Origin of the sequence: Nostoc sp. NMS9 (assembly GCF_017114995.1) — a bacterium.
In the GTDB taxonomy this organism is placed as follows: domain Bacteria; phylum Cyanobacteriota; class Cyanobacteriia; order Cyanobacteriales; family Nostocaceae; genus Nostoc.
This window is the reverse complement of sequence record NZ_JABXKL010000038.1, coordinates 1-57,671: the sequence shown is the minus strand read 5'-3', so window position 1 is coordinate 57,671 and position 57,671 is coordinate 1. Positions and strand designations below refer to the sequence as shown.

Genomic DNA, 57,671 nt, shown 5'->3' with positions numbered 1-57,671 from the left:
CATCTACAATTCTAGCTTTAACGAGTTCGGCATCTCTTACCCTAGCTTTAACGAGTCCAGCAGGTACAATACATTAGGTATTGTTACTGTGAGTTATAGCAGTATTCGTGACAATACGGCAGGAACAGCCGGCGGTGGCATCTACAATGATGCTGACCAAGACTTTGGCAAGATAGTGGAATTTACTAAAGGCACTGATTTGACAGCTACTATTACATACGATGGCTTAGGCATCGTTAAGGTGAGTTATAGCAATATAACTGGCAATCAGGCACACTTTGGTGGTGGCATCTACAATAATGCCACCTTAACTGTGGGCAACAGCATTATCAGGCACAATAAAGCTTTCGGGATCGAACTCAGTTCTGGTGGAGAAGAGTTTGGCAAGGGTGGCGGCATTTACAACTCTAACTCTAAATCTGAGAGCGCCACAGTCAACTACAGCATCATCGCTTGTAACTTTGACACCCAACAAGAGGATTCAAATAAGCCTATTAAGCCTGATGATGTGGTAGGTAAATTCATCACCAAAGGCGATCGTAACTGGATTGGCAAGCACAGTGGTATTAGCTGAAGCATACGGGTTACGAGGCTACGATGCAGTTCAGCTAGGGGCTGGTCGTGCGGTAAATGCCCTCTGCATAGCTAACAGTTTGCCATTCTGAATTGAATGCAGCCGCAGCAAGTGAAGGTCTACTTGTTGGAAACCCCAACAACTACCCCTAATGTTTGATTCCCTTAAACCGTTCTTGCGCCGCTTTAAATGCTTCTTGCATCACCAGTTGAATTTTCTCTTGATCGGGTTTCTTACCTCCCATTAAATCACCAAAGTAAACGCAGGCTGCTTCCCCTAGTGCCCAGGTATAAGCGGCTGCCCAAGAGGCTGCGATCGCACTACCAATACCTGGTATAAATTTAATTAACTCCCGGGCAATTGCCTGTGCTAAAAAACCACCTGCGATCGCACTGACAACGCCTCCCGCCTGAGATGGCGTAACTGTTTGCCCATATAATTTACCCAACAGACCCACCATTGATACTTGCAAGGCAGTGAGTACAGGCATTGTAGTAAATGGCAGAGGTACAGCGGCGAGGGTGGCAGACATAATCGCAAATGGCAAAATGTAACGGCGGGCAGCATCTCGGTAAAGGTTGCCAAGTTGCTTCCCAGATTCTTCTCGATCTAATAGCTGATAAATCGCCTGGGCTTCTGCTTGTGGGAGTAGTTCTGCCAAGGAATCTCGCAGTGCTTCTAAGCCATAAAATACCGGAGTGTAGCCATCTTCTTCTAAGGTAAAGTCAATGAGTACAGAGCGATCTGCTATTTTTGCAAAAGCTTGTTGCATGGCGGCAAATGCACGATTGACTTCCTGATAATCTGGCGGATAAATGGGATGATCGACGGTATCGCCAGGATAAACTTCGTGCAAGCAAGTAACTACCAACAGACAGGGAATGTCTGGATACTTCTGGCGCAACTGTTGAGCAATTTGTCGTAGCGTGTCAGTTGCAAAATCATTGATTTTAACCGTCAAAAGCAGGATTCTGGCGGAACGAGTTTCCTGTTGTAAATCGCCAACTAACTCCTGAATAATTGCTTGAGTATCTTTTTTGACATCACCTAGCCCTACCGTATCAGTAAAAATCAGTAAGGGCAGGTCATTGGAAGGATAGGCATAGCGTTGGGTGTGTTGCGTGTGAGGACGAAAACCCTGACCGACAATTTCGGCAGAAACTCCCGTCAATCCTCGGACAATGGAACTTTTTCCGGCTTGGGGTTTACCAATTAAGAGGGCTTCTGTGGTTGGCAGTTCAGCTCGGATTTTCTCTAAAATCTCTGCAACCTGAGTATCACTCACACTAAACCATTCAACAACCGTCTGTGCCAATTGTTCTACGGGTAGAAGTTGCGTCAAACGTATTGTTGCTTTGTTCCAGACACCACCAATGCGATTTGTCCAGGAATTATCGACCGACTTGGTAGTTGCTCCATCGGTCGGTTTACTCAATTGCTGAGAATCAGTTGACGGTGAGTCAGAATCACGTTGCTCAGTCATTCCTAGGAAAACGGTAGATGGAATTCAAACGACATTCTGTCTATATTTATCTTACTGTCAAACTCGGTTTTTCTAAAGTCAATCTACTCATCGGCAAAGTATTTGTTTAGAAAGCTAAACAAATACTTTGCGGTGTGCAAACCCCATAAATAAAGTGAGTTCGACGGTTAATAAAGCCTGAAAAAGATGACAGGTAGGGGAGAAAGCGGCAGTGAGGGAGATATTGCAGGTGTCGGGGGGTTAAAATCATGATTTTGAGGCTGTGGTTATCTGCTACTGCCGATACTCGCCTATAACTACGGCACTAGAGCCAATGCCAGAAATTCACGTTTCTCAAGAGTTACAAGAAGTGTAACTGAAGTTCTATTTGCCAGCGATCGCTCATACATAAGAGAATTCTAAGCATGACGAACCCATGTCGATGCTAAAGGTTAATTGTTTTGCATTTCAGGAGAAAATTCTTTTCAGGCTGAGGTGTACCATTACGATTCAATTTTTTCAACTCTACAACAGAAGAAGTTGCTTTCAGAATCTTATATCTATCAACAATAAAATCACTCCCCGGTTCGGCAAGATTTTGAGTTACACCAGTAATTGCAGTTTTTAATGTTAAAACACCATTATTCACAGTGTAATAAGATTCATTAGCTGGTTGAAAAGTCCAAAAAGAACCCCTATAAAAAATAAAGTTGCCAAATCCCCCTTGCTTGTCAAAAAGCATTCTTCTTGACGAACATGCAGCATTTTTTTGGGATGTTGTGGGAATTTTCCCATTTTCAGAACTGTAAAAAGTCCATTGACCATTTTCACGAGGTGGAAATATACTCTGGGCAAATGTTGGAGTTGCTACAGATGGTAAGAGAAGTATAGTAGCTAGCAAAGCTTTAGTGACTGTAAATCCTCTACCTTGAAATATGGAATTCCATAGCCATATCAACTCATCACAACACGTATCAAACAATTCCACCTGTTGCTCATTAGGTGCAACTTTTATCTTTGTAGTTTTCATGACAATAAACAGCTATTTAATAGTTAGTAAACAGTTATACAATTAGTTGGGCGCTTGGTTGCTTTGGCGCAGCCCGCCGCAGGCATCGCTCGTTTAGGGGGTTATTTAGAACATCGGTATAAAACCCCTGATTTAGCTCTTAAGTTGAAAAGGTGTAGCTTATTAACTTGCAAACTGCTGTATATGTGTTTAGAGAATTGTGTCACAACGAGAATTTAACAGGATTTTCCAAAGTAACAGTAAAAACTTTTGGATGCTTTCTTTTTTTAGATACACAGGGGTTGGATTATGTTTTATATAACATATTGTTAATTCCCTGTTTTCTATGTCGTTAAGCAATTACATAATTATCGAAATAACCCATTACACATAAAAATCATGTATAACATCCCTGACGTGGCGACAAAATAGCTTGAAAAGATAATGAAATAGAGTGTTTAGCTATTTCTAGTAAAAACAGACAGGTCTACTTATGTAAATAAAACCTAACTATGGATAAAAACGGTACATAAGCATGAATGTACTTGGTTTAGTCTTGGTTGTAATCGTTTATGCAGCAAATGTTGCAGATTCAACTGCTACACCTTTGGTATTAGCTCTAAGCCAGTATTACAGTACCTGATTTAGATAAGGTTTGGGCGGATCAAAGGTATTGAGGCAACAAGTACAGAATGCAGTGTGAGTCTGCCTTATGAAATTAGAAGTTGTTGAACGTCGCTGCGAGAATTTTGAAGTCTTATCTAGACATTGGTATCCCCGCAAACTCTTGCTTGGCGTAGGATTACAAAGGTGTTTGAGCAAGAACTACGAACGATTACCAGAGATAAGTGAAACCGTCGTTCACATTGTCATAATTCCACTTATGCTTCAAAGACCGACTGCTTAACAATTTATTTATAGATACCCTGTATACAAAAAATGTTTCATCAAATTTTTGAAAGGATAATTACATCAAATGAAACTTTTTCAAATTACAGTGAAGACTGCAATTATTCCCCTCTTAGCAGCTAGCACCAGTATGGGTATTAGTTTTAATAATCAAACATCACTAGCCCAATCATCAATATTAATTGCTCAGGTTGCTAAAACCCGCAAAATTGTAATCAAAGATTTAGGTTACTCGTTTGATGTGCCAAATGGGATGCGTGTGATTAGAGATGGAAATATCTTAGAAGTTCTAACACAGAAGAATTACGAACAACGTCAACGTGGTCAAAAGAACTGTACTTATCAGGACTCAACTCTAGCTGGCTGTTCTGATTTTTCTATCAACATAGAAGGAAATGGCCGTGAAAAGTTGGCACAAGCACATAAAGAACTAATTACTCCTTGTCGTCAATGTGGTGCTGGTACTGGTTTAGACGTTTTTAAAGGGGAAATAACAGTGAATGCAAGGACATACCGGAAATACGAATTGGCAGACGAACACCAAGCATACAATATTTACTTATACCTAACAAATAAGAATCATTTAGTAACTGTTGTTCTGGACAAAGCACCTTATGCAGGTAATAGAGATGCGTTGGTGACTGCAATGGGTTCCTTCAAATAATAAATTATGCTTTATGCTTTTTCCGAAGCATGAAAAACCTAAATCACATCGCTATTAATTATCCCTCGTTGGCTCCCTAAATATTTAAGCTTGTTACAGTCTTCCTGACCTTTTAATCCCCCATTTAATTCAGCAAAGGAAAGTTAGCCTCACATGAACTCGATTAAATCTACTGATAATCTTTCCCTCAATCAAACGCTAGCACTTGCAGTAGAAAGGGTGCAGCAATATCTCAAAGAATTTGCCACCAGTCAGGAGTTCACAGAAAAGATACGCTTGGCGTTTGGAGAAAGTTTTGAGGCGGAAATTGCCTTCAGCTTGGCGCAGACTTGGCAAAATGAGGATTTTAGCGTCATCCCAACCATTGAATTCCTCTCTCGTGAACAGTTGCATGGGGCAAATGGGGCGTATGCAGCGGCGACGGGAAAGATTTATCTCTCAAAGGAATTTGTTTGGCAGCATCAGAATGATTTGACTGCAATAGCCAATCTTGTGCTAGAGGAGGTTGGACATAGGATTGATGGGCTGTTGAATAGAGTAGATAGTGTCGGAGATGAAGGAGCAATTTTTGCAGCGTTAGTACAGGGTTACAGTCTGGATACTGAGAGATTACGGGCTTTAAAAACAGAGGACGACCACGCGACGATTACAGTAAATGGAGAAGTAATTGCAGTTGAGCAAGAAACAGAAACTTTAAGCTTCAGTCGTGCTAATTTCCAAGTTGGCGAAGATGGTAAAGCGTTTGTTCCAGTTACTATTACTCGCAGCGGGGGAGGTGATGGTAATGCTTCCGTTACCTTGTCTTTAGCTAATGGAACTGCTACTGCTTCCCAAGATTATACTGCACAAACTTTCACGATCAACTTTAACTCTGGAGAAACGACTAAAACTGTAGACATTCCGATTATTAATGATACTGTTACAGAACCTAGCGAAACGATTAATCTGAGCCTGAGTAATCCGATCGGTGATGTCGTTTTTGGGACTCAAAAAACCGCCACACTGACTATTATTGATGACAATAGAGTCTGGCCTGGATATGCAGATGTGGTTTTAGACTACTTTGATAGTGGAACTGGCCCAATTCCAGGCCCTTATGGATTTCTTGCTGATGAAAACATCACTCCAATTAATCTTGATGCAGCTTTAGGTGATGAACCCAGTTCAGGAGTTAATGCTGTAACTTTACCTACTGACTCTTTTATTACTCTAGGCTTTATTGATGAAACAGTTGTTGATGGCCCGGGAAATGATATCTTTGTTAGGGAAGATGGAGCAGCAGGCGATCGCGCAAATATTTATGTAAGTTCTAATTTAACCGATTTTACCTTATTGGGCGTTGCTCAAGATAATGTCACCACTGCTTTTGACTTAAGCAGTATTAACTATACTCAACCAGTACGAGCGATAAAAATTGTTGGGTTAAACCTTGCAGGTACAGTCCCCGGTTTTGATTTAGTAAATGTCCAAGTCTTAAATCAAGGTTCTGCGGCTGGACAAATTTCTTTTGAATCAGCCAATTTTAGTATTAATGAAAACGGGAATCCAGTTACTGAAGTAAAAGTCATTCGTACCGATGGCAGCTTTGGCGAAGTCAGTGCAACTCTTAACCTAAGTGATGGCACAGCAACTGCACCTTCTGACTATAATAATGCACTAATTACTGTCACCTTTGCTAATGGGGAAACCAGCAAAATTGTTACTATTCCTATTGTCAATGACAAGACATTTGAGGCTGACAAAACAATTAATTTAACTCTGACTAACCCTACCAATGAAGCAAGCCTGGGAACACAGAAAACTGCTACACTCACAATTATTAATGATGATGCTGGTGACTCAGGAACATTAGCTTTTAGCGCCCCTGAATTTAGTGTCCGGGAAGATGGAACACCTATTGCTGCTGTAACAGTTAATCGCACCAATGGAAGTGATGGAGCTGTGAGTGCCACCATTAACTTGAAAGATGGCACAGCTAAAGCACCAAGCGACTATAACAATTCTCCTATTGCTGTTAATTTTGCTAATGGCGAAACCAGTAAAATCGTCACTATTGCCATTGTTAATGACATCAACTCAGAACTAGATAAAACCGTCCAGTTGACCCTAACTAACCCAACTGGAGGGGCAAACATTGGACAGCAGAACACCACCACACTGAATATCATTGATAATGATGGTCTTTCAATCTCAGGATTTCCCCAAGGGGCTACTGGCAGTAATCAAGGGCAAGCAACCATCATTATTGCGGGTCAGAAATTTTTACCAACTGATAAAATTAGCTTGGTTTCATCTACTGGAACTACAAAAACTGCTAGTAAAGTTTATTGGGTGAATGATCGAGAAGCCTGGGCAACTTTTGACTTGCAGGGATTAAGCACTGGAAGATACGATGTTACAGCCACCAACGGCGTAAATACTGCTACTGCTAACGCTGCTTTTACCGTCACTGATGGGCCTGTAGGGAATGTTCAGGTTAAGTTGAGTTATCCCTCGCGGGGTGTAGCGACACTCACCTATACCAATGTGGGACAAACGGATGTCATTGCTCCTCTGTTCAGAATATCGCCAACCAATGCTCAGGTAACATACCCTGAAGAAAATACTGTTAGTGCTAGCCTGCGTCAATTGCTGAATTTAAGTTTGGGAACGAGTACCAATGGCCCAGCCGGAATTTTAGCTCCTGGTGAACAAGGGCAATTTTCCTTTAACTATACTCCTAGTGGTAATGGCTTAGTTTCCTTTGCAGTTGAACAAGTTAAGCCTGATGAAGTCATTAATTGGGCAAGCATTAAAGCCGAATCTCGCGCAGATTATAGTTTTATTGATGCTGCTGGTTGGGATGCGCTGTGGAGTAATTTAACAGATACTTTAGGGCAAACCGCCGGACAGTTCCAAACTGTAATGGCGGAAAATGCTAATTATTTAAGTCAATTGGAACAACAAACCAGTGATTTAACTCGGTTATTTGCCTTTGAATGGAGACAAGCAGCTAATACCCTCACCAATGTAGATTTACTCAGCACAAGCGATGTAGTAGATGCTGCATCGGGGCTGTCTTTAACCTTTAATCGCACCTTCTATCAATCTATTGCTGAACGCTACAATTTAGGCAGTTTAGGACGGGGTTGGGCTAGTCAGTGGGATTTACGCGCTACTACGGATAGTAAAGGAGATGTTATTATTCGTAGCGTCGGGGATTTACAGCGTGTTTTTGAGAAACAAACTAATGGCACTTATACCGAAGACGGCGGCGCAACTTTAACGATTACTAATGGTGAGTATCGCTTAAAAGAAGCCGATGGCATAGTTTCCCTGTTCGGAAGTGATAGCAAACTCAGTTATGTTGAAGATCCCAACGGTAATCGGATTACGCTGGAATATACCAATAATCTTCTCACTAAATTGGTTCACACCAATGGCGACAGTTTAACTCTCGCTTATAATGCCCAAGGGCGGATTAGTCAGATTACCGACTCCACAGGACAAGTCAGCAGTTACAGTTATGATGCTTCTGGGGAAAATCTGCTATCTGTCACCACTCCCCAAGGAAAAACGACTTATACCTACGATACGGGTAATGTCGCCGCGAAAAAATATTCTCTGTTGTCGGTAACTTCAGATTTAGGTTATCAACGCAGTTTTGAATATGATGACCAAGGTCGTTTGATTAAAGAGTTTAGCAACGGGGAAACCCAAACTCTGACCTACAGTTACGATACTACGGGCGGTGTAACAATTACTGATAACACCGGAGCATCCCAAAGTATCTTACTGGATGACCGGGGTAATGGTGGACAAATTCGCGGCGTTAATAACCAAAATCTGCTATTTAGTTATGATGCCAATGGGAATTTAATTGATGCAACTCTGCCGAATGGTGGTCAAACAGCTTACAGTTACGATAAATCAGGGAATTTAACCAACCAGACAAATTTACTCAGTCAAGACGTTAAATTTACCTACGATGCCAACTTTAATCAGTTAACGGGTTTTACAGACCCCAAAGGTAATGGAGTTGGTTATAGCTATGATGCCAATAGCAATCTGACCAAGATTACTTATGCTGACGGCAGTAATCAACAGTTTAGCGTGGATGCATTGGGGAATATCACCAGTTATGTCAACCGTCGCGGTAACACCATCCAATATACCTACGACAAAGACGGACAGCTAACTCAGAAAAAATTTGCGGATGGTTCTAGCATTACCTATGGCTATGACACTACGGGAAATCTCACCAGCGTCACCGATGCAACGGGAAAGATTACCTTAGAGTATGATGCTGCCAATCAACTGACTCTAATTAGTTATCCGACTGGTCGTTCTCTTCAATATACCTACAATGCAGATGGTCAGCGTACCAAATTGGTATCTCAAGATGATTATACAGTTAACTATGGTTATGATGCTGTTGGACGCTTAACAAGCTTAACTGATGCCACAGGAGAAAGCATTATCAGCTATGAGTATGATAATGCAGGTCGTTTGACTAAAGAAACCAACGGCAACGGCACTTATACCACCTACGAATATGACCAACAGAGTCAGTTAACTCGTTTAATCAACTACAAAGCGAACAATACAGTTAACTCCCGTTTTGAGTACGCTTACGATAATTTAGGTCGGCGTACCAGCATGACCACCCTAAACGGGACTTTTGAATATGGTTATGATGCCACGGGTCAATTGACTTCTGTGGTTACGCCAGATAATCGCACCATCCGCTACCAATATGATGCCGCAGGAAATCGCATTGCGGTGACGGATAACGAGACAGGGACGAATTATACCAGCAATAACCTCAATCAATATACCAATGCAGGTAATGCAGTTTATACCTACGATACTGATGGGAATTTGATTAGTAAAACCGAAGGGGGACAGACTTCAACCTATACTTATGATGTAGAAAATCGCCTGGTTAAAGTAGTTACTCCCGATGGAACTTGGGATTATCAATATGATGGGTTAGGAAACCGCGTTGCTACTGTCTTGAATGGTAAACGGACGGAATATTTACTTGATCCGACTGGCTTAGGGGATGTTGTCGGGGAATATAACGGCAGTGGTTTAGTTGCCAATTATACTCACGGCATTGGGTTAGTTAATCGGGTAAATGGCAGTAATATTAATTACTATGATGCGGATGCGATCGGGTCAACAGTAGGGTTAACAGGGACAGATGGCAGTTATGTTAACCGCTACAGTTATTTACCTTTTGGGGAAAATTTAACTAAAGTTGAAGGCGTTGCTAACCCCTTTGAGTATGTCGGGCAATGGGGGGTAATGGATGAGGGAAATGGACTCGACTTCATGCGGGCAAGGTTTTATGACAGTAATTTAGGAAGGTTTACAGCAATTGATCCGATTGGGTTGAATGGTGGGGATACAAATTTTTATGGTTATGTTTTCAATAGTCCCATAACTTTTATAGATCCAAGTGGCTTTGCTCTGATCCCTTCATTACCTATAAAAGTAGTCAGCCTTATAGGAGCAGTTGCTGCTGGAGTCGCTCTAACTGCTGCTACACCAGCAGTTGTAACAGCAGCAACTGCTGCTGCTGTTGCGGCAGGCATCAGCGTAGCGGTGTCAGAAGTCATTAACGAGCTATTTCCGAATGTTAATCCAAGTGAGCTATTTCCTAATCCCAATAATCCCTCCGAAGCCCAATCTCAACCCTTCAACCCCTTCGACCCTTTAAATCCCAATACTCCCTTTGGTCCCAATAATCCCAACCCTGTCACCCCAATCCCATTACCACCTCAACCTCCATTAGAACCAGACCTTGACGATGACAATGACGGAATTCCTGATGCCACACCTACACCAGGTAAAGGCGGTACATGGAATGATCCCCACCTACAAACCCTCGACGGGATTAATTACGACTTCCAATCTGTAGGAGAATTTACTCTCGTTAAATCCATCACCGACGACTTTGAAATCCAAACCAGACAACAACCTTGGTTTAGTAGTACCAGTGTCTCTACCAACACCGCAGCTGCGATCAAAATTGACGGTCAACGCATTGCCTTTTACGCCAACCAAGCCCAACCTCTCGTCATCAATGGTACTGCTACTAACCTTGGTGATGGCGAACTCTACGCAATAGGAAAAAACCTAATTACACGAGAAGGCGATCGCTACAGTATTATTACCGCTAATAACGACTTAATCCAAATCAGCGATCGCGGTAGCTTCCTCAACATTAACCTTGGTCTTGCTGATAACCGTCAAGGTAAAGTCGTTGGACTCTTGGGCAACTTTAACGATAACCGCAATGATGACTTTGCCCTCCGTAACAAGACAGCAATTGGCGGTTCTATCTCCAATCAACAACTCTACGGCGACTATGCCAATAGTTGGCGCATTACTCAAGCAACTTCCCTTTTTGACTACGCCCCAAAACAGGATACCAATACCTTTACCGACCTCACTTTTCCCCGAAACATTGTCACAGCAGCCACCTTAACCCCTGAACAACGCGCCACAGCCGAACAAATCGCCAGAGATGCGGGGATTACTGACCCGGATGTATTAGAAGATGTCATCCTTGATATTTTTATCACCAATGGCGACCCGCAATTTGTCCAAGGAGCGATTACCCAACAGCGACTAGAAACCATTAGCGCACCCAACACCCTAATTAACCCTGACGGTTTTGGAACTCAAAACTGGTTAACAGCAGGTGCAGTCATTGCCAATACCATCCGCTTTAGCAACAACGCTGACCAAGGAACCACTCCCATTGCCCAAGTTAGCATCACTCAACAACTCGACTCAGACCTCGACCTCAATACCTTCACCCTCGATGACTTTGGGTTTGGGGAGATTACAGTTGATGTTCCCATTGGTGTACAAAATTACAGTCAACGTCTTGAGCTCCGTAGTACCAGAGATGTCTTTGTCGATGTCAATGCTGAACTAGACATAGCCACAGGTGTCGTCACTTGGACATTCACCGCCATTGACCCCAGCACTGGCAACGCCATCAACAGTGCAAATCAGGGCTTCTTACCTCCCAATGACCAAAACGGGGTAGGAAGTGGTTTTGTGGGCTACAGCGTCCAAGCAAAAGCTAATTCCACCAATAGCAGTCGTGTTGATGCCCAAGCCAACATCGCCTTTAACAGCCAAACACCCATCCAAACCACCGCAGTCTTTAACACCTTAGATAGCGACATCCCCATAAGTAAAGTCAACGCTTTACCTGTCAACAGTAGCTCTAACTTCACTGTCTCTTGGACAGGTAGCGACACGGGTAGTGGCCTAGCCTCCTATGATATCTTCGTCTCCACCGATGGTGGTGAATTTGTTCCTTGGCAAGTTAATACTACAGCCACTTCTGCTATTTATAACGGTGAAAGAGGACGTAATTATACTTTCTATAGCGTTGCTACCGATAACCTTGGTCAAAGAGAAGTTGTTCCCACTCAGCCAGATACGGTAACAACTACAACTACTTTGGCTGTCAATAATGCGCCAACAGTTCAGCAGGCAATTATAGATCAAATCGCAACCGAAGACACAAACTTTACCTTTACCATCCCAGACAATACCTTTAGTGATGTAGACGCGGGTGATATCCTTACCTACTCGGCAACTCTAGAAAATGGTAATCCATTACCTAGCTGGTTAAGCTTTGATCCTGTCACTCGCACCTTTAAGGGTGGAGCTACTAACAGTGAAGTTGGTAGTGTAAATATCACAGTCAGCGCTATAGATACATCAGATGCAACAGTGACTGACGATTTTACCTTAGCAGTTAATAATACCAACGATGCGCCAACATTAGATAATGCGATCGCTGACCAAATAGCTAAAGAAGACACAGCCTTCAGCTTTACTTTTGATGCCAACACCTTCAATGATATCGATTTAGGTGATGGTCTTAGTTACTCAGCAACTCTAAAAGACGGCAGTAATTTACCAAGCTGGCTGAAATTTAATCCTGTTACTCGCACCTTCAGTGGTACACCAGCTAACGCGAATGTTGGGAATCTTACAATTGAAGTACGAGCTACTGATAATGATGGTGTAAGTGCCACTGACACATTTTTACTAGCTGTAGAATCCAATAACGGCTCATCTACCTTCAAGCTTTCAAAAATTGCTGATGATATCTTTAACATCTCTAATAGCAGTGATAAATCAAAACTTCAAGTCACTCTCACAACACAAAGTTCTAATCTTGTCAATGAACTAGGAGTGTTTACCGTTGACGATGCTCAAGGTAGAATCCAAGGTATTGCTCCAGGCGCAGCAGGTTACGCCGAAGCAGCTTTAGATCGAGCTAAGGTAATTTTCTCTGCTATTACCAATCTCGCCAATGGTTTTAATAGCAACGCTTTGACACATCTACTGGAATTTAATTCCGGTGATAACCTGAGATTTTATCTGGTGAAGAATAGCTCAACTGATGCTGTACGGGCTGGAGTCACCCCAACCACAGACATACTATTTTCTGATCCATTAAGACAAAAAATTACAGACTTGGGCATTGACGAGTTTTCTCTGGCTTGGAAGGATGGATCTGGTAATAGCAATGCTGATTTCCAGGATCTAGTGGTAAAGGTTAAGCCCACAAATGATTTATTACCTCTAGGCACAAATTTGCAAGGAAAGCCTCAGAGCGAAGTCATCGATTTACGGGGTGTTACAAGTCAAGTAAAAGCTGACTTTACGGTGAATCGAGAAGCAGCTTTTAATAATTTCATCGGCTTCTATCTTGTGGCTGATGAGAATGGTGGCATTGACACTAACTCAGATGGCAAAGCAGATATTCTCGCTGGACAAGCTGGTTATACTGAAGCAGCATTTCGTGGGCGTGTTGCAGGCATTGACCTGACAGTTAACAACCAAGGTACGGCAACTTACACTGGAACTTTCCAACCTGGTTCCATCTTCGCACCATTTATTATTGCCAATGCTGGACTTGATGGTTTACTTGATAGCAATTCAAATAACGATCCGGCAGTTTACTTCCCATTCTTGAGAGCTAACACTGACAAAGTAGATCATATTCGCTTATTAGGAAATAACATCTTTGGCTTTGAGGATTTACCAGGCGGTGGTGACAACGATTTCAACGATGTTGTTGTAGGAGTTAATTTGAGTATCGTTTAGTTTATATTAAACATCGCCTCAATAACGGCACACCGTGAGGCGATCGCCCTCGTTGCAGATGGAAGTGCGATCGCGTTCTGGAATAGCGGTGGCTGACACTTTTAGACGAACCGTCGCTGTAGAAGAAGGTAGCAACGGCAAATTCTTGCATCGGCTGACAATGCGATTGTTTTGGCTGACAATGCGATTGGTCTTTCAAGACGCGATAAATCGCGTCTCTACAATCTGGGTTTTGTTGTTCATTCTGAACTGTATGTATTGTCGCAAAATTTGCCCTCATCCCCCAACCCCTTCTCCCAATATTGAGAGAAGTAGAGTCAATCTCAAAGTCCCTCTCCCAAGCTTGGGAGAGGGATTTAGGGTGAGGGCTTTTGATTCATGCAAAAAGTCTATTACTTCAAAAACGGATCTAGTATCAACTTGGTTCAATCAAATCAGCGATCGCTTTCACCAATGCATCTGGATCTACTGGTTTGGAAATATGCATTTGAAATCCTGCGGCTAATGCTTGCTGCTGATTCATTTCCCCTGCATAAGCCGTCAGAGCGATCGCTGGTACGTTTCCTCCTTGTTGGGGCGATCGCGATCGCACTTCACGCATCAGCATATAACCGTCTGTTTTTGGCATTCCAATATCGCTAATTAAAACATCTGGTATTGACTCAGACAGTACTTGTAGTGCTTCCTGTGCTGATGATACGGCGGTTACTTGCACACCGTAGTCTTGCAAAATAAAGGTAATTAAGTCCCGAATATCTAGTTCATCGTCCACTACCAAAACTTGAGTGTTCGCAAGTAGCGAGGATTCAGGGTCAGAATATGAAGACTGATTCTCTTCACCCCGAACCTGTTCGCTTCTGAGCAAAAGCGGTAACTCGACAGTGAAGGTTGCACCCAATCCTTCTCCAAGACTTTCGGCTTGAACATTTCCCCCATGCATTTCTACAACCCTACGCACGATCGCTAGTCCTAAACCTAGTCCACCAAATGTTCGTGTAGTTGTGCCATCAGCTTGGCGAAAGTAATCGAACACATAAGGCAAAAAGTCTAGGCTAATTCCCTTACCTGTATCACTGACCTGAATTTGAGCCTGATTACCAGCTTCCATGAGTCGAATTTCTACCCGTCCTCCTGTTGGTGTAAATTTTACCGCATTAGAAAGCAAGTTCCACACAACTTGTTGCAGCCGATTTGGGTCGCCCATTACTTGTCCCAAATTGGGATCAAATACGGTCTGAATTTGAATCGACTTGGCTTGTGCTGCTAGTTTTACTGTTTCTAGTGCTGCTTCAACTACCATTACCAAGCTAACTGGACAGATATTCAAGTTTAATTTTCCTTGAAGGATGCGCGACACATCCAACAAATCTTCAATTAGCTGGGTTTGTAACTTAGCGTTGCGTTCAATGGTTTCTAAGGCGTGGTGAGTAGTTTTTTCATCAAACTTGCGAGTCCGCAGCATTTTCGACCATCCCAGAACGGAGTTGAGTGGGGTTCGTAGTTCATGGGAGAGAACCGCCAGAAATTCATCTTTAACTTTGTTGGCGATTTCTGCTTGTTGTCGTGCTGTCCTTTCGCAGTCGAGTAGGCGATCGCATTCTTTTTCAGCTAATTTGCGATCGGTTATGTCCAGTACAAAAGCAACACCATGTTCTTGGGAGTCATTTAGCAGGGCCATCCCCAAAACAATTGGTACTCGCTTGCCGTTGCGGTGGATGTATTCTTTCTCGTAAATTTTAGAAACTCCAGCGGTTTGCACCTCCAAAAGGGCGCGATCATCTAAATGCTGATACTCAACAGGAGTAAGTTCTCTCCAATTAATTCTACCTAAAGTAGCAAACTCATCACGAGTGTAGCCAGCTAGTTGCAGAAAGGCATCATTGGCATCAAGGATGAAACCATCCACAGTCCAAAAAGCAACCCCAATCAGATTAGATTCAAACAAACGCCGAAATCGCGCTTCACTTTCACGTAAAATTTTTTCTGCCCGTTTGTGTTCAGTAATATCACGAGCAACAGTGATTACGCCTTCAATAGTTTGGTTTAAATTCCGTAATGGTGTGAGGATGTATTCATAATAATGCAACCCATCGGCGCTAACATATTTACACTCATCTTTTATCGGCTGCCCAGTTTTCATCACAGCAAGTAGTTGATTATCTACTTGCGTTATTAGGTCTGCGGGTAAATCCATTTCTGACAAACTTTTGCCGACAATATCTTGGGGCTTTAAACCTAGTAAAGTTGCTCCATCACGGCTGACATACTGATAACAACCTTGGCGATTAAATATATAAATGTGATCGACTGAGGCGGTAAGGATAGCATTTAAAATATTTGCCTGTTCATGGACTTGTGTTGTGAGTTCACGAGTACTTTCTTTTGCCTGCTTACACACAGTAGTTTCCATACAAACGCCGATCATTCGCACCGCTTGCCCTTGAGCGTTATAGATAAATTTTCCGTTGGCAGAAATCCAATGTGTACTTTGGTCTGAGCGAACTATACGAAATTCATCATTGTAGTCAGTCTTTTGTGCCAAAGCGTGAGTGATCGCTTGCATTACAGATTGGCTATCTTCAGGATGAACGCACTTTTGAAACGTCTCATAAGGACTATCAAAACTACTTGGAAATAGACCAAAAAGCAGTTCATAATTTTCTGACCAGATGACTTGATTGGTAACAATATTCCAATCCCACAAGCCCATCTCGGATACATCTAGAACTAGCCTTAGCCGTTCTTCACTCTCTCTAAAAACTACTTCTAACTGCTGTCGCTCTGCAATTTCTTGTTGAAGTTGCTGTAAAATTACTGCTACATCTGTTGGCAGATTGAGATGTACAGATGTTTCCTTAACTTTAATATGGGAATTTTGTAATTTTACTGGCAGCTTTCTTTTTAGTTCTGTTAATTGTTCCTCAAGCGCTGTTTGCCTTTGTTGATAAAATATCTCTGATTGCTCTAACTCAGCTACACGCTGCCGCAAAACCGCTAATTCATTAGTGAGTTGAAAGTTATTTTTATCAACATTTCGCATATTCTACACCACTAATATTGAACAATATGGACTTGAAGAGTAGGTATACCTAGTTCGATCTATGTATTTCTCAGCTGTTAAATGTAATCTATCAAAAGGTACATAAAAAATATTGCATTCATCATTTACTTACTTATTGATTTATGAAGCAAAAATAATAGTTTATAGATTTCAGCCAAAAGGTATATATGAGTTTGAATGACTGTAGGGTAAGCACTGGCAAAAATCTCAAAATTGAGCTTTTCGACATTAGTCAGTCAATAGTGCCCAACCTACAAAAATAAATAAGTAGAGAACTAAATAAAGTTTATCTCTTCAATCTGATGAAAGCTGCACCAATTAATAATCCCACAACCTGCCCTAAGAACACAACACCCGATTGATTTACGCCAACAGGAGGAATATTTAAATTACCAATACCATAAAATAGTTGTTGTAAAAACCACCAAAATATATAGAAAAAGGCTGGTAGCTGGATGGGGATATACAAGATTATTAGTGGCAAAATAGTGTCAATTTTAGCTTTAGGAAACTTCATAATGTATGCTCCTAAAATAGCTGCGATCGCACCATTTGCCCCAATCAATGGAACTGTCAAACTCGGTTCAACCAGAATTTGTATTACACCTGTCATCACGCCAGCAGCCAGATAAAATCCTAGATAGCGTCTGTGTCCCAGAAGATTTTCTACAGTTTTCCCAAAAACCCACAAAAATAGTAGATTTCCTAATATTTGACTAAAACTGCCGTGCATAAATATGCCAGAAAATAGAGTAAATACCCGCCAAATGACAACTATCCAAGCAGCAGAGTTGAAAAATAGAGCATTGGTAACTGCTCCACTAATCTGTGCTGGAATCATACCCCAAGTATTGACAAAATAGCCTAATTGACCGCTAAACTCTAGTTGAAGTTCCCATAAAAATACAGCCAGGTTAATGCCAATCAACCAGTAATTAATAATTGGCTTACTTCGACAACGAATATTATCACTAATAGGAATCATATTAATTCGTAATTCGTAATGACGCTCGATGACTCGCTACCGCTACGCTAACGTAATTCGTAATTAAGGACACACAAAATATTCTTATCTGCTCCTCTGCTCCTCTGCTCCCTCACTCCCCCTTAACCTGTGGCAAGATTGAAATCAGATCGCATCGCACTTAACTAGGCAAACGAGATGCTAGGAAACACACTTGTAGGAAGATACCAAATTATTAGTAACTTGGGAGGTGGGGGATTTGGTGAAACTTTTGTGGCTTGTGATACCCAATTACCTGGTTCACCTCTATGTGTTGTTAAGAAACTCAAACCCCAGGCAAGCGATCCGGTAACTTTGGAAACAGCTAGGCGTTTATTTGATACGGAAGCACAAGTTTTGTATAAATTAGGAACTCACGATCGCATTCCCCAACTTTTAGCTTACTTTGAGGAAAATGCCGAATTCTATCTTGTACAGGAATTGATCGAAGGTCATGACTTGAGCCAAGAATTAACATCAGGTAAAATCCTCAGTCAAGAAGAAGTTATTTCACTTTTACAAGAACTTTTGACAATCTTAGAATTTGTCCATCAACAGAATGTAATTCATCGTGATGTCAATCCCCACAATATCCTCAGACGCCAACCAGATGGCAAATTAATTTTAATTGATTTTGGTGCAGTCAAACAAATTGCTACTCAAGTTATTACTCCTCAAGGTCAAACTCTCGCAACAGTAGCTATCGGTACGCCTGGATATATTCCTGGCGAACAAGCTCATGGTACGCCAAAATTAAGCAGTGATATCTATGCTGCGGGAATAATTGCTATTCAAGCTCTCACTGGATTATCACCAGAGGAAATAGTAAAGGATGCTGATACTAATGAAATTATCTGGCATGATAAAGCCACGGTAACACCAGAATTTGCTCAATTCTTAGATAAAATGGTGTGCTACGACTTTCGACAACGCTATCCTTCGGCAACGGTGGCATTACAAGCGCTGAAGGAGGTAACACGACCACCTGTTCAAACAATAGCGTTAACTCCTCTTTCCCCACCAAAAAATATCAACAAACCTGAACCAAAAAAAGGTATATTGGGTAAAATTTTGCTAACAATATTTTTCCTTGCTGTTGGCGGAGTAGCATCAATATTTATTTGGAATAATATTAATTCAAATAATGCCATAGAATTATCTAAACAAGGAAATACGTTTTTTGATTTGCAACGCTATCAAGACGCGCTAGAAGTATATGAAAAAGCTGTTAATCTCAGACCAGATTATGCTCAAGGTTGGAATGGTCAAGGCAAAACGCTAAATAAATTAAGAAAATACAAAGAAGCATTAGTGGCGTATGACAAAGCAATTCAAATTCAGCCAGATTATTTAGATGCTTGGATTGGACGTGGTACTGTATTGGGAAATTTACAGCGATATCAAGAAGCGATCGCCTCTTTTGACAAAGCCTTAGAATTAAATAATGACAACTCAGAAGTCTGGAATGCTAAGGGTGAAGCCTTCAGTAATTTAAACCAATATGACCAGGCGATTAAGTCTTATGAAAAGGCGATTGAACTCAAACCAGATAATTATGAAGCTTGGTATAAAAAAGGATTAGCTTTGCAGAATTCTAGGCAATATGAAGAAGCGATCGCAGCCTATCAAAAAGTCGTTGATTTAAAACCAGACTACGAGCAAGCCTGGTATAATCTAGGAAATGCACTAGTCAATTTAAAACGCTATCAAGATGCATTTACAGCTTATGATAAATCAGTGCAATATCAGCCAGATTATTACCAAGCTTGGTTATCTAGAGGTAATATACTGCTGAATTTACGACGTTATCCAGAAGCGATTGAATCTTTTAATCAAGTAATTAAGTACAGTCCCAGAAACTATCAAGCCTGGTATAATTTGGGATGGTCGCTGCATCAAAACCAACGCTATGAAGAAGCAATAAAATCTTATAATAAAGCGGCAACGATTAAGCAAAATGACTATCAACTCTGGTATAATTTAGGAAATTCACAATACATATTGCAGAAATACGAAGATGCGATCGCGTCTTATAATAAGGCAGTTCGTTATAAACCAGACCATTCCGAAAGCTGGTTTAGTAGAGGCAATGCTCTATTAAATTTGAAACGGTATCAGGATGCGATCGTTTCTTACGATCAAGCAATAAAATACAAGCCTAATTACCAACAAGCAATAGACGGCCGCAATCAAGCCCAAATTCAATTGCAAGGCGAAAAAGCAAAACCTGTAATCGTACCAATTCTTCCATTTCCTAATTCCACCAATCCACCGCAGACGACACCCTAAACAACCTATCAAATTCACAGGTTAGGATTGAATCATCTCCGCTAAATTGCCATAATAAAAGAACCTTAAAGAGCTTATAGCTAAAGCTACAGGCTTCCCTCTCTTAATAGGCTCTGGTGTACACACAAGTAATTCCCTAAAAATTAGTTCCCTCCCCGATGCTTTGGCTATGGTGTACACACATCTTGGTAATGAAACCCAAACCCTGGACTTACCCCCCTTAATCCCCCCAAGACATCGCAGGGCTGTTTCATTCGATCTCTTAGAGATTTTGTCAAGAGTATGAGTCAGAAATTTGCTTGAGTGGGAAAAACAAAAACTACCACCTCAATCGGTAAATTTAAGTGTGATCGCCATTTTCTTGCACAATCAGATTTTTTAGTCACCTGATTTTTTTGCTTGAAACGCTTGTAAATCAGTGCCTTTTAGGGAATGAAACAGCCCTCCCCTTGGCAAGGGGGGAAATTCCGGTTCTCCCCCAAGGCATCGGGGGAGTTAGAGGGGATTAGGGGCAGGGAGACAAAGCGTAGCTTTGGCGGGGTGGGGTGATTCGGGTTTAATAAATAATCAAGCCGACATGATATCAAACAGCCCTGCCCATCATTCCCCACTCAATAGGGATTTGAATCAATCCGTCCCCTTTTGACACTCCTGAGATAGTACCCAGAAGTTGGTCTGTTTCTTAAGTTGAAGGTGTCGCCACTACGAACTTTCCAAATTTTGTAATTGGAAAAGGTCAAAGGCTTTCGAGGTTCGCATACTTCCGGCAGATGATTGCCAAGTACAAAGTATACCGCACCCCTACCCATAACTTTCACCAAACCATTTTTATCCACAAGAACCGATGTACTTTCACTAACCGCTATACCTAAAACACTGCTAGATACACCATCCTTAATTTGACGGGCAATGAAAGTCATAATTCGACCCATTCTTTCCCGTCTGTCAAAATGTGTATCTACGATAGTTCCCTTCAAATTACTCCAATTGAAAAAGTTGTAAGTAAAAGTAATGTCTCGGTAGGGATCTTCGAGTGCGTCTCTAGTTTCAATGCCTTTTTCGGAAGAAGCGCAAGCATCATAGACACAATCACTTTGGATCATTGCACCCGCACTAGTGCCACCAATACCACCTCCCTTAAGGTAAACTGACTTAACGGCAGCCTCAAGCTTGGTATCTTTCCAGTTGCGGATGTATCGACATTGATCCCCGCCAGCAAAGAAAACTACATCAGCATTTCGGATTTTTTCATAAATCTCAGCTTTGTTTGCCTCTTGTCTATCCCTAACCAGAAGAGTTTCCACAAAATTTACACCCTTCATGGCATAAATTAGCCGATTGTAATCGTGATTACCATTAGTGCGGAGAACTACAACATTAACTTTAGTACCGGAGTTACTACCTCCTCTAACTTGGTTAATCATCCACTGGATAGCACCATCGACATCGGGGCCTCCCCCACCCAAACTCAGGACTGGGCCCGCTAAGGAGGGACGGACATCAAAGGAGGGAGAGGTGGAGGGGCGAACATCAACAGTATCACCCAGGAAGAAGCGTTTCCAGCTTGCAATAAAACGGGTTATTAGGAAGGTTCCCATCTTCAACAACTTGATTCCTGTACTTTTCAAGCGCCTTGCTATGCTTGGGAATGCCTTTGTCATACTAAACTTCTAGAGCAAACTGCAATTATTGCTAGGCTGTGACGCATTTTAATTGCTTATTTATTCGTGAAGTTTGTCCTTTGTCATTAGTCATTTATCAGTTGTTGTGAATAACCAATTGACTTAGGACAGTCTTAACGAAAAATGTGCAATTTAGACGCGCACTAGCTTAACTGTGGCACTAGATAGGGTAGAATTTCCAGCGTACAGGGCTTGTACTGTTTGTTAACGCAAAATAAGGCAGAGTGATTATTAATTCTCTGCGCTACTGTGCGAAAATCTCTACATTGCTTGTAGCGTTTAATTCTAGCCAGATGAAATTTAAAATAGATTAGGTATTGTTTGTCACTGTCCAGATGCTTCCGTAGTTGCTGGGAATAGTTACCCAATATGTTGATTAAGGATTTATGCAAGTTCAAATAAAATTTTAGATCCCCGACTTCTTCAAGAAATCGGGAATCTTTTATATTACCACAGTATTTGCGATCGCTCTTGTACAACTTGCTGATATACTTGCTCGGTTTGCTTGGCTAGTTTCGGCCAGCTAAAGCGTCGCTCTAAATCCTCATAAGCGTTATCCACCAGCCATTGGCGATAACCTGGATTTTTCAACACTTCCAAAATTCCCCAAGCTAAAGAATCGGGATTGTTCACCCAAGTTACAATACCTGTTTTGGTATGTTGCACCACTTCTGGAAAACCACCAGTATCAGAAACTACTACAGGTACACGTGAGGCAAAGCTTTCTAAAGCGACAATTCCAAAGGGTTCGTAAAGACTTGGAAAAACGGCACAGTCAGCGACAGTTTGAAATTTATCTAAGTATTCATCGGAGAGAAAACCGGTAAAATAGCAATGATGCCAAATTCCTAAATCCCAGGCTTGGCGCTTGAGATGGTCAGTATTACCGCCACCAACGATTACAAATTTCACGTTACCTCCCATTTGGGAAAGAATTTTGGGTGCAGCATTGAGCAATATAGGTACACCTTTTTCATAGGTCATGCGACCGAGGTAGTAAACGATTTTCTCTTCGTCTGCGGCAAATTGGCGGCGAAAATCCAGAGCATGAAAATCTATGTGATGTTGTTTCTTTTCGGCTCGGATGCCGTTATAAATGACATCGATTTTGTTCCAAGGACTGTAGAGCGCTCGTTCTACTTCTTGGCGCATATAGTCGCTACAAACAATAATCCGCCAAGCGTTGTAAGCTAGCAAGGTTTCTTTGCCATTTATATAACCTTGGATAGCTGTATGAATACCGTTATAGCGTCCGTATTCAGTAGCGTGAATTGTGCCAATTAGTGGTATTTTAAAATTATGCTTAAGAGCGATCGCAGCATCTCCGACTAACCAATCATGGGCATGAATTAAATCAAAGGGCCCTTCTTCTAAAATCAACTTACCACCGTGATCTCCCATACTCAGGTTGAGATTGACTACCCAGTGGAAAAAGTCGTTACTATATGCCACTGGCACTCGATGTATCTTTACTCCCTCAACAACCTCATACATCGACGCGTGACCAAACTCAGCTGTAATCAGGTGAATTTCATGTCCTAGCTTTACCAGTTCCGGGTACAACTCCGCCACATGTCGCGCAATTCCCCCAATAATCCTTGGTGGAAACTCCCAACTCAGTACCAGTATCTTCATCTACTAGACTCCCTGACACTTTATAAATATCTAACAAACTACATTTACCTAAAAATACAAGTCTGACCAATGCAGTGAGTACTTTTACTAAAATTTTTAGATTTTTTAACAGTATACTTCTTGCATGAATCAAAAGCCCTCACCCTAAATCCCTCTCCCAAGCTTGGGAGAGGGACTTTGAATTTAGCTCCCCTTCTCCCAATTTTGGGAAAAGGGGTTGGGGGATGAGGGCGAATTTTGCATTTGTGCAAGAGGTCTAGTGATTTTGTTAAAGCTTATCAACTGTAGGCTAAGGATAGGATAGTAAGGCAGGGGGCAGGAGAAACCTACGCCCAAATACATAACTTAGGGTATGGACGCTTTTTATTACGGAAGAGTAGGTCTTAATACAAATCTTCTTTTTAAACTGCGGCTCTAGATTCAGAACTAAAGTTTTCATTCATACTTCTTTCCTCCTGCCTCCTGCCTTCTCTTAATTGAGCACCCGTTTCGCAACTCAGGTGTCAAGAAGGGATAACAACGCAAACGGCATGAACTCGATCGCGCCCTTGCTGTTTGGCTATATAAAGTGCTTTGTCCGCTGCATTAATCAAGTCTGGTGGCGAAATTTCGGAATTTGGCACAGTGCTGACAACGCCTAGACTAACGGTAACATGATCGCATACGCGAGATTGAGCATGGGGAATGGCTAAGTCGTGCACTGCTTGTCGAATAGTTTGAGCTATATAGATTGCTCCTTGAATCTCTATATTAGGCAGAATGATAGCAAATTCTTCTCCACCGTAACGAGCGACTAAATCGGCTGGACGCTTAATAAGATTTTTGAGGGCACTTGCTAATTGCCGCAAACAATCATCCCCTCCTAAATGACCATAAGTATCATTGTAGAGTTTAAAAAAATCGACATCGAACAAAATTAAAGACAGTGACAGTTGCTCGCGTTTGAGTCGCTGCCACTCAGCTTCAAGATACTCATCAAATCGACGGCGATTGGCTATTTGAGTCAAGCCATCTAGGGTAGCCAATCTTTGTAATTCTTCATTGGCAGCTTGCACTTGTTGGTAAAGTACTGATTGATGAATAGCGATCGCTACTTGACTAGCCAACTGCTGCAACAAATTCACTTCAAATGCTTGCCAATAACGAGGTGCGGCACACTGGTGAGCAATAAGTAAACCCCACAGATGCTTTTCATTCAAAATCGGCACTATTATAGCCGCCTTAACTTGATAGAGTTGTAATAACTTAAAAACATCGGCTGAAAAATCAGATTCCTGAATATTATGGAAGACTTTAGGTAATCCCTGGTAATAGTCGCTAAAATCTTGTTTGAGCGAAAATGGGTGCATTGTCAGTTCTAATCTCTGAGGATAGTCATCACCCACTGATTCCGCCGCAAAATTTCCACTTCCGTCAGATTCTAACTGGTAGATAGCTACGGAATCTGAACCTAAACACTGTCGAATACTATTTACTGTTGTATTTAGAACCTCCTCCAAATTTAGTGATTGCCGAATCTGTTGAGTCACTTCAGTAATTAACCGTTCTCCCTCAGCCTGTTGTCGCAGCATCACTTCGGCTTGTTTGCGAGTGCTAATGTCTTCAACCGAGCCAAGAATCTGCGTTGGAGTACCGTTAACATCTCTGGCAAATACCACTTCTCGTGTATTCAGCCAACACCATTCTCCATTTTTGTGTCGGAATCGGTATTCAGTGGAAAGTACTTCATTGTCGTTCAGGTTGACGAAGCGAGTTGATAAGTTATAGCAGAGATGTCGGTCGTCTGGATGAAAGCAATTCATGAACCACTGCGGATCTGCGTTACAAAATTCCTCTGGAGAGTAGCCTAAAATAGCAACACTTTTTTCATTAAGATAAATGCTTGTTCCTTTTAAGAGGTCAAACAGATACAAAATATGCGGTACGGTATTAGCAACCTTTTGTAGAAAGTCTTGACTTGAGCGTAATGCTTCTTCAGCTTTGTGGCGTTCGCGCAGTGCGGCTTGATATTCAGTAATATCTCGTCCCTCCGAGATGAGTAAGGTAATACGCCCGGTTTCATCAAGTATGGGACGCAGTGAGAAATCAATTGCGATCGCTTGACCATCTCGACCTAAAATCTCAACTTCATAGCGAATAGATTCACCATTAGCAGCAGCGGCGATCGCAGTTTTTAATTGCTCTTGAGTATTTAGAGAAATTGTCCAGCACTTTGCTTCCCAAAATGGCTTGCCAATTACTTCTTCTCGATTAATTCCAGCAAAGTCTAGTGCTGTTTGGTTGGCTTCTAATACAATTCCATTCGGCTGAAGCAATCCCATAAACTGAATTGTTTGATTGAAGATCGCCCGGAATTTTTGTTCATTTTCACTTAAAGCTTGTTCTACGAGTTTGTGGTCAGTTATATCTCGTCCAACAGATTGAAGTTCTACAAGCATCCCCTGCTCATTAAATATCCCTCGAACAATCCACTGCGTCCACCGCACCCCTTCGCAAGCTATGGCTCGATTTTCAATGGTAATAACGGGATTTTCTAAGCTGATGGAATTTACCAGACTAAAAACACGTTCCCGATCTTCTTCAAACACAACAGGTTCGTAGTGCTGGGCGATAATTTCTTCTCGCTTCAGTCCAAAAAATCGACAGAAAGCTTCATTAACAAAGGTAACAGTACCATCAGGTAAGCCTCTAGCAATCAATTCTGTTTGGTCTTCGAGGATGGTACGATAAAGTTCTTCGCTCTCTTGTACCTGTTTTCGTAAGCAAAGCTCATCATAGACATCGCTAATATCAAATACTAAACCTTGAAGTAGCTGAGTTTGTTCATCGGCACAGAAAACGAGATTGGCTTGGTTTCGTACCCAAATTATTCTGCCATCGCGCCTAATCATCCGATACTCAATCCTCAAAGGCTCTCCGGTAGCGATTGTAGTGTTTACAGCTTGCCAAAGGCGATCGTGATCGTTTGGATGAGTGTAATCTAACCAACTATTAAACAAACCAAAATTCCAATCTTCGGGAGCAATGCCCAATAATTGTTGCAGTTGTGGACTAATATAAGCAACTTTTGTAGTGTTATTAATCGGTGAGACATAAACAACGCCCGGAATTTGTTCTACCAGAGTGCGATACTTTTGCTCTACCTCAGAAAGTTGTTCTTCTGCATGCTTGCGACTCATGATGTTTTGAATTTCTACAATAAATTATCATTTTTTCTGTTAGAAATCCGGCATTAGAGACACACTTAAGGATGGTTGAGCCAACAGCAAGTCAGTGTGGCTTTCTGGAAGCTAAACCTGCCAGCAGCATACTGAAACTCTTGCACTTAAGGCTGCTGTTTATAGCCTTTGTAATTAAAATTAACGGATGTTGAAGAAGAATACAGAATACAGAATTCAGAATTCAGAACAAGAAAACTGTGGTGGGGGACTAAAAGGATCGCATTCAACGAAGAGGTAGGGGGAAGGGGAAAGACTTATTGCAAGTTCTCTCCTTGTTCTCTTGCCTCTTTCTCAAATGCTTGTAGACTTGCTATCGCTGCGCTATCCACCACTCGGACTCCAATTCATTCTGAATTCTGACTCCTGAATTCTATTAGCTTTGATCCAAGCGCAGTACTGCCATAAAGGCTTCTTGGGGTACATCTACAGTACCTACAGATTTCATCCGCTTTTTACCTTTTGCTTGCTTCTGCAAAAGTTTTTTCTTCCGACTGATGTCACCACCGTAGCATTTGGCTAGCACATCTTTCCGCAAAGCGGGGATATGTTCGCTGGCAATAACTTTACTGCCAATAGATGCCTGAATTGGCACTTTGAATTGATGGCGGGGAATTAGTTCCTTGAGTTTTTCTGCCATTGCCCGCCCGACGTTGTAAGCTTTATCTCGATGCACAATCATCGCCAAGGAATCCACAGGATCGCCGTTAATCATGATATCCAGCTTCACCAAAGGATTTTCACGGTAGCCAATGATGTGATATTCCATACTGGCGTAACCGCGCGATCGCGATTTCATCTGATCGAAAAAGTCAGTTACAACTTCCGCCAAGGGTAGCTCATAAGTAAGTGTGGTTCGTCCTTGGGCGAGATATTTCATATCCTTAAAGATGCCACGGCGATTTTGTGACAACTCCATCAAGCTGCCAACATAAGTTTCCGGGGTAATCATCTCTACTTGGACGTAGGGTTCTTCAATTTTTTCGCGATCGTTGGGAGAAGGTAAACGGCTAGGATTATCAATGTACAATTCCTCACCTTTGAGGGTAATCACCTTATAAACCACCGAGGGGGCTGTAATGATTAAATCTAGGTTATACTCTCGCTCTAGACGTTCTTGGACAATTTCCATGTGCAGCAAACCCAAGAACCCGCAACGGAAGCCAAACCCCATTGCGCTCGAAGTTTCGGGTTCGTAATGTAGCGCTGCGTCGTTGAGTTCCAGCTTTTCCAAAGCTTCCCGCAAATCTTCAAATTGATCGGCATCAATGGGGAACATCCCACAAAAAACCATTGGGTTCGCTTCTGCGTAACCTGGTAAGGGTGACTCCGCTTTCGCTTTACTGAGGGTAATTGTGTCTCCTACCCGTGCATCAGCTACAGCTCTAATTGCCGCTCCCAAATAGCCTACTTCCCCAGCGTGCAATTCTTCAACTTGCTTTTGAGTCGGAGAAAGGACACCTAGCTCATCAATTTCAAATTCTTTACCGGATGCCATTAGATGGATGCGATCGCCTTTTTTCACGGTGCCATCCATCACCCGGAAATACACAATTACTCCTCGGTAGCTGTCGTAATAGCTATCAAAAATTAACGCTCGTAAGCGTTCATTTATCGTATTCGGCGGTGGCGGTATCCGCTCGACAACTGCTTCTAAAATCTCATCAATACCAATTCCTTCTTTAGCAGAAGCCAGAATCGCCCCACTGCAATCTAGACCGATAATTTCTTCAATTTCGCTAATTACCCGTTCTGGTTCAGCCCCCGGCAAATCGATTTTATTCAAAACCGGAATAATTTCCAGGTTACTCTCTAACGCTAAATATACATTCGCCAAAGTTTGCGCTTCCACACCTTGGGAAGCATCTACTACCAATAGCGCTCCTTCGCAAGCAACAAGAGAGCGGGAGACTTCATAAGAGAAATCCACGTGTCCCGGAGTGTCGATCAAGTTCAGCACATACTGCTGACCATCCTTAGCTGTGTAGTTCATTCGGGCAGCTTGCAGCTTAATCGTAATGCCGCGCTCCCGTTCCAAATCCATATTGTCGAGAAACTGTTCCTTCATCTGTCGGTCTTCAACAGTGCCAGTAGCTTGTAGCAAGCGATCGGCGAGGGTTGATTTCCCGTGGTCGATGTGAGCAATAATACAAAAATTGCGAATGCGAACTGCGGGAACGTCAGTCATATACTATCTTTGCCTTAGCAGCAACCAAAGTTAAAAGGGCAATTTACTTAATGTATTTTAATGCTTTCTTAGCCAAGACGCTGCTTGCTTTTTAGTGCTGAGTTAGGAGTTAGGAGTTATAACAATTATTTCCCCATGCCCCATGCCCCATGCCCAATGCCCAATGCCCCTCTTCACCCCATCTTTAACTTTCGATCTAAATAGGTGGACATTTAAGAATATTATGAAAGTCTATTTGTCGCTGCTAGTATTCAACAGCTAGGAGCGTACAATAAATGTAAATAAGTACATGTAGGGATCGTGTAGGGATCGTGGGCAATTGCGACCAGTAATTGCCCATGAGGGCTGATTTATCAGCAAAACTTCTAGAGCCAGTTGTCTAGTCAGTTATATGAAAAATGCGATTTAAAACTTAAAGCTGTTACTTTGGTGCTATTTCAGGGAAGTATTTAACTGTGCCCTTGAAAATTTTTCAGCGAATTAGCCCAAATAATGAATATAACTACTTTACAAAGCTTTAGACAAAACCAATTCAAAGAATTCAGAGTATATAAACCTATGAATATGAAAGAGAAAACTACCGAAGCGGAAAACACACAAGCCGATAAGGTAGAAATTGCTGTCCGCCTGGACTCCGAGTTACTAGAGCAAATTCAGCATCTCACCAATGACCCAAGTAAAGTAATTGAGGTGGCAATTCGCCAGTGGTTACGAGGCGAAATCCTCAGAGATGACGAACTGACGCGCACGCCTGTGCGTACCCCTGTTCCTCCTCGCGGTGAATGGAACGATTGACGCCATTATTTAACTGTCAATGCAAGTTAAAAAAAGTAAAGTTTGCCAATCTGGTTTTCAGAACACCAAAAAATACCCCATCAAACACAAAAAAGCTGTAAAAATTTATGTATAAATTTTAGCGGCTTTAGTAAAATTACGGTCGGATACCCTTTGTCTATCCAACTCAATTAATGACTATTACTGCCAATTCCCAATTGTCGAATGTATTTTCCCAAAATCTGGAATCTGTTACCAGTAAGACTGATGGCTCATTACCAACTCTAGGAGCCGAGTTAGTTTATACGCAAGATGGGGCAGGGCGCTATCTGACCTTTTGTTGGCAGTACAGCGAACTCCTGGGGTTAAATACTGAAAAAATAGTTGACGATCTGAACCAGACTCAAACCTTTGCCCCGGTGGATAAGGTTACTTATTTGGAACGATTGCACCGAATTTTGACAAGTCTGGTGCCAGAAAGGTTTCAATGTTGGTTTAGCTATCAGAAGGAATTATTTGAGTTGGACTTAGTGATTAGTCCGATTATGCCAAGTTTGGGAACTACTGCTACTACCGTTTTAGTGATGGGACGCTTAGTACAAGCGACACTCAACAAAAAACAAGCACGCGTGGCATCAAAAACGCCCACACAAATAGAGTTGGCCTTACGATCGCAGCAACATCAAAAATTGGTAAATCGGATTACCAGAAATATTCGCCGGACATTGGATTTAGATATTATTTGGCAGCAAACAGTTGATAGTTTGGGGAAAGCACTGCGGCTAGAACGCTGCATTATTTGTCCTTATCAGCCCTCAAGCTCAAAAGTGCAGGTGAAGGCTGAGTATCGTCAGCCAGAACTCAAATCAATGCTTGGCTTAGATATAGATATAGCTTCTGAGCCTGCCTTTGCTCAAGCCTTGGCAACCCTAGAACCAGTTATGATGGAAGTGACTGGATACAAAGAGTCTGGGCGGCAGAAAACTTTGGTAGTTGCGACTTGCTATCAAGACCAAGCTAATGGATTGGTTGCCTTGAATTGGCAGGATGAATGCTATACATTAACAGAATCGGAATTAGAACTGGCAAAAGAAGCAGCAGATCAATTGGGAACTGCGATCGCTCATGCTACTTTATATGAAGAATTAGAAATAGCGCGTCAAAAAGCCGAAGAAGCTTCCCGCCTCAAAAGTGAGTTTCTGGCTAATGTATCCCATGAAATTCGTACCCCCCTCAACGGTATGATTGGCTTTTTGAAGCTGATTTTAGAAGGGATGGCAGATGATCCAGAAGAACAAAATCAGTTTTTGGCAGAAGCTCACCACTTATCGATACATCTGCTGAATATCATCAACGATATTTTGGACATTGCCAAAATCGAAGCTGGTAAAATGGAGCTAGCTTACGCTCCAGTCAAGCTAGATGAGCTATTCAGTCATGTAGAAGGTTTCATGCGTCCCCAAGCAGAAATGAGAAACCTCAGCTTTCGGATGCAAATGCCTGCTACCTCCGATGAAATCATTGTCCAAAGCAACTACCAACGGTTGCTACAAGTGATGCTCAATTTGGTAGGTAATGCCATCAAATTTACCCATGAGGGTGGCGTTACCGTCAGCGCCGATTTAGTGCTCAAAAAGGCGAACTTTCAAGATCAGCAATTTCCTGGCATGGTGAGAGTACGTGTGGCAGACACTGGTATTGGTGTTTCCTTAGACAAACAAGATAAACTGTTTCAATTATTCTCTCAGGTGGATGGTTCTCGCACTCGCCAGTACGGCGGCACAGGTTTGGGACTGGCAATATCCCAAAAGCTAGTGGAGGCAATGGGCGGTGAGGTACATTTTTATAGTTTGGGCGAAGGACTTGGCTCAACAGTCACATTCACCGTGCCACTATATCAACAACCAGTTATGGTTTCATCTAATGATAGCGACTCAACGAGTAGTGCTGAATGTTAAGTGCTGAATGTTGAGTGCTGAGTTTGGATACTTGGGAATACTGGGTTTTGAGTTTTAAACTTTAAAGTTTTTCAGTAATTATTATTTAATAACCATATTGGGCATGGGACAAAACAGTTGCGAGTGCTGAGTAAGGAATATTACTCAGCATTCTTGAGGTGTATTGGGAAAAAACCTTCCTTGTCCTCACCTCCTTACGTTCTCTTCAGTACTTTAAAGGCTAAAGTAGAGTAGGAGGGCTTGCACGAGAAATTGTTCAGCTAATCTAATATCAAGTTGCTAAAACCAGCAGTGGTTTAGTCAAAAGTCATAAAAAACTGACACCTGACAATCTAGCGGCAATTAGATTTAGGATCGATTTAACAAAGCTGGAAAATAAAACTTTGGATAATGGTTAATGAGTAAGGGTGCATTGGTTACAGGGATCGTTATTATTCAATGCCCCATGCCCCATTCCCCATGCCCATCCCTAACTTAGCAGGTCTAAACTATGGAACTTACAATTGACAACGTTGAAACAGTCTTAGATGAAATGCGCCCTTATCTCATGTCTGATGGCGGCAACGTGGAACTCGTAGAACTCGATGGGCCTGTTGTCAAACTGCGGCTGCAAGGTGCTTGTGGTTCTTGTCCCAGTTCTGCAATGACCCTGAGAATGGGTATTGAGCGCCGCCTTAAGGAAATGATTCCCGAAATTGCAGAAATTGAGCAAGTGGTGTAAAAGTTAGGAGTTAGGAGTTAGGAGTTATGAGTTTTCAATTAACTCCTAACTCCTCATTCTTAACTCCTAACTATTTCTATGTCTCATCCTCTCTACATTGCTTTTATCTGGCATCAACATCAGCCGCTGTACAAATCTCCTGGCAGCGGCGTTTCGCTATCTCCCAGTCAGCAGTACCGTCTACCTTGGGTACGTTTGCATGGAACTAAAGATTATTTGGATTTGGTATTGCTCTTAGAGCGATATCCTAAGTTACACCAAACGGTGAATTTAGTACCTTCGTTGATATTGCAACTCGAAGATTATATTGCTGGCACTGCTTTTGACCCTTACCTCACAGCCAGCTTAACACCGGATGAGCAACTTACCCAGCAACAGCGTGAATTTATTATCCAACACTTTTTTGATGCCAATCACCATACCCTGATCGATCCTCATCCCCGCTATGCCGAGTTGTACCAGCAAAGGCAGGAAAAAGGGCAAGCTTGGTGTTTAGCAAATTGGGAATTGCCAGACTACGGCGATTTGCTAGCTTGGCATAATTTGGCTTGGATCGATCCGTTGTTTTGGGATGACCCGGAAATTGCTGCTTGGTTAAAAAAGGGTCGGAATTTTACTTTAAGCGATCGCCAGCGCATTTATTCCAAACAGCGAGAAATTCTCAGCCGGATTATCCCCCAACATCGAAAAATGCAGGAGGCGGGGCAGCTAGAAGTTACCACCACGCCTTATACCCACCCAATTTTACCCTTGCTAGCTGATACTAATTCTGGTCGGGTAGCTGTGCCCAATATGACACTACCAAAGCAACGCTTTCAGTGGGCAGAAGATATTCCTCGTCACTTGCGGAAAGCTTGGAACTTTTATAAAGAGCGCTTTGGACAGGTTCCTTGTGGTTTGTGGCCTTCGGAACAGTCAGTAAGTCCGGCGGTACTTCCGCACATCATTAACCAAGGTTTTAAGTGGATATGCTCAGATGAAGCCGTCTTAGGGTGGACGCTGAAACACTTTTTTCATCGGGATGGGGCGGGGAATGTGGAGCAACCAGAACTGTTGTATCGACCCTATCGCCTGCAAACTGCCGAGGGTGACTTGTCAATTGTGTTTCGTGACCACAGATTATCAGATTTGATTGGCTTTACTTATAGTGCAATGCCTGCAAAAAAGGCAGCAGCAGATTTAGTGGGACATTTGCAAGCGATCGCTAAAATGCAAAGAGATAGTCATAGTGAACAACCTTGGCTAGTTACCATCGCCTTAGATGGGGAAAATTGCTGGGAATTTTATCCCCAAGATGGCAAACCCTTCTTAGAAGCTTTATATCAAAGTTTGAGCGATGAACCCCACCTGAAACTCGTTACTGTCTCCGAATTTCTGGAAGAATTTCCAGCTACAGCCACCATCCCCGGAGGACAACTTCATAGCGGTTCTTGGGTAGATGGCAGTTTCACCACTTGGATTGGCGATCCCGCCAAAAATCGTGCTTGGGATTATTTGACAGAAGCAAGAATTATGCTTGCAAATCATCCCGAAGCGACGGAAGAAAACAACCCCGAAGCGTGGGAAGCATTGTATGCCGCAGAGGGTTCCGACTGGTTCTGGTGGTTTGGTGCAGGACACTCCTCAAATCAGGATGCCATTTTTGACCGGTTGTTTCGAGAACATTTGTTTGGTATTTACAAGGCATTAAATGAACCTGTACCGCCCTATCTCAAGCAACCAGTGGAAATCCATGCAGCACAGGCAAACCATGCCCCACAAGGATTTATTCACCCCGTCATCGATGGTAAAGGTGACGAACAAGATTGGGACAAAGCTGGACGCATAGAAATCGGCGGGGCGCGCGGGACGATGCACAATAGCAGCGTTATCCAGCGACTTTGGTATGGGGTTGATCACCTGAATTTCTATTTACGGCTGGACTTTAAAAGTGGCGCTGCACCAGGACGGGATTTGCCAACAGAATTGAATTTGCTGTGGTTCTATCCAGAAAAAACAATGGTGAATAGTCCAGTTCCCTTGGCAGATGTACCAGATGCAGCCCCACTGAATTACCTTTTCCACCATCTTTTAGAAGTTAACTTGCTGACGCAATCGATTCAGTTTCGGGAAGCTGGAGACAATTATCAATGGCATCCCCGTTTCAGTCGCGCTCAAGTAGCTTTAAATAATTGTTTAGAGTTAGCAGTACCGTGGGCAGACTTGCAAGTTCCGCCAGATTATCCTCTGCGCCTAATTTTGGTGCTTGCAGATGAAGGGCGTTTTTCCAACTACTTGCCAGAAAATGCTTTGATTCCCATTGAGGTGCCTTAACACTCAATATTCTTGGTGTTATACCCTTTTACTAAATACCCACTAGGGGTGTACATCTGTATACCCCTACAGATGATTCATTATGTTGCAAAGATTTTTGAAAATCATATTTAATTTTTCTAGTCCTAAATACATTTAGCTATATTCAAACTATATATTTAGACTTAGGTTTGAGAACGGAGAGGGAGGGATTCGAACCCTCGTTAAGTTTCCCTAAACAGACTTTCCAGGTCTGCGCCTTAAACCGCTCGGCCACCTCTCCAGGTGCCACAAGTTACGATCATACTATAGAATCCCAGAAAATGCAAAGATAAAGAAAGATATTCTAGATTGAATCCCCAGATGATATACCAAACAGGCAGCAAGCTTGAAAAGCAGCAAGTGTATGTAGCATCGCTCAGGGATAAAATAAAATCCCTTACATCAAGCTGATATACTGCATCATCTATTAACTGAAATATTGGAAGGTGTAGCGATATAAACAGGGTATCTATATTCAGAGTATGTAGATGAGCCGTCACTGTTGATTGAATTACCTAAACCCTGATAAACGGTGTATGAGCTACCGCCGCCCATATCTATAGTTACTTGTCCGCCTGTTCCACCACTACTTTCAGCGAAATTAATAATGTCAATATCGGGATAATTTTTGTGGACAATACTTAAAACTTCATCTACAGAACATGGGACGTATATAGATAGGTCTAAAACTGTTAAGAATTGGGTCGTAATAAAATTCCAACAGCTTCCTTGTATAAACAATGGAGAACGAAATACTGCCACATGGTGATAGCTCTAATTCAGGCATGGGATGAAGTCGATCGGGTGTACCCAAACCTGTGACAAATCACGGTTGGGGCGGATAAGCTCAAACCAGTGGATGTTCTCACAGAATAACGACAACTGCGATCGCATTTTTCAAAGGAGACAGAAAATGGCTTTTATCTTTGGGTAGGTAATGAAGTTTTAACCAAATACGATAAATTACCAAAGGGTTGCAAGAGTTTTTATGAATTTCTAGGTGATGGTGATACGAACAATACCAGCAATAATCGCATCATTCATTTAATCAGGTAAAAATGAATTCAACTATCTTAGCAGGTCAATTCGACGCAGCATAGTTAAACACGCAGCACAAGAGGGATGGGATATAGAGCATCATAGAACTCCCCAGTATCCCTACGATACTATTGGCGAGATGTACGACGCACTGATCGCTGGTATCTACCATGTAGGCCAACATAATTTTTCCTGGAATCCCACAAATCAGCAAACCATCTGGAATAAAGACGTTAACAAAGTTGATGAGAAATTTAAACAGCAAATCAATAATTTTGACGATGTACAAAACGCTGTCAAGACAATTAGCCTACAGGGCGAGGGTACAACAATTAGCAAAGATAGATACGCTGTACCCAAAAATTACCGCCTAGAGGGTGAGCCAGATGATGCTAATAGTTTCAATGAGTATTCCCACTACGAACGACTCTTAGATATTAAGCAACAAGGTTTGCCAATAGTCTATACGACTAACAATGACCAGCAGAATCAAATAGCACAAGCAGATGCTTTGGGAGAGCTTCATAACAACTTTGTCAAGCTGCTCGACGAATTAAGTAATATTTGGACAGGCGGTGATAGTAGTGCTTTTTGGGATATTATGACTGATAAAAATCATGGTCTAATTGTAAAAGCTCAAAACTGTTGGAAAGCTGGTGTGATTCCGAAATGGTGTTGAGAGGTTGTTTGAAAAAGGTCTTTCTATGTCATATTGAACGCAGCGCAGCGAAGTGAAATATCTCAGTATGCGACCGAAACCTCAGATTCTACTCTACGAGAAGCCCTTCGGGTGACGCTCCTGCGTCGCTAACGCTGCGCTAACGGGGGGTCGCAATCGACGGGAACCGCCAAGACTGCGACCCCCTCACCGCTCCGCGTCTACGCTCCACTTTGTTCCGCACCCTGCAGGAATCCGCAGAAGCGTCTACAGAATGACAAATTAACAGTAAACCAAAAAGTTTTCTCAAAAGCTCTATCCACTAGGGATACAGGAGATATCACCAATAAATGAGTACAGAGAAGCAAGTATTAGGCAATACTCATTACATAAGAAATAGTTATCATATTTTATAGAACTTCAAAATATTAAATGATCAAAGTATAGTGTATTTTGGTGACATCAATTGTTACTGATGGAGACTTATGTGATGTCCCAAGACAGAACCGTCCTCGTTTTCGGTGCGACAGGACAGCAGGGCGGCTCCGTGGCAGATGCCTTGCGATCAAATGGTTGGCGGGTCAAGGCGCTGGTTCGTGATACAAATACCCCCAAGACCGAGGCGCTTGTAGCCCAAGGGATTGAGCTAGTTCGCGGCGAACTAGCAGACAGGCAGTCTCTCCAGACTGCAATGGCAGATGCCTACGGCGTTTTCAGCGTTCAACCAAGCTCTGGACAAGGGGCAGCCTATAATGTGACCGATGAAGATGAGATCCGATACGGGAAGGCGGTAGCAGACATAGCAGTAGCGAACGGCGTTCATCATCTCGTTTATAGTTCCGTAAACGCCGCAGGGCCAACCCTAACTGGAATGGGGCATTTTGATACAAAGATTGAGATCGAGGAGTATATTCGTGGTCTGGATATCTTAAGCACCGTCATCCGACCGAGCGCGTTCATGGAAATCTTGACGCTACCTGGCATGGGTCTCGATAAAGGCGCGTTCACGTTCTTTATGAGACCCGATCAACCGATGCAATTCATTGCAGTTGAGGACATTGGAAAGATAGTCGCCGGAATTTTCGCCGTTCCTGCGAAGTTCGGATCACAGAGCATCGAGATTGCTGGCGATACGGTGACGGGGGCTGAACTGGCTGAAAAATTCAGCCGAACAGCAGAGCGTCCCATCACCTATCATCGCTTTCCGGACAGCCTGCTTGAACAGGATGCTTTCCTCGGCGGTCTAGCTAGGCTTATCGATCAGGGGCGACTAGCCGGCAATGCAGACATCGCATCGCTTCGAGAAGAATTCCCTGGGCTGCTCACGATGGACGAGTGGCTCGCGGGTGCTGGAAAGCCCGCCCTTCTTGCTGCAATTCAAGCTGACGGAGGTGAAGTCGCACTTCGGTGATGGGCGATACAATTGATTGTGGGGCGAAATGAGCAGTGATTCCGAAAGTTACGCGCTTGGACTTGATGAGCTACTTTCAATACTGCGTAGCTTGCCGCCGTAGGCATCACTAGGAATAAAACTGTACCAATTGAAGTGTTTGAAATTTAGAAGCTTCAAAGCCTTGTTATGCCGTATTATATTGCTGCATCAAATAGCCTATAGGTTATTTGGTACTTTGAGAATTGCCAAAAATATTGATGAACAGAATGCTTATTGAGTAAGCCTTTCAGTCAAGGGCGTAACTATCTGTACGATTGCTCATTTACCCCCGATACCAAAAGTCTCTGATGCAATTGAGCAACCCAACAATTCCGTTGTACACCGACCGTATCAAGTTACACGTTTGGGCTAATACGTGTAATAGGCGAAATCTACCTTGTACCTAACTGCAAATACCCTAAGCCAAGTAAGCATTAGGGTATTTGCAGTTGCGAGAATTTTTCAATGTTAGCCTTTTTATCTCAAGCCCTACAGCGCAAATATCAAGTAGTTGAAAGCATTTATATTCCAACAGGTTAGTACTGACAATTTCTCGACCAACTAATCATAAGCAATCATAATCTATGCTGTGTCTGCTGGTTAGAGAATTGTATATCAAAAAGTATCAAAAAATACAAGTATTTTAGCGATCGCTTTTTGGAGAAAAACTTTTTGGTTTACTGATTAAACCTTCTCGGACTTTTCAAACATTCTCTGAGTATTGCATGAATATCTTGAATGAATTGTAGTTAAGTAAATTGGCTGGGGCAAAGGATAACCCAACATTAAATCTAAGCTTTGTTGGTTTCTACTTTCAACCAATCTACGTTATACCACCTCTCTAAATCTTGACTACAGATAATTCTCCCCCTACTAATTAGATAAGTATCGCAATTGACTAATTAATTTAAAACTATTAGTCAAACAATGTTTTTTTAGTAATCAGATAAATTCCCACAATCACCTTTATTTCTCCCATAACTAACTTTGACTGGGTTAGTATTAACTACCAATTCAACTTGTCCTTGTTGATTAATCATCCATCCAGTAGCTTCTAGTAGTGGTGGTTGCGCTTTTATATCTGGTACTTTTCTATTACTGATTTGCCCTGAAAATTTATTTGGGAAATCTGCAACAACTCGCATATCCTGCAAAACTATCTGACCACGCAACATTTGGCGGGGGTCTTCTGGTAAACCTCCCCGTCCGCTAATCACAAAATTCGCCTCCTCATTGCTAGGACAACCAGCCACAATTTGATTTGCAGGATCGGTAGGCACAGAAGGCAATTGAGTTAATCCTCTAGAGGGGTCAACATCTGGAGTGTTGATATTAATCGTGCCGTTGATGCCTAATTGAGAACTAGCAGTGATGTCACTATTTGGGGTGAGTTCGTCACTAAAGAGTAAGCCAAAAATACCTTGGCTAGTAATGTTGATATTACCGCCATTTCCAGCAAAAGCATTGGCGGTAATATCGCTGTTTTCTTGGGGGACAGCAACAATAAATCCACTGTTAATATCCATATTGCCACCATTACCACTGCCACTGTTTTCGGTTCCTGCACGAGTGGAAATTTGACTGTTATTTCGTAAAAGTAAGTTATTAGCTACCTTGAGGTTGATGTTACCTCCTTGTCCAGAAACGCTGGTAGCAATAATGGAATCTTGATCAAGAAAAATTGAACGGGCATCAATATTGGGGAAATCTTCTGTCGTTTAGCCTATGTTGAAACCGACTTTTTCAAGCTAGAACTGCCCAGTCAACAACCTAATTTTCCTGTACCTGATGTGCTAATTCATGTGACAGCCACCCGACCTGCTAAACTCTGGGCGATTCACGCTTGGCAGCAAGTTATCCAGTGGTGTGCGGCACAAGGACTGAGTGTCGGTTTAGTGGGCAGTGCGCCGAAGATACAGAAAACGCTCTACAATGCAGGTTCTATAGAAGACGAGTTGTTACAAACTACTGCTTTGATTGATCTCAGAGGTCAGACATCTCTGTTAGAATTGGCAGGCGCATTTCTTCAAACAAAAGCTTTCATCTCAGTGGATGCAGGGCCATTGCATATTGCAGCTGCGGTGGGATGCCATACAATTGCTCTGTTTGGTAATGATGTTGACGGCGATGGAGCCAGTCCAATGCACTTGTGGAAACCAAGACAACCTCACGTACATTTAGCGCTTTCAACCTTCAAATGTACCTTGTGTCAGGAGCATGGTTTTAGCAATAAGTCCTGTCTCGTGCCAGATCACCCCTGTATGAGCCATTTGTCTTCTCAGCAAGTTATCGATTATCTCCGGAGCCTGCTAAAGAAAGTTGCGTAAAGGTAGTAAACTGCTGCTGAAAGCACTTGCTTGCCGATTTCTGAGCAACGTTGGCGCAAGTGGGTGCAGCTTCTCACAAAAGCGAAAAATGGAGAAGTTCTCGATCCACAAACAGCGTTACTGCAACTTTCTATTACTGCACCTCGCCCAACCTTACATTGCTGACGAGGGACAGTAACACAGGCTACAACCTCTTATAATCGCTCATCTCTAAGAGGGTATCTTTTTTCCGGCATCATAGCCCTTCACCTCTCCTTTCTCAGTAGTTTTAACTGTTTGTGAGTCGATAATTCCTGCCGATGGCTCTATATCTCTTCCCCTCTTAGATAATTCTTTAAAGTTTCTACCTTTAACGCCAGTGCTTCTGTGATGCAGAAATTGGACTCAACAAAGCCAAAACGCTGGCGCTGCGCTATTCCCTGACTTGGAAGATGAAAGTTACAGCGATCGCTCAACCTTTCCAACCTAAATGGATTGTCCCCACTTACAATACCCTAATTGTTGTCACTGCTTGGGTGCGATCGCTTGCACAAAGCTTGTTCAAAACCCCACGCACATATACTTTTACACTTCCCAAGCTGAGATAGAGTTTCTGGGCAATGTCGTTATTGCTATAGCCTTGGACAATTAACTCCAAGACTTGCATTTCCCGATTTGTCAGTGGATCTGCTTCCAGAATGCTTGCTTGCTCTGGGTCAATTGCAGAGATCGTCACCGTCTGAGTAGCATTCGGTTTTACCGCAGCAGCCGCTCCTTGACGAGTATGCTTGAGAACAATACGAGCGATCGCTGGATCAATCCACGACTGACCTTCATGGGTGATATGCAGCGCTTCCAACAACAACTCGAACTTAATTGTTTTCACACAATACAGCAGTTCCCGCTATTGTGAGGTACGTTCTCAGTCCTGAAAGGGTACAAGAGATAGCGGGAAGGCGAGAAACTGTACTTCATAACAGCAGGAAGCGCTGTAAAAGCTTTTACAGGTCTACAAGACCCCCGTCGTCGTGCCGGACAACGACATACTCTTCCATTGCCTCTAGAATTCGCCCTACCCCCCTGACTCAAATTTTTGCGCTTGCTTGCAATTTTACACTCAATACAAATTTATTTTCCCACTTTGAGTGCCTAAATATGCATCAATACATACATTTATTCTCATTTATTGAGGCTTATTGACATTTAATTAAATGGACGTGTGTTGCTATAAGCTCAACCTGTATAGTTTCCCGACTTTTTCTTACATCCAACTCAGGTCTGATAAGGGACTTCCAAGGAATCAATTATCCCAAATCTCGAACTACCTAGTTGACAATGTACCATCTGGACGGTACTATAAACTTAGTAAACCGTCTAGACGGTTTACTAAGTAGTAGAGACTTGAATCCAATCTCTATCAATCTTGGATTGAGAATGTAATGTTATGTTCACAATTGTAAATCCCTTTCCTAATCAAACTGCGATCGCTTACCTTAGCACGCTGCTGTCTCAAAATCCGCAGGTTCGACGTGCTTCGGATTTGCTGGATGAAACTTTATACTGTATGATTGCATCCCACGATTTTGTTTTCAGAGCAAGTATGCGAGAACCCAATAAATCTAGTCCTGGCATTGCTGCCCCACAGATGAAGCAATGAGACAAGATATTGACAATCTCGTTGTCAGATAAACTGTGTTCACCGGACAATTTATCTAGTTCCATCACTCAAGCTCTATGACTGCTACCAAAAAAACAAAATCTACGTCTGTCACCCGTAATGCATTGCTAGAAGCAGCGGGGCGAGTGATGGTAGCACATGGTTCAAAGGCATTGACTTTGGAGGCAGTTGCCCGCGAAGCAGGTGTCAGTAAAGGTGGATTACTTTACCACTTTCCCAACAAAGAAGCCTTGATTGCTGGGATGTTGCAACAGCTAATTGATGAAAAGGCAGTATTACTCTCGCATGAATTGGAGCAAGATGATGCACCGAATACACCAGGACATTGGCTCAGAGCCTATATCCGGTCACATGGAAAGTTTGATCCTCACTTTAGTGCAATTCAATTCAGTTTGCTAGCAGCGATCGCTGAAAATCCACAATTACTTAAGCCAGCTCAAGAAAACTCTGCTGATTGGCAACGGCAAATCGAAGCAAGTGGACTCGATCCAGCAATGGCAACTGTGATTCGTCTAGCACTTGATGGTCTAGTCTTCGCCCACGTCTTTGGTTTAGGAGTCCCGGAGGAGTCTTTGCAAAAGCAGGTCATTGAAACTCTGCTAAAACTGGCGCAAGAGTAATTCGTAATCTAAGACAGTCTTAAAAAAGCTTGAGGAAGGGCGCTTTTCTAATTTGGTGTTTGCGTCTAGAGATTTTTGTCATAGCTGTGTTGATTACATCTGGAGTCAGCGCGTAGACGCTTCGTCTTGTCGCAGACATCGCTCTCCCCCTGACTCCGTAATTCCACAACAGATTTCTCACAGTCGATGATGTGCCAGATGGTAACAGCATCCGACTCAGTTCAACCTGCAATTTTTTACACAAGGAGATTTATGATGACTAGCAATTTACAATTCCTACCGACCGATTCACAATTCCTGCTCAATCCTTTTCCCTGGCTGGCTAAAATGCGTCGGGAAGCGCCTGTTTTTTACGATACAGAACAGCAACTGTTGAAGATTTGAGTGCAGATCCGGACGCTCTTGCATCTTGGCAATATCTGCAAACCCATGCACCATTACGCCCGAGCGAAGGCGCAACTATTTTCCGCTTTTGGATGGCGCGGGACACCTATCAAGCCGTTTCCCCCACCCAAAGTCTAATTTTCATTAATTTTGTGCAGTATTTTCAGAAAACACCGGGGTTAGCATATACCTTTCTACCTTGTGCCCAAGCAGATAGTTGGACAGCAATGTTGAACTACTTCGACTTAATACGACTTTCTCAAACTGATTTTACAGTTGGGGGAAGACACTATGGTGTTTATAGAAATTAGCTAATCAGTGAAAATTACGAGTGCGGAGTGCGAAATGATTTCAAAGACTCAAATTCAGCCAAAAAAGTTTTTCAGCCTGTGACAAGCTAATTTCAAAGTAGCCTATTATGCACAAAGCAGTTATTAAAGAAATACAGAGCGTGTAAACCACCCCATAAAAAGGCGATCGCTACAGCTCTTAGGATAGTCAGGAAATTATGATTTTCCTGGGTAATCAAACTAGTAAGTCTCTACAGGTTCAGCTTTGCGATCGCGATTAGTATCTAAGTGATTAATCTCCTGAAAAGCCGGAATCTCTCCCATGTCTAGAACATAATCAATCCCCACACCATCCGGCGCTACCTGCACTCCTGCGTAGTGATTGATGGTAAAATTGCCTAAAGGATGGGCATCCGCCTCCGGCATCCAAAATAAACATATTGCGATGATTGCAGTATTCCAAGCCAAGTAATGTAGCAGCTTTTTCATAAAGAACTCCCTATAGCGTTAGGAGTGGGAGAGGTTATTTTGAGAGAGACACAGGGCATTAGGTTTGCCAAGACTTAATCGAAAAAGACTCATGATACAGAGCAAGTAAATTTCTTTATGGGTATTGTTAATTTTGAATTTTGAATTTTGAATTTTGAATTAGGAGCCAAGCGACTTGACAAGCTTCATTAGCATACTTGTGATGAAATTGAGGGTTGAGGCTAACAGCTTGAGTTAATCGCTTTATTGCTTCCTCACGCTTACCTAAGCGAAACGCAATCATCCCAGCATGAAATTGCAGCAAAGCATCTTCTGTTCCGAAGCTAGTTGCCCGTTGTGCTGCCTTTTGCGCTTCTTGCCATTCCCCATTAGCCGCAGCTGCCCAAGCCAAAGTATCTTCTGCATATACATAGTGTCGCACTGCTACTTCACTACGGGCAATCTCTACCGCCTCTGTTTTACTACTTGTTCACTCTGGAAAGTGACAGGAGAGGGATATATCAAGATACTAAGCAAAGATATGCCAAAGTCTTTTCTATATATCGGTTTGAGGTTATTTTCTAGGTATTTTTTGTCTGAATCCCATTAAGAGCTAACAAAAGTCAATAATTATAACTTGGGATGGCTAGACTTGCGTAAATGGCGTAATCAACGCAACTTTATTTTAAAGTATTTTTTCGGTGAAGATAATTATGACCTCTTGTGATTTAGAGGAACAAATGCGATTTTATATTAAAGATACAAAAACTCTATTACTGCTTTAAGTAAATACACCAGTTAACAAGTTAATTAGGTACACCTGTTCAACTTAAAAGCTACATATAAAAAAATACTTTCGATATTACATGAATAATATTTATATGCTTCCTAACAATTTAGTTGTAGAGTCTCCTATAGTCGTTGAGTCAATTATATTAGGGACTTTAGAACAAGCTCTGGTTTTGGTGCAAGAAAGATTGCAAGCTTTTGCTGATGACCCAGACTTTGCTCAAAAGATGGCGCTAGCTTTTGGGGAAGAATCTGATCCTGGCTCTTTAAAAATAGCGTGGTTGGCAGGGGATTTTAGTATTTTCCCAAAGATAGAGATTCGCCATACAGCAGACATCAATGGTGCGAATGGAGCTTACGGGGCATATACTAACCGGATTTATCTGTCTTGGGAGTTCTTGCAGGCGAATCAGGCAAATACAGAAAGTTTTGTTGGGTTGTTATTAGAGGAAATTGGACATCAAGTTGATAGTATCTTGAATGATAGTGATAGTGCTGGGGATGAAGGGGCGATTTTCTCAGCTTTAGTGCAGAGAAAAAGTTTTTCTGATGAAGTATTGGTGCAGTTAAAGACGGAAGATGATTCAGCAGTTATTAATATTGATGGGCAAGCGATCGCAGTTGAACAGCAGAATTTCACTGGTGATAATGGAAATAACACAATAACAGGAACCTCTGGCGACGACACAATTAATGCAGGATTAGGAAACGATAACGTAAATGGCGGCGCAGGCAATGACCTGCTAATTGTCGATTACTCCAGCAACACCTACACTGGTTCAAATTCTGGCATTGGTAGTTCGGTATCCAGCAATGGTGCAGGTGGATTCAACGGTTATTATCAAGCTGACAATGGCTCTAGTTACGACACTGTTTCATTCTCCAACATTGAACGGTTTCAAATTACCGGAACAGCAGCTAACGATCAGATTCGCACAGGCGATGGCAATGACACGATTATTGGCGGTGCCGGTAATGACACCATTGATGCTGGTGGTGGAAATGATACCATTACGGGTGGTGCTGGTAATGATGTCATCACGGGTGGGATAGGCATCAATCTGATTGATGGGGGAGAAGGAATCGATACCCTGGTTGATGGCAACTTCAGTTCTGTAACCAGTGCCTTAAACATTGACGACACTAATATCGGCAAAATCATCACCCTCTCAGACGGCACAAGTGTATCAAACATTGAACTGTTTACCAACCTAACTACTGGCAGTGGTAATGATGTCATCAACTACACCCAACGCAACAACAATACAATTAATACAGGTGATGGCGATGACACAATTAATGCAGGGTTAGGAAACGACAATGTAAATGGCGGCGCAGGCAATGACCTATTAATCGTCAATTATTCCAGCAACACCTACACTGGTTCAAATTCTGGCATTGGTAGTTCGGTATCCAGCAATGGTGCAGGTGGATTCAACGGTTATTATCAAGCTGACAATGGCTCTAGTTACGACACTGTTTCATTCTCCAACATTGAACGGTTTCAAATTACCGGAACAGCAGCTAACGATCAGATTCGCACAGGCGATGGCAATGACACGATTATTGGCGGTGCCGGTAATGACACCATTGATGCTGGTGGTGGGAATGATCGCCTGGTCGGGGTTGCTCAAAACGCCGTTAATCCCGGATTAGGAGAAATTGACACCCTCCAAGGTGGTGCAGGTGGAGACATTTACATCATTGGTAATGCAGCTACTACCTTCTATGATGATGGCAATATTACTACCGCAGGTACAACAGATTACGCCCGAATTGTTGGCTTTAACGCTAGTGAAGATATCATCCAACTAACAGGCCCAAAAAGTAACTACATCCTGGGCACATCTCCAATCAGTGGCATCACGGGCACGGCAATTTACATTAACAAACCTGCTAGCGAACCCGATGAATTGATCGCCATTATTGAAGGAGTCACAGGATTAAACCTTAATTCCAACGTTTTCATCGAAGCGCAAAACGAATCTGGACTACTTTCCTTCAGTCAGACTACCTTTAGCACTCCCGAAAGTAGCAATGCCAGTATTACGATTACCCGTGAACAGGGAACTGTTGGTGCGGTTAGTGTTACTTTAGCTCTGACTAACGGTACAGCCGCAGCCCCCAGTGATTATGACAACAGTACTATTACCGTTAACTTTGCCGATGGCGAAACTAGCAAAACCATTACTATCCCCATTGTTAACGACACCACCTATGAATCCAATGAAACTGTCAATCTAATCCTGATTAACCCCACCAATGGCGCAGCCCTTGGAACTCAGAAGACAGCTAGTTTAACCATTATCGATAACGATGCTCGTCCCGGCGCGATCGCCTTTAGCGCAGCTAACTATAGTGTTAACGAAGATGGGACACTTGTTACAGCCGTAACCCTAACCCGTACTGGAGGTAGTGATGGGGCAGTCAGTGTTATTTTGACTCCCAGCAACGGCACGGCAACAGCACCTGATGACTTTAGTAGTAACCCAATTACCGTTAACTTTGCTAACGGGGAAACTAGTAAAACAGTCGCAATTCCTGTCATTAACGACACCGTTAATGAACCCAATGAAACGATTAATTTAATCCTCACCAATGTGATGGGTGGCGCAACCATTGGCGCACAAAATACCGCCATCTTAACGATTATTGATAACGATCCTTTACCTGGAACTTTAGCATTCAGTAATGCTAATTACACAGTTAATGAAGATGGAACGCCTGTTGCTGCTGTTACTATCACTCGTACTGGAGGAAGTGATGGTAATGTTAGCGCAGTTATTAACTTAACCAATGGTACGGCCACATCAGGAAGTGATTATGTTGCCACATCTATTACCGTTAATTTTGCCAATGGAGAAACCACTAAAAGTATCGCTATTCCCATCATTAATGATTTGCAAGTCGAACCAACTGAGACTCTTAATTTAACTCTCACTAACGCCACTGGTGGGGCAATTATTGATAATTCACAAAATACTGCAATTGTCAATATATTAGATGACGATGTTCAGTTGAATTTCACTACTGCTAACTATACTGTCAAAGAAGACGGAACTGCCGTTACAGAAATCATTGTCACTCGTACTGGACGGGCAACAGGAGTGGTTGGCGCTACTCTCTCCTTTATTGATGGTACTGCAACAGGATGTGGATGCGGGCCAACTTCGACTAGTAATGACTTCTACAATGGTTCAATCTCGTTCACTTTAGGTGAGAACGAGATGAGCAAAATCATCCCAGTTGAACTGGCAAGCTTGGGTGGCAGCAATGCGATTCGCATCCGCAATGACAACAAAATTGAAGGCAATGAAACCTTTACCATTAATCTAAACAATCCTAGCGGTGGTGCGACAGTCGGTAATCAAGGTAGTGCTATCGTTACCATTCTGGATGATGATGTAGAACTATCCTTTAGTGCACCTAATTTTACAGTGCAGGAAAACGGTACTGCGATCGCTGCTGTTACTATCACTCGTGTAGGCAGTACGACTGGAACTGTAAGTGCCACAATCAATCTTGCCGATGGTACAGCAACCGCACCTGCTGATTATGGCAATGCTCCCATTACCGTTTCATTTGGTGATGGTGAAGTCAGCAAGACAGTTGCAATTCCGATTGTTAACGATACCAGTTTTGAAGGGGATGAAACGATCAACCTCACCCTAAGTAATCCCACTGGAGAAGCCAGAATTGGGGCAAGGAATACCGCAACTCTTACCATTCTCGATGATGATGCCACTACACCAGGTGTTCTAACCTTCAGTTCAGCCAATTTTAGCGTTAACGAAGATGGTACACCGATCGCTGCTGTCAGAGTGATTCGCACAGGCGGGAAAGATGGAGCTATCAGTGCCACAATTTCGCTGAGTAACGGCACAGCAACGGCTCCAGGTGACTATGATAATACGGCGATCGCAGTTGATTTCGCTGCCGGAGAAACCAGCAAGGTTGTGACAATTCCGATTGTGAATGACACGCTGGTTGAGGGAAATGAGACAATCAACCTCACCCTGAGCAATCCTACTGGTGGAGCAACGCTAGGAGCGCAGAATACGGCTGTTCTGAGTATTGCCGATAATGATTTGAATGCTGCACTCACAGTATCTATTAACAAAAATGCGATCGCAGAAACAGCAGGAACAGGAGCTGCGATCGGCACGATCACTCGTAATATTGTCTCAACAGAAGATTTAGTTGTAACTCTATCATCCAGCGATCCTAGTGAGGCAAGGGTTCCCACCACAGTAATTATAGCTGCGAATCAAGCATCAGCTACCTTTGCAATTGATACCGTTGATGATGGCATTATCGATGGTAATCAAACAGTTACTATCAGTGCTTCAGCTTCAAATTTTACCAGTGGTTCCAGTGCGATCGAGGTGATCGATCAACAAGTCAGTAGCGATCTCCCGGATCTGGTTGTGACTCGTACTGTTCCTCCTACTACTATTCTCAGTGGTCAGCAAATTAGCTTTACCTATCGAGTCGAAAATCAGGGTATTGCTTCAGCAACAGGAACTTGGGTTGATCGAGTGTATCTTTCCACCGACAACCAAATTGGTAATGATATTCAGTTAGGTGAGTATCAATTCAACGGTACGCTGCCAGTGGGATTGTTCTATGAGCGAAGTGTACCGCTCACCATGCCTACTGCTGGAAACTACTGGCTGATTACAACCACCGATGCCGCCAACGCCATTAATGAGGGAACAGGCATTGGTGCAAGCAATAACACGACGATTACACCCATCAAGATCGCTGCTGCTTATCGTGCTACCGTTTCGGCGGATATTGAAACTGGTATTGCTGGAAGTCCAGTTGTGTTAAGGGGACAAGCCCTCAGCAATACAGACAACTCACCTGTGCCATTTGAATTTGTGAAAGTCGGTGTTCAGGTTAACGGCACATTGCGAGAACTGGATGCATTTAGCGATCGTAATGGTAATTTCATCACTACTTTTAAACCTTTGCCGGGTGAAGGCGGACAGTATCAGGTCAATGCCTATTTCCCCAATAATCCTGGAGAAGATACAGCACCCGAAGACCAGTTTACGCTGCTGGGAATGCGCCTGAATTCTAATCAGGTTTCTTACAAAACACTCGTTAATTCACCTGTAACCGATCAGCTTGAGTTAAAAAACCTGACCAATATTCCCCTAACAGGTCTTAAAGCCACCGTTGAAGGTGCGCCAACCAACTGGAATATTCAGGTTAATGTAGCTCAGACCCTCACAGGTTCTGGCACTGTCCCCCTTAGCTACACGATTACGGCTCCCGACGAATCTGTTCTACAAGATAATTTCCAAATCCGTCTCACCAGTGCAGAAGGAGTCACGACTACATTACCTGTAAATGTCAACATAGAACGAATTGTGCCACGCCTAGTTGCGAATGTCACAGAACTTCGTAGTGGCATGTTGCGTGGTGGACAAACGGCAGTTGAATTTACCGTCAAGAATGAGGGAGGTGCAGCTAGTGGTGATATTCAAGCTTTACTTCCCGATGCCCCTTGGTTATCGTTAGCATCTCGTCCTGTCATTCCTTCTCTTGCACCTGGTGAATCTACGACTGTCACTCTTCTCCTTACCCCCGATGCTCAACTACCACTTAATTTGTATAACGGCAGCCTAGTATTAGATGCACCTGGAAACGATGCCGATCTATCTCTTCCCTTCAGTTTTCGGGCAGTTTCTGAGTCAATAGGTGGACTCAAGGTCAATGTAGTAGATGAGCTATTCTTCTTTGCAGACGGATCTCCCAAGCTGGCTAATGCAACGGTTAATGTACTTGATGCCTTTACAGGTGAACAGATTGCTACTGGTAAAACAGATGCGACAGGAACAGTGCTACTTCCAAATATTGCAGAGGGGAGCTATGTTCTAGAGGTTCAAGCCAAAGATCACAGCACTTACCGTAATACGGTTCAGATTCAGCCTGGACAAACGAATGAAGTTGAATCATTTATCTCTCGGCAGACGGTTAAGTATACCTGGAAGGTAGAGCAGGTAGAACTTGAGGATCGGGTTAAAATTTCGATCGAAAGTGTCTTTGAAACCAATGTTCCTATCCCAACAGTCACGCTCGATCCTCCGTCAATTGATTTTGGTGATTTAACTCAAGTGGGTCAGGTGATGCAGATTAACCTGACTGCCACCAATCACGGTTTAATTGCCGCCAATGATTTTGATCTTAGCTTTGGTAGCCATCCTTTCTACAAAATTGAGCCTTTAGTTGACAAAATCGACATTTTACCTGCTAAAAGCTCATTGACTATTCCTGTACGCATTACTCGGATTGCTGATTTTGATACTTTGGCAGGTGAAACTATTGCATCTCAGTCTCTCACAACGGTATCTACTACTCCCTCCGTTCCCTGTAGTATTAGTGCAGGTTATAGCTATGACTACAATTGTGGTGGGCAGACTATTAGTAAAGCTGTTCCTTTACCAATAATTAATGTTCAAGGTAACTGCACTAGTAGCAGTGGTGGCGGTGGTGGCGGTGGCGGTGGCGGTGGTTATTATTATCCAGACCTGGGTTTTGATGGCAATTTTGGTACTGGGAGAGAGCCAGGATTTCTAAAGATATTTGAGGGTATCTCTATTGCATCTCCCACAGATTGTGATCCATGCGAACAAAAAATCTTGCAAACGGCTTCAGGGTGTTTGCTTGATCTTGTACCTTATTCAGAAGTGTATAAGTACATTAAGGACATTAACAGCGTTCTCGCCAAATTCTATGCGTATCAACAGGATCAGAGTAATAATAACCTTAAAGAGGTAGCTGCTCAAGATGCTAAGAATGCGCTCTCCTTATTCAAACAACTTTCCTTGTTGTCAAGCGTCTCTGACGCTCTAGACTGTGGAAACAATATCGTAAAAACCATCAATGATTGTTTGGATGGTGGTGGCGGTGGTGGTGGTGGTGGCGGTGGCGGTGGTGGCGGTGGACCTGCTCCTGTCGCTACTGCTAGTCTTCAATTAGCCTCTATCTTAGATGTCCCAGTCGAGCAAGTTCTCCTCACCAGTCAAAATGCCAGCCAATCAAGCGCTGTAGGGCAGCTAGATCCGAAACCACTTCAAACGCAAGTAGATCGCTTGAAACAGGTCATTGATGCTTATGCATTTTTGTTCGGTGATAGCGTTTGGCTCCGAAGTGATGATCAAACCTTAGATAACTGGTTAGATCAATTCCTTGCGAGAATCGAAGAAGGATCTGATGGGAATGGCAAAATTTCTGCTTTAGAAAGAGAACAATTACTTAGTATTCCTCTGCCAGCTAATATAACTGGTGATGATTTTAATAAATTCATTGATCGCTGGAACCGTAGCTTAGACTATTGGAATGCTGGAATCTTTAATACGGCGGATGTACCGTCTGGACAAAGTACAGATTTCATTGCATTTGATCTCTGGCAAAACAAACTTAATGCTGCCAATGAAGCAATTCTTCGTAGCGAGGCAGAAGGATATATCGATATTCGTCAAGGTATCAAGAAAGCAACCGATGACATCAAGCAAACTTTAGAAGGCAATGATGATGGTGTCTGTGCTAAAGTTCGTATTCAAATTAATCAAGATGCAGTGATGACTCGCTCTGCTTTCCTCGGTACTTTAGAAATCGAGAATGGCAATGATGATGTTGACTTACAAAATATTTCCGTTAACCTGAAGGTTTTTGATAGCAATGGAAATGATGTCACCGATCGCTTTGGAATTCGTTCTCCAGAATTGTCAGGATTAAATGCAATTGATGGTACAGGCATTTTAGGATCAGATGCATCTGGAAGTGCAAAATTCACAATCATTCCCACCACAAACGCAGCTCCAGACAAACCAACGGTCTACACAATTAAGGGCACATTCAGCTACACAGAAAGTGGCAAACTTGTCACCCTGCCCCTTACCTCAACTCCAGTCACCGTCTACCCACAAGCCGAATTGCACCTAGATTATTTCCAACAACGGGATGTGATTGGAGATGATCCGTTCACTGATAATGTGGTGGAAACTTCTGTTCCCTTCTCTCTTGGTGTCCTTGTTCGCAATGAAGGCAAAGGAGATGCAAAGAATCTGAAAATCACCTCCAGTCAACCCAAGATCATCGAAAACGAGAAGGGCTTGCTGGTGAATTTCCAGATTATAGGAACGCAAGTTGGTGGCGAATCTATTACACCCTCTCTGACTGTCAACTTTGGCAATATTGGCGCAGGCGAAACAGCAGTTGCAGATTGGTTACTGAAATCCGATGTTCAAGGAAAGTTTGTCGAGTACAAAGCCTCCTTTGAACACGTCAATGATTTAGGCATTCCCGAACTCTCGCTTGTCAAAAGTGTTCAAATTCACGAGTTAATCCGCAAGGTTGAGTCACAGTACGATCGCGATCAACTCCCTGATTTTCTGGTCAACGAGGTCTTCGATCCCAATAACCTCCCTGATACCCTTTACCTCAGTAATGGTGCGATCGCCCCAGTTTCTGCTATCAACAACGCCACTGTATCAGGTACAGCCACTCCTGGCGGACTTCAGGTAGAACTCAATACCACAATGCCCAATGGATGGGGCTACCTGCGAATTTTCGATCCCGCAGACGGTCAATTCCAACTCCAGCGAGTTTTGCGCTCGGATGGTACAGAGATTAGTTTAGAGAATGTCTGGCAGAGCGATCGCACCTTCCCCGAAAAAGGTCGCCCAATCCTGGAAAACGTCCTGCATTTGCTGGACTATAACAGCACAGGTTCCTACACCCTCTTTTACGGCAGTGTAGACACAACCGCTCCGCAAGTCTCAGATGTCATTGATGTCACCCCTGACCCTCGCACAACATCCGTTTCTACAGTTGATGTCGTATTCTCTGAACCAATTAAATCTTCCACCTTCGACTATCGAGATATCGTCCTCACCCGAGATGGCAGCACTAACCTAATTACCAGTGCTGTTAACATCTTAAAGCTATCCGATACAACCTATCGCATCAGCGGTTTAACAGATTTAACCGCCACCAATGGCAACTATGAACTTACCGTTAGTGCCAATGGAATTGAAGATTTGGCAGGAAATGTGGGAGTCGGAACACAATCTGACAGTTGGGTTATTTCTGCAATTCAACCCTTTGGAAGTATCAAGGGTACAGTCTGGAATGATGTCAATGGTGATGGTATCAAAGGAAATGGCGAACCTACCCTCCCAGGTTGGACAGTTTACCTAGACACCAACAATAACAACCTCCTAGATGCAGGTGAAACCTCAACCCTCAGCGACTCTCAAGGTAATTACACCTTTAATGATCTCCGCCCCAGTACTTACACAGTCGCCCAAGTCGTCCAAGACGGCTGGAAACAAACCTACCCCGTTATAAACATTACAACCGCCGCATCCACTGCGGAAATCTTTACTCCCAGCGACCCCCTCAGCATCACCAGCAACATCCAAGCCACTGCTGCAACTAACTTAATTAACCTGGATGACTTCCAAGCAGATACCCGCTTTGCCAACATCAAAGGTCAAGGTTACACCACCGTCATCATCGACACCGGCATCGACTTAGATCATTCCTTCTTCGGTGCAGATAACAATCATGATGGCATAAGCGATCGCATCATCTACCAACACGACTTCGCCGACAACGACAACGACGCAAGCGACAAAAACGGACACGGTTCTCACATTGCAAGTATCGCCGCCAGCATCGCCCCCAACGCCAACATCATCGCCCTAAAAGTTTTCAAAGACAACGGTTCAGGTTACTTCTCCGATTTAGAAGCCGCCCTGCAATGGGTGAATCAAAACGCAAACACATATAATATTGCATCTGTCAACCTTTCTGTTGGAGATAGCCAAAACTGGAGTACAGCCAACCCACACTATGGCATTGGCGATGAATTAGCAGCGATCGCTTCCCAAAATATCATCATTGCCGCCGCCGCAGGTAACAACTTCTACCAATTCAACAGCAACCCTGGACTAGCCTATCCTGCCGCCGACCCCAATACCATCTCTGTGGGTGCAGTTTGGGCAGATAGCTTCGGTGGCAACAAAACCTTTAGTAGTGGGGCAATTGACTATACAACTGATAGCGATCGCATCGCCAGTTTCTCCCAACGTCACCCTTCACTCCTCGATGTTTTTGCTCCTGGTATCTTAATTACAGGTGCTAATGCTACAGGTGGTACACAGTCAATGGGCGGTACTAGCCAAGCAGCTCCCTTTATCTCCGGGATTGCAGTACTAGCACAACAAATTGCCCAAGAAAAACTCGGACGAGAACTAACTCTAGGCGAATTCCGCACTCTCTTAGACAATACCAGCGACCTCATCAATGACGGCGATGACGAGAACGATAATGTTACCAACACTGGCTTAAATTATCCCCGCGTTAACCTGTTGGCATTAGCAGAAGGAATCTTGAATTTAACCGAGACACCAACTGGTAACAACTCTTCTATCCCTAGAGACAACAATAGTAATAACCCCTCTACTCCTACTACTAACACCCAAGTCTTCACCCATACCGTTACTATCACTGCTGGACAAGTTGCCACAGACATTGACTTTGGGAATCAAAAACTCAATCAAGCACCAGTAGTTGCTAACCCAGTTGTTGACCAAACCGCTACTGAAGATACAGCCTTTAGCTTCACAATCCCCCCAAATACCTTTAGTGATGTTGATACAGACGAGATCCTCACTTACTCCACCACTTTAGATAACGGTGCGGCTTTACCCAATTGGCTCAACTTTAATGCGACAACCCGCACATTCAGCGGCAGTCCCACTAACGCCGAGGTAGGCGCACTTAACATTAAAGTGACAGCCACTGATAAATCTGGAGCAACTGCAACTGATATCTTCGCTATTACAATAGCCAATACTAATGATGCACCGATATTGAGTCAGGCGATCGCTGACCAAAACGCCACAGAAGACACTGCCTTCAGCTTCACAATTCCCGCTTCTACCTTCGGTGATGTAGATGCAGGCGACATTCTAACTTACACCGCAACTTTAGAAAACGGTGCGGCTTTGCCAACTTGGCTGACATTCAATGCCACAACTCGTACCTTTATCGGTACACCAACTAACAGCGAAGTTGGTAATCTGATCATCAAAGTTAGTGCTACCGATCAATCAGGCGTAACTGCAAGCGATACCTTTATTCTCACCATTATTGACACTCCAGATCCTGGTGTCCTCTCCTTTAGCAACGCCACCTACAGCGTTCACGAAGACGAAACCGCCATCATCACAGTTACCCGCACAGATGGTAGTGATGGCTCTATCAGTGCTACCATCACCCTGAACAATGGTACAGCTATAGCCCCTACTGACTACAGCAATAATCCTCTAACCATCGCCTTTGCTGCCGGACAAACTAGCCAGACATTTAATATTCCCATTGTCAACGACAGTTTAATTGAAGGAAATGAAACCCTCAGCCTCACTTTAACTAACCCCACAGGTAATGCCAGCATCGGCGCTCAAAGCACCGCAGTCATTAGCATTGTTGACAATGATACCAGTAACAGTATCAATACTATCGGTGGTATTGGCAACGACACCATTAATGGCACTAATGGCAACGATATTCTTGATGGTGGTGCAGGTAGCGATCGCCTAAGTGGTGGTGCTGGAGATGATATCTACATTGTCGATAGCATTCGAGACGTGGTTGTAGAAGCGTCTGGACAAGGCACAGATACCGTTAAGTCCTCTGTAAATTATACCCTCACAGCAAATATCGAAGACTTAATCTTGATTAGCACTGGCAGTATTAGCGGTACGGGCAACGAATTAGATAATGTCATCACTGGTAACAGTGGCAACAATCTACTCAAAGGATTAGGAGGTAAAGATACCCTTGTAGGTAATGCCGGAGATGATATCCTCGTTGGCGGTGCAGGCAATGATCTATTAACTGGAGGTCAAGGAGCAGATAGCTTCCTATTTGGTAGTGGTGCTGCTTTTACTGAGAGTGCTTTTGGCGTCGATACGATCACCGACTTCAGTAAAGGGACGGATAAAATCGCCCTCAGTAAAGCTTCCTTCACGGTTTTAAACAGTGCGATTAATAGCAACTTGTTTGCTAGTGAATTCACAACTATCAACACGGCTGCTGTTAATGAAGCATCTATTGCTGGAGCTAGCAGCGCCAAGATCATTTACAACTCCTTAACAGGAAACCTGTTGTACAACCAAAACAGCTTATCTGCTGGTTTAGGTACTGGCGGAGTTTTTGCTAACGTCGCAGTCACATCGTTGTCTTCCCTAGAAGCTAATGATTTCTTAGTCCAATCTTGAGCATAAATTTATACTGTTTCGCCCTTATTAGATTATAAATGTAATAAGGGCGAATTGTTACATTATATTAGAAAGTTTCACTCACGTCTGTATAAATATTTTATTCGTAATTGATTTTTTCAAAATGGTACTACCAGTTTAATCAATCAGTTATTTGATCAAAATTATTTACTCTCAATAAAAAGAAAAATTTATGTTGAAGTTGTCAAGCTTTACTCTCGCCTTTGCTGCCAGTTTAATCATGGCTAACACTGAAACAGTTCGTGCCACAGTATTAAACGGTGGCTTTGAAACAGGCAGCTTCAGTGACTGGATAACGACAGGTCAAGCAACCGTTGAAGATTCATCTTTTGGCGTAACTCCCACTGACGGAAATTACCAATCTATTTTAGAAACAGTTAACGCTAGCAAGGGTGTTAGCGGTTCTGAGTTAGAAACTTTCTTAGGATTATCACCAGGAAGCTTAGGGGCAGTAGAAGGAACTGCTATCAAGCAGACTATTAACATTAATTATGAGGATATTTTGACCTTTGACTGGAATTTTCTCACCGATCAAGAGCCAGACCCCGATTATAATGATTTTGCTTTTTTTACTCTTAGTAATACTACAAATCAGCTAGCAGATACTAATTCTGTTTTTACCATATTTCCCTCTTTTTCACATTTGAGCAAAGAAACTGGATATCAACCTTATTCTTACAAATTCCAGATAGCAGGAACATACACTTTGGGATTCGGGGTAGTTGATGTTGGCGATGACACAGTTAATTCCGCTTTATTAGTAGATAATATCCAACTGACTAAGACAGTAACTTCAGTTCCTGAACCTAGTACTATTATTGCTAATTTTATTACCTTGCTATTTGGATTTACTCGCAAACGTCAAATCAAAAATTAAAGTAATGCTGTGGCTTTGTCCAAAAACTATCACTAACTTTTAACTGCTTAAATTATCTTCTTGGGGAAAATACTAGCTTCTTCTTTATCACTGGAGTTTAGACTAAAAGCGATATGAGAGAACGCAAATCAAAAGGAATGGCCCAGAATATTAAAGCCCTGGAAGACAAATATTTTAATGGTGGCAAGATTACCTATG

The 57,671-nt window shown here is 42.8% G+C and carries 30 protein-coding genes, 1 tRNA gene and 1 pseudogene (1 of these 32 running past the window's edge); 17 read left to right on the top strand and 15 right to left on the bottom strand.

The genetic code is table 11. From position 1 onward, the window contains the following. A protein-coding gene (locus HWQ40_RS12665; protein WP_292778207.1) for a right-handed parallel beta-helix repeat-containing protein crosses the window boundary here: on the top strand, positions 1-574 show its 3' end. The gene continues 1,580 nt to the left of window position 1, outside the view; only the last 574 of its 2,154 coding nucleotides appear in the window; its start codon lies beyond the left edge, outside the window; it ends in the stop codon at positions 572-574. A 148-nt stretch (positions 575-722) separates the two neighbouring features. Here HWQ40_RS12665 and HWQ40_RS12660 read toward each other — a convergent pair whose 3' ends face one another. Beyond that, positions 723-2,057: a GTPase family protein gene (locus HWQ40_RS12660; RefSeq protein WP_292778206.1), complete on the bottom strand. Its 1,335-nt coding sequence runs from the start codon at positions 2,055-2,057 to the stop codon at positions 723-725. Positions 2,058-2,481: 424 nt separating this feature from the next. Continuing rightward, complete coding sequence (locus HWQ40_RS12655) at positions 2,482-3,066, bottom strand: hypothetical protein (RefSeq protein ID WP_292778204.1); 585 nt, start codon at positions 3,064-3,066, stop codon at positions 2,482-2,484. A 955-nt stretch (positions 3,067-4,021) separates the two neighbouring features. Between HWQ40_RS12655 and HWQ40_RS12650 the strand changes: the two genes are divergently transcribed. Beyond that, on the top strand, positions 4,022-4,618 hold the full coding sequence (locus HWQ40_RS12650; RefSeq protein WP_292778203.1) for a hypothetical protein: 597 nt from the start codon (positions 4,022-4,024) through the stop codon (positions 4,616-4,618). 153 nt (positions 4,619-4,771) lie between these two features. Further along, positions 4,772-13,747 carry a Calx-beta domain-containing protein gene (locus tag HWQ40_RS12645; RefSeq protein ID WP_292778201.1) on the top strand — a complete coding sequence of 2,992 codons (8,976 nt, stop codon included), beginning with the start codon at positions 4,772-4,774 and terminating at the stop codon, positions 13,745-13,747. 1 nt (position 13,748) lies between these two features. Here the strand turns inward: HWQ40_RS12645 and HWQ40_RS12640 are convergent, their stop codons facing one another. The 3 genes from HWQ40_RS12640 to HWQ40_RS12630 all read right to left on the bottom strand — a co-directional run bounded on the left by HWQ40_RS12640 (position 13,749) and on the right by HWQ40_RS12630 (position 17,793). Then, positions 13,749-14,027, bottom strand: a complete 279-nt coding sequence (locus HWQ40_RS12640) for a hypothetical protein (protein ID WP_292778199.1) — start codon at positions 14,025-14,027, stop codon at positions 13,749-13,751. A 135-nt stretch (positions 14,028-14,162) separates the two neighbouring features. Next, the gene (locus tag HWQ40_RS12635; protein WP_292778198.1) at positions 14,163-16,787 is read right to left on the bottom strand and encodes a PAS domain S-box protein; all 2,625 of its coding nucleotides are present in this window, start codon (positions 16,785-16,787) and stop codon (positions 14,163-14,165) included. 307 nt (positions 16,788-17,094) lie between these two features. Next, the gene (locus tag HWQ40_RS12630) at positions 17,095-17,793 is read right to left on the bottom strand and encodes a rhomboid family intramembrane serine protease (protein WP_292778196.1); all 699 of its coding nucleotides are present in this window, start codon (positions 17,791-17,793) and stop codon (positions 17,095-17,097) included. Between the two features lie 177 nt (positions 17,794-17,970). Between HWQ40_RS12630 and HWQ40_RS12625 the strand changes: the two genes are divergently transcribed. After that, a complete protein-coding gene (locus HWQ40_RS12625; RefSeq protein WP_292778194.1) occupies positions 17,971-20,100 on the top strand; it encodes a serine/threonine-protein kinase in 2,130 nt (709 codons plus the stop codon). A 611-nt stretch (positions 20,101-20,711) separates the two neighbouring features. On the opposite strand, the gene HWQ40_RS12620 is transcribed toward HWQ40_RS12625, so the two are convergent. The 4 genes from HWQ40_RS12620 to lepA all read right to left on the bottom strand — a co-directional run bounded on the left by HWQ40_RS12620 (position 20,712) and on the right by lepA (position 28,823). After that, positions 20,712-21,761, bottom strand: a complete 1,050-nt coding sequence (locus HWQ40_RS12620; protein WP_292778192.1) for a Type 1 glutamine amidotransferase-like domain-containing protein — start codon at positions 21,759-21,761, stop codon at positions 20,712-20,714. 468 nt (positions 21,762-22,229) lie between these two features. Next, positions 22,230-23,417 carry a glycosyltransferase family 4 protein gene (locus HWQ40_RS12615; protein WP_292778190.1) on the bottom strand — a complete coding sequence of 396 codons (1,188 nt, stop codon included), beginning with the start codon at positions 23,415-23,417 and terminating at the stop codon, positions 22,230-22,232. Positions 23,418-23,920: 503 nt separating this feature from the next. Next, the gene (locus HWQ40_RS12610; RefSeq protein ID WP_292778188.1) at positions 23,921-26,596 is read right to left on the bottom strand and encodes a PAS domain S-box protein; all 2,676 of its coding nucleotides are present in this window, start codon (positions 26,594-26,596) and stop codon (positions 23,921-23,923) included. A 415-nt stretch (positions 26,597-27,011) separates the two neighbouring features. After that, positions 27,012-28,823 carry a translation elongation factor 4 gene (gene lepA, locus HWQ40_RS12605; protein ID WP_292778186.1) on the bottom strand — a complete coding sequence of 604 codons (1,812 nt, stop codon included), beginning with the start codon at positions 28,821-28,823 and terminating at the stop codon, positions 27,012-27,014. A gap of 558 nt (positions 28,824-29,381) precedes the next feature. On the opposite strand from lepA, the gene HWQ40_RS12600 reads away from it, so the two are divergent. The 4 genes from HWQ40_RS12600 (at position 29,382) to HWQ40_RS12585 (ending at position 34,589) form a co-directional block, all read left to right on the top strand. Continuing rightward, a complete protein-coding gene (locus tag HWQ40_RS12600; protein ID WP_292778184.1) occupies positions 29,382-29,618 on the top strand; it encodes a hypothetical protein in 237 nt (78 codons plus the stop codon). Positions 29,619-29,791: 173 nt separating this feature from the next. Then, a complete protein-coding gene (locus HWQ40_RS12595) occupies positions 29,792-31,555 on the top strand; it encodes an ATP-binding protein (protein ID WP_292778182.1) in 1,764 nt (587 codons plus the stop codon). Positions 31,556-32,045: 490 nt separating this feature from the next. Further along, positions 32,046-32,276: a NifU family protein gene (locus tag HWQ40_RS12590; RefSeq protein WP_012408256.1), complete on the top strand. Its 231-nt coding sequence runs from the start codon at positions 32,046-32,048 to the stop codon at positions 32,274-32,276. A gap of 78 nt (positions 32,277-32,354) precedes the next feature. Beyond that, the gene (locus tag HWQ40_RS12585; protein WP_292778180.1) at positions 32,355-34,589 is read left to right on the top strand and encodes a glycoside hydrolase; all 2,235 of its coding nucleotides are present in this window, start codon (positions 32,355-32,357) and stop codon (positions 34,587-34,589) included. A gap of 177 nt (positions 34,590-34,766) precedes the next feature. On the opposite strand, the gene HWQ40_RS12580 is transcribed toward HWQ40_RS12585, so the two are convergent. After that, positions 34,767-34,851: transfer RNA gene (locus HWQ40_RS12580), tRNA-Ser, on the bottom strand. An 843-nt stretch (positions 34,852-35,694) separates the two neighbouring features. On the opposite strand from HWQ40_RS12580, the gene HWQ40_RS12575 reads away from it, so the two are divergent. Next, a complete protein-coding gene (locus tag HWQ40_RS12575; protein ID WP_366933978.1) occupies positions 35,695-36,327 on the top strand; it encodes a ferritin-like domain-containing protein in 633 nt (210 codons plus the stop codon). A 469-nt stretch (positions 36,328-36,796) separates the two neighbouring features. Continuing rightward, positions 36,797-37,717 (top strand): NmrA/HSCARG family protein, encoded by a 921-nt coding sequence (locus HWQ40_RS12570; RefSeq protein ID WP_292778178.1) that lies wholly within the window; start codon positions 36,797-36,799, stop codon positions 37,715-37,717. 956 nt (positions 37,718-38,673) lie between these two features. Here the strand turns inward: HWQ40_RS12570 and HWQ40_RS12565 are convergent. Continuing rightward, positions 38,674-39,264, bottom strand: a complete 591-nt coding sequence (locus tag HWQ40_RS12565; protein ID WP_292778176.1) for an S-layer family protein — start codon at positions 39,262-39,264, stop codon at positions 38,674-38,676. A gap of 165 nt (positions 39,265-39,429) precedes the next feature. On the opposite strand from HWQ40_RS12565, the gene HWQ40_RS12560 reads away from it, so the two are divergent. Continuing rightward, positions 39,430-40,065: a glycosyltransferase family 9 protein gene (locus tag HWQ40_RS12560; RefSeq protein ID WP_366933977.1), complete on the top strand. Its 636-nt coding sequence runs from the start codon at positions 39,430-39,432 to the stop codon at positions 40,063-40,065. Positions 40,066-40,284: 219 nt separating this feature from the next. On the opposite strand, the pseudogene HWQ40_RS12555 reads toward HWQ40_RS12560, so the two are convergent. Together HWQ40_RS12555 and HWQ40_RS12550 are read right to left on the bottom strand one after the other, a co-directional pair. Next, positions 40,285-40,368: pseudogene (locus tag HWQ40_RS12555) on the bottom strand (IS5/IS1182 family transposase); the annotation flags it as partial. Positions 40,369-40,549: 181 nt separating this feature from the next. Beyond that, positions 40,550-40,930, bottom strand: coding sequence for a response regulator transcription factor (locus HWQ40_RS12550; protein ID WP_292778174.1), 381 nt, complete (start codon positions 40,928-40,930; stop codon positions 40,550-40,552). 558 nt (positions 40,931-41,488) lie between these two features. Between HWQ40_RS12550 and HWQ40_RS12545 the strand changes: the two genes are divergently transcribed. The 4 genes from HWQ40_RS12545 (at position 41,489) to HWQ40_RS12530 (ending at position 43,037) form a co-directional block, all read left to right on the top strand. Continuing rightward, entirely contained in the window at positions 41,489-41,701 is a 213-nt protein-coding gene (locus HWQ40_RS12545; RefSeq protein ID WP_292778172.1) for a hypothetical protein, read from the top strand. 77 nt (positions 41,702-41,778) lie between these two features. Next, entirely contained in the window at positions 41,779-42,342 is a 564-nt protein-coding gene (locus HWQ40_RS12540; RefSeq protein WP_292778170.1) for a TetR family transcriptional regulator, read from the top strand. A 252-nt stretch (positions 42,343-42,594) separates the two neighbouring features. Next, positions 42,595-42,726, top strand: coding sequence for a hypothetical protein (locus HWQ40_RS12535; protein ID WP_292778168.1), 132 nt, complete (start codon positions 42,595-42,597; stop codon positions 42,724-42,726). Beyond that, positions 42,723-43,037 carry a hypothetical protein gene (locus tag HWQ40_RS12530; protein ID WP_292778166.1) on the top strand — a complete coding sequence of 105 codons (315 nt, stop codon included), beginning with the start codon at positions 42,723-42,725 and terminating at the stop codon, positions 43,035-43,037. The genes HWQ40_RS12535 and HWQ40_RS12530 overlap by 4 nt, the downstream gene beginning before the upstream one ends. 219 nt (positions 43,038-43,256) lie before the next feature. Here HWQ40_RS12530 and HWQ40_RS12525 read toward each other — a convergent pair whose 3' ends face one another. Together HWQ40_RS12525 and HWQ40_RS12520 are read right to left on the bottom strand one after the other, a co-directional pair. Next, on the bottom strand, positions 43,257-43,505 hold the full coding sequence (locus HWQ40_RS12525; RefSeq protein WP_292778164.1) for a hypothetical protein: 249 nt from the start codon (positions 43,503-43,505) through the stop codon (positions 43,257-43,259). A gap of 127 nt (positions 43,506-43,632) precedes the next feature. Next, on the bottom strand, positions 43,633-43,926 hold the full coding sequence (locus tag HWQ40_RS12520) for a tetratricopeptide repeat protein (RefSeq protein ID WP_292778162.1): 294 nt from the start codon (positions 43,924-43,926) through the stop codon (positions 43,633-43,635). A 439-nt stretch (positions 43,927-44,365) separates the two neighbouring features. On the opposite strand from HWQ40_RS12520, the gene HWQ40_RS12515 reads away from it, so the two are divergent. Together HWQ40_RS12515 and HWQ40_RS12510 are read left to right on the top strand one after the other, a co-directional pair. After that, entirely contained in the window at positions 44,366-56,575 is a 12,210-nt protein-coding gene (locus HWQ40_RS12515; RefSeq protein ID WP_292778160.1) for a Calx-beta domain-containing protein, read from the top strand. A gap of 193 nt (positions 56,576-56,768) precedes the next feature. After that, entirely contained in the window at positions 56,769-57,473 is a 705-nt protein-coding gene (locus tag HWQ40_RS12510) for a PEP-CTERM sorting domain-containing protein (protein WP_292778158.1), read from the top strand. The last annotated feature ends 198 nt before the right edge of the window (positions 57,474-57,671 follow it).

Excerpts from the sequence above, each read along its gene's own strand:
- HWQ40_RS12660 (WP_292778206.1), bottom strand. The coding sequence starts at position 2,057 with ATGACTGAGCAACGTGATTCTGACTCACCGTCAACTGATTCTCAGCAA.
- HWQ40_RS12655 (WP_292778204.1), bottom strand. The coding sequence starts at position 3,066 with ATGAAAACTACAAAGATAAAAGTTGCACCTAATGAGCAACAGGTGGAA.
- HWQ40_RS12650 (WP_292778203.1), top strand. The coding sequence starts at position 4,022 with ATGAAACTTTTTCAAATTACAGTGAAGACTGCAATTATTCCCCTCTTA.
- HWQ40_RS12645 (WP_292778201.1), top strand. The coding sequence starts at position 4,772 with ATGAACTCGATTAAATCTACTGATAATCTTTCCCTCAATCAAACGCTA.
- HWQ40_RS12640 (WP_292778199.1), bottom strand. The coding sequence starts at position 14,027 with ATGAGGGCAAATTTTGCGACAATACATACAGTTCAGAATGAACAACAA.
- HWQ40_RS12635 (WP_292778198.1), bottom strand. The coding sequence starts at position 16,787 with ATGCGAAATGTTGATAAAAATAACTTTCAACTCACTAATGAATTAGCG.
- HWQ40_RS12630 (WP_292778196.1), bottom strand. The coding sequence starts at position 17,793 with ATGATTCCTATTAGTGATAATATTCGTTGTCGAAGTAAGCCAATTATT.
- HWQ40_RS12625 (WP_292778194.1), top strand. The coding sequence starts at position 17,971 with ATGCTAGGAAACACACTTGTAGGAAGATACCAAATTATTAGTAACTTG.
- HWQ40_RS12620 (WP_292778192.1), bottom strand. The coding sequence starts at position 21,761 with ATGACAAAGGCATTCCCAAGCATAGCAAGGCGCTTGAAAAGTACAGGA.
- HWQ40_RS12615 (WP_292778190.1), bottom strand. The coding sequence starts at position 23,417 with ATGAAGATACTGGTACTGAGTTGGGAGTTTCCACCAAGGATTATTGGG.
- HWQ40_RS12610 (WP_292778188.1), bottom strand. The coding sequence starts at position 26,596 with ATGAGTCGCAAGCATGCAGAAGAACAACTTTCTGAGGTAGAGCAAAAG.
- lepA (WP_292778186.1), bottom strand. The coding sequence starts at position 28,823 with ATGACTGACGTTCCCGCAGTTCGCATTCGCAATTTTTGTATTATTGCT.
- HWQ40_RS12600 (WP_292778184.1), top strand. The coding sequence starts at position 29,382 with ATGAATATGAAAGAGAAAACTACCGAAGCGGAAAACACACAAGCCGAT.
- HWQ40_RS12595 (WP_292778182.1), top strand. The coding sequence starts at position 29,792 with ATGACTATTACTGCCAATTCCCAATTGTCGAATGTATTTTCCCAAAAT.
- HWQ40_RS12590 (WP_012408256.1), top strand. The coding sequence starts at position 32,046 with ATGGAACTTACAATTGACAACGTTGAAACAGTCTTAGATGAAATGCGC.
- HWQ40_RS12585 (WP_292778180.1), top strand. The coding sequence starts at position 32,355 with ATGTCTCATCCTCTCTACATTGCTTTTATCTGGCATCAACATCAGCCG.
- HWQ40_RS12570 (WP_292778178.1), top strand. The coding sequence starts at position 36,797 with ATGTCCCAAGACAGAACCGTCCTCGTTTTCGGTGCGACAGGACAGCAG.
- HWQ40_RS12565 (WP_292778176.1), bottom strand. The coding sequence starts at position 39,264 with ATGGATATTAACAGTGGATTTATTGTTGCTGTCCCCCAAGAAAACAGC.
- HWQ40_RS12545 (WP_292778172.1), top strand. The coding sequence starts at position 41,489 with ATGTTCACAATTGTAAATCCCTTTCCTAATCAAACTGCGATCGCTTAC.
- HWQ40_RS12540 (WP_292778170.1), top strand. The coding sequence starts at position 41,779 with ATGACTGCTACCAAAAAAACAAAATCTACGTCTGTCACCCGTAATGCA.
- HWQ40_RS12535 (WP_292778168.1), top strand. The coding sequence starts at position 42,595 with ATGATGACTAGCAATTTACAATTCCTACCGACCGATTCACAATTCCTG.
- HWQ40_RS12525 (WP_292778164.1), bottom strand. The coding sequence starts at position 43,505 with ATGAAAAAGCTGCTACATTACTTGGCTTGGAATACTGCAATCATCGCA.
- HWQ40_RS12515 (WP_292778160.1), top strand. The coding sequence starts at position 44,366 with ATGCTTCCTAACAATTTAGTTGTAGAGTCTCCTATAGTCGTTGAGTCA.
- HWQ40_RS12510 (WP_292778158.1), top strand. The coding sequence starts at position 56,769 with ATGTTGAAGTTGTCAAGCTTTACTCTCGCCTTTGCTGCCAGTTTAATC.